Genomic DNA, 57,671 nt, shown 5'->3' with positions numbered 1-57,671 from the left:
CACGGGTATCGCCCGCGCGCTGGCGGTGCGCCCTGATGTCATCCTCTTCGACGAGCCGACCTCCTCGCTCGACCCCGAGCTGGTGAACGAGGTGCTGAAAGTCATCAAGGATGTGACGGGCTCGGGCATCACCTCGCTGCTGGTGACCCACGAGATGCAGTTCGCCCGTTCGGTCTCGAACCGGATCGTCTTCATGGAAGGTGGTGTGGTTGCCGCCGAAGGCAGTCCCGACGAGATCTTCGAAGCCCCCGCCACCCCGCGTCTCGCGCAATTCCTGCGCGCGGAACTCGAATTCGCTTAAGACCAACTGATAAAGGATAACAGGGAATGCTGACACTGACTTCTATGCTTGGCCGCAGATTTGCGCTGACACTCCTTGGCGCGGCGGGCCTTGCCATGGCCACCTCTGGTCTCGCGCTGGCCGAAGATGCTCCGCGCGTCATCAAGATCGCGACGGCGGCGGAATCCAAACCGCTCTCCTGGGGCGCCATCGGCCACGAGCCGCAGGGCTACGAGCCCGATGTGCTCAAGGCGATCAATGCCAAGCTGCCGCAATACAAGTTCGAGATGGAGGGTGCGGCCGATATCGCGCAGGAGACCGGTCTGGCCACTGGGAAATATGACATGATCACCGGCGGTTACTACTCCAACCCCACCCGTGCCAAGCAGTTCCTGATCCCCGAGAACCCGATCGGCGCGAGCATGATGAAGATCTATTCGCGTAAAAGCGACGAGATCAAGGATATGACCGGTCTGGCCGGTAAGAAAATCGTGCCCGTAACGGCAGGCGGCGGCGTGTATAAATTCGTGACCGGCTGGCAGGAAGAGCATCCGGATGTGAAGTTCAAGCTCACCGCTTCGAGCGCAGGCGTGCCCTATCCGACCCGCCTCAACGAGCTGAACCAAGGCAAATATGACGCGCTGATCCTGCCCTCCAATCTGGGTGAGGCCACCGTGATCGAACAGCAGAAACTGGATATCGTGGCCTCCGAGCCGGTCGTCGTGCACAACACCTATGTGCTGATCCATCGCGACGCCGAGAACGAGCAGCTGGCTGCAGATGTGAGCAAGGCGCTTGGCGAGCTGCGCGAGGATGGCACGCTCGATCAGATCTCCGAGAAGTGGTTCGGCGAGAAAGTCGGCGCCTATATGACGCTCAACTGAGCCTGGTCCCCAAACCGGATCGGGCTGTCATGGCCCGATCCCGTCCCTAAGCCCACAGGAGTATTCCCCCTTGGATCTTGCCGTTCTCGTTCCGGAACTGATCTCGGCCCTGCCGCTTACGCTGTTCATCATGTTCGTCGCGATGGCTGCGGGGTTCGTTCTGGCATTCATCACCACCTTCTTCCGTATCTGCCGTGTGCCGGTCATCAGCCAGCTCGCCGATCTCTATGTGTCCTATGCGCGCAGCGTTCCGGTCGTGTTGCAGCTTTTCGTCGTCTATTATGGCCTGCCGGTCTTTGTGGCCCAGTTCGGCCTGCCCGATATTTTCGATGCCAATCTGGCGGCAATGGTGGGGCTGAGCCTCTATCACGGCGGCTATCTCTCCGAGGTCATGCGCCCGGCCTATCTGGCGGTCGAGCGCGGTCAGCACGAGGCGGCGGATTCACTGGGCTACGGGTTCTTCCGCAAGCTCACCCGTGTGGCCGGCCCGCAGGCCGCCCATATCGCCTTGCCCGGCTATGGCAATTCGATCATCTATCTCATCCATAACGTGGCCCTCGTGATGTATATCGGCGCGGCCGATGTGATGGCCACTGCCCACCTTGTGATGGAGCGCGATTACAACCAGTACCAGTTCGAGACCTATCTCGTGCTCGCGGTGCTCTATTCGGCGCTCTGCCTTGTCGCATGGGCTATCATCCGCCTGCTCGAGCGCCGCTCGGGGCGCTACACCCAGCAGGGCGCGCGCCGCCTCAAACTCGCCCCCTCCGTGTAAAGCCGGAAAAGGATACGACCCATGTTCGATTTATCTCTCCTCATTCCGGATTTTCTGTCGATCCTTCCGGTAGTGCCGTGGACCCTGGCGATGGCCGTAGCGGTTTTCGTCCTCTCGACATTGCTGGGCAGCCTGTTTGCGCTATGCGAATACCGCCGTATTCCGGTTCTGCGCGAGCTGGTCGTGGCCTATAAGGTGGTCTTCAAGGGCGTGCCGATGGTGGTGGTGATCTTCCTCGCCTATTTCGGCCTGCCTGCGGCGCTGGAGTTCGTCACCGGGCTGGTGGGGCTCAAGGTGAACGGCCATATGACGCCCAACTGGGTGACGCTGATCGTGGCGCTGACTGCCTGTGTGGCCGCCTTCCAGACCGAGGTCATCAAGGGCGCGCTCAACTCCTTCGACAAAGGGCAGGCCGAGGCTGCGCATTCGCTCGGCTATACCGGCTGGCAACTCTTCCGCAGGGTGCTCCTGCCGCAGGTCACAGTGGCCGCGATCCCCGATCTGGCCAATTCGGTCATGGTCATCATGAAGGCATTGTCGCTCGGTTTTGCCATCGAGGTGGTGGATATCTTCGCGCAGGCCCAGCTGACGGCGGCGCTCAACTTCTACTATCTCGAAGCGTTCCTCGTGGCCGTGGTGATCTATATGGTCATCGCCTATCTGGTGACCCAACTCGCCGATTTCAGCGAGCGTCGTCTGCGGTTGCGCAGCTGAGATCTGCTCTTGCGCCTATGCCGCCTGTCCCTTGCACAAAGGGGCAGGCCGCTTCAGTCCAGATCGGCGGCGCTGTGGCGGTTGGGCACGCCATTCTCGCCGGTCGCATTCACACGGCGGCCGCGCTGGACGGCCGGACGCGCCGAGATCTCGCTCACCCAGCGGCCCAGATGCTCGTAGTCCTGCACCTGCAGGAAGGTCGCCGCATCACCGTATTGGCGCCCCTCGACCAGCCCGCCATACCAAGGATAGATCGCCATATCCGCGATCGAATACATGTCCCCCGCGATATAGGGGCGCTCGGCTAGCGTGCGGTCCAGAACATCGAGCTGGCGCTTGGTTTCCATCGCGTAGCGGTTGATCGGATATTCGAGCTTTTCGGGCGCATAGGCATAGAAATGCCCGAAGCCGCCGCCCAGGAAGGGTGCCGAGCCCATCTGCCAGAAGAGCCAGTTCATCACCTCGGCGCGCGCGGGCCCCGAGGCCGGCAGGAAGGCCCCGAATTTCTCGGCCAGATACATCAGGATGGAGCCGGATTCGAAAACCCTGACCGGTTCGGCTCCGCTATGGTCCACCAATGCGGGGATCTTCGAGTTGGGATTGATCTCCACGAAACCCGAGCCGAACTGGTCGAGCTTCATGATCTCGATGAGCCATGCGTCATATTCGGCATCGATCCCCGCCGCGAGCAGCTCCTCGAGCAGGATCGTCACCTTCTGACCGTTCGGCGTGGCCAGCGAGTAGAGTTGCAGCGGGTGCGCGCCTTTGGGCAGCTCCTTGTCGAATCGCGGGCCGGCGGTGGGCTGGTTGATGGCACCGAACCGGCCACCCGTCTCTTCGGGGGCGGTCCAGATCTTGGGCGGGGTATAGGTTTGAGCCACGGAAATGATCCTATGTCGGAGTGAAAGTCCTGTCTGTGCAAGCTAGGGCGCACAATTGGCAAGAAAAACCCCGTATCCGCCAATGCCGGAGCGCAGAGGACCCTTGGTCACCGCACAGGCAAGCAGAAACGACACCAAGAGATGCGCATTACCAATGAATTAAGGGTTGCCGCTTATGTGTAGGGAGAATGCCCGCGCCGCAAACCGTGCGCAGATTCTTGTCAACGGAGTAGGTCCTTGCGCTATCTGAAATCCTCTCTCGCCATTCTCGCCGTTTTTCTCGCCTCGATGATGCCGGCTCTGGCCCAGTCGCCGGTCCTGACGATTATCGGGGCCCCGGGCCATACCGCGCCTGTCGAACTTGATCGCGCAGCCCTCGAGGCGCTGCCGTCGGGAAGCTTCACGACCACCACCACCTGGACCAAGGGGCCGCAGGAGTTCAAAGGGGTCTATCTTGCCGATCTTCTCGCCGAATATGGTGTTAGCGAGGGCAATCTGAAACTGACGGCGGTCAATGATTACTCGGTCACTGTGCCGGTGTCCGAGCTGCATCCCAACGAGGCGCTTCTGGCCTATTCACGCAATGGAGAGACGATGTCGGTGCGGGATAAGGGACCGCTATGGATGGTCTATCCCTACGATTCCGACGAGGCGCTGCGCAACGAGGTCGTCTATGCCCGCAGTATTTGGCAGGTCGTCAAGATCGAGATCCTGAACTGAGATCCGCCGCGCCATGAGTCACCAGTTCCTTCGTGATGCCAGAAAGCGTAACCGCTTCATCGCGGCCCTCGGGCTGGTGCTCATCATTGGCGTGGCGCTTTACGGGATCTTCCAGAACGCGCGGGACGTCGGGCGCGAAATTGATACTCTGGCCAGCGCCAATACCGACAGCCCGCAATGGACCCTCTCGCAGATCGAGGTGGAGTTCGACCGGATGCGGCTGGCGCTACTTGGCGTCAAACCCGAAGTGTCCGAAACGGTGGAGGATTTCCGCCAGCGCTTCGACATATTCTACAGTCGTATCCAGACGGTGACCGAAGGCTCTGGCTTCCGCGAGATCCTGCGCGATCAGGGCGGCGCCAAGCCTTTGGCTTCGGTCTGGCATTTTCTCGACCATACTGCCGAGCGGCTTGATGGCAATCTGCCTTTCAACGAAGCGATGAAAGCGCGTGTGGTTGCCGAGGCGCGCGCCGCCGAAGGCGACCTGCGCGCGCTCGCACTGATGGGGCTTTCGATCTTTTCCGAACAGATCAAGGACCAGCGCGAGCTGGTCTTCAAGGCGCTGGTCAAGCTGGCGTTGATGACCTTGATCCTGTTTTCCATCCTTGCGATGGGGGCGGTGGCGCTCTGGCGCCTGTGGCGGTTCGGCCAGCAGAAGGCGCTGTCCTTGCGCGATGCGATGACGCGGATCACGGCGGTGGTCAACGCGTCGGTCGATGCGGTGGTCGTGGTGGATGCCGAAGGGACCATCGTCGAGTTCAATGGTGCGGCAGAGACCATCTTTGCGTGTCCGAAGGCCGAGGCGATCGGGCGCGAAATGGCGGACTTCGTGACGCTCCCCACTACGGCGGCCAGCCGTCGCGGTCTGAACGAGCTTGAAGCCAAGCGCGCCAATGGCGAGGTGTTCCCCGCAGAACTGTCCATCCGCGAGGCCGAGCTGCGTTCCGGGCGCCTGCATGTCATCTATCTGCGCGACATTTCGCGCCGTGTCGCGGATAAGGCCGAGCTGATTGCGGCGCGTGACAGGGCACTGGCTGGCGAGCGCGAGAAATCGCGCTTTGTCTCGGTCATGAGCCACGAGTTGCGCACGCCGCTCAACGGTCTGCTCGGCTCTTTGGAGCTGATCCGCGATACCGATCTCGATCAGCGCCAGACCTCCTTGGTCGAGGCGATGGAATTTGCAGGCCAGTCGCTCTTGCAACATGTCAATGACGTGCTTGATGTCGAGCGGTTGGATGCAGGTAAGCTCGATATCGCAAAGGTCGACTTCGATCCGCGCGGGCTGGTGGAAGAGATTGCCAAGGCGTTGCGCCCTGCTGCGTCCGGGCGCGGTAATTCGCTGACAGTGGAGCCCATGACGTCGATCCCCAAAGCGGTGATCGGCGATCCGGCGCGCCTGCGGCAGGTCATGATGAACATCGTCGGCAATGCGGTCAAATTCACCCGCAACGGGCTTGTCCAGATCGAGATGGAATATGCGATGGCGGGGCAATCGCTCGAGATCAGGGTCATCGATAGCGGCATCGGGATCTCGCGGGCTGATCAGGAACGGATCTTCGAGGATTTCGTGTCGATCCTGCCTACCGGCGCGCAAGACATATCGGGGACGGGTCTGGGGCTGGGTATCGTGCGCCGTCTTCTCGAGGCGATGGGCGGAAAGCTCGGCGTGGAGAGCGAGCCGGGCGAGGGCACGGTGTTCTGGTTCTCGTTACCTGCGCCTACGGCGCTGGTGCGGCGTCAGGCCGAGCCGCAGCCTAAGGCTGCGGCCGTCATTCCACCTTGCGATATCCTGATCGTCGAGGATAACGCCCTCAACCGCGAGGTTCTGCGCCAGATGCTCCTGCAGGGGCAGCACCGGGTGGTGATGGCCATTGACGGGCAGGACGGGGTAGATGCGGCGCGCAAGCAGAAATTCGACTTGATTCTCATGGATCTGAACATGCCGGTCCTCGATGGGCGGCAGGCCACTCGGGTCATCCGTGCCAGCGACGGGCCGAACCGCGACACGGTGATCGTGGCGGTCACCGCCAATATCTCGCCCGAGGCGGCGGCGGAGCTGAAGACGGCGGGCTGCGACGATGTCGTGTGCAAGCCGATCAACCGTGCCGCGCTGAACCGTCTGCTTCTGGCCCAGCATCAGCAGCAGTCGCAGCTGGATGCAGAGGCGGATGGCTTTGCCGATCCGCTGATCCGCGATGATCTGCGCGAGATGTATGGCGCGGAGGAATTTAGTGCCCTCGAGCAGGCCTTTCTTGCCGAGGGGCGTAAACGGTTATCGACCCTCCAACAGAATCTCATGTATGACGATCTGGAAAGCTTCGCCTCGATCGCGCATCAGTTCGCGGGATCTGCGGGAATATTGGGGTACAAGAAGCTGCATTCCATGCTCAAATGTTACGAGAACAGCGCAAGGGACGGCGATAAGGACGAGTTGTCGCGCAAGATGGAAGAGCTTCTTGATCTCTGGGTCCGTGTGGAGGAGATGATCCACGGGTCGTCCGCTGGACCGTTTTTGACGCCGGCATCTGCCGCGCCTGCACCGCGTAAGATCCTTCCCTGAGAGTGGCGCATACGCTCGGGAATGACAGGCCGTATTATCCATCTTGTCAGCCGTCCGCATGAAGGCTAGAGGCGGGGCCGCGCGCGTGCCGAGAGCTAACCGGCTCCGCATGTCACGCATCTGTCTTTATCGTCATGCCATGTTCGTCCCGAACACAGAGAGGGTCCGCCTATGACACAGATTCCGTTGCAGATGGGGTGGGAGGAATGGCTGGCATTGCCCGGGCTCGGGGTGCCTGCGATATTGGCCAAGGTGGACACAGGCGCGCGGACATCGGCGCTGCATGCGTCTGGCATCGAGATTACCGGCACGGCCGAGGCGCCGATGGTGCGTTTCACCCTGCAGCCCGTGCCGGAAAATGACGCGATTGCAGTGCAGTGTGAATGCCCGCTTCTGGACCGGCGCGATGTGACCTCGTCGAATGGCGAGACCGAGCAGCGCTATGTGATCGGCACAGATGTCGAGGTGGGCGGCGCCCGCTGGCCGATCGAGATTACGCTGACCGACCGCTCGACCATGGCCAGCCGAATGCTGCTGGGCCGGCAGGCTCTGGGAGATCATGTAACGGTGCTGCCTGCCGAGCGGCGGTTGCAGGCCGAGCTGGATTATACGGGCTACACCGTGCCCGCGCCTGATGATCAGGCCCGTCCGAGCCTGCGGATCGCCATCCTTACACGCGAGGATAACTTCACCACCCAGCGTCTGGTCGAGGAGGGCCGCGCGCGGGGCCACAAGGTCGATGCGATCGACACAACGCGCTGCTATATGGCGATCAACACGCTCGCGCCCGAGATCTATTATGACGGGCGCAAACTGCCGCGCTATGATGCGGTGATCCCGCGGATCGGCGCATCCATCACCCCTTACGGGGCGGCGGTGCTGCGCCAGTTCGAAACGCTGGGCACCTATTGCGTGAACGGCTCGCACGGGATCATGGCCTCGCGTGACAAGCTCTGGGCGCATCAGATCCTTGTGGGCGCAGGGATCGGGATGCCCGACACCGCCTTTGCGGCCTCGCCCAAGGATACCACCAACCTGATCGAACTGGTGGGCAATGCACCGCTGATCGTGAAGCTTCTGGCCTCGACGCAGGGCAAGGGTGTGGTGCTGGCCGAAACGCGCAAAGCCGCAGAAAGCGTGATCTCGGCGTTCCGCGGGCTGAAGGCCAATTTCCTCGTGCAGCATTTCGTGCGAGAGGCGGCGGGTGAGGATATCCGCTGTCTGGTGATCGGCGGCAAAGTCGTGGCCGCGATGAAGCGCAAGGGGGCGGAGGGCGAGTTCCGCTCGAACCTGCATCAGGGTGGCACGGGCGAGGTGGTGAAGATCACCCAGCAGGAGCGCCGCATGGCGGTGAAGGCCGCGCGCAGTTTCGGGCTCGGCGTGGCAGGGGTAGACCTTCTGCGCGCCTATGACGGTCCGAAGGTGCTGGAGGTCAACTCCTCCCCCGGTTTTCAGGGGATCGAGGCGGTGGCGGGCAAGAATATCGCAGCCCTTCTCTATCGTGAGATCGAGCAGCGCAAAGCCGTTCCCCGCAAGGCCTGATCAGTAGCCGGTGACGCCTTCAAGGGCGGGGAGCGGCACGGGAGCCGTCACGTCTTCGGGGCGGCGCTTCTCGTAGAAGGCGTTACCGCCTGTGGTCAGCACATAATTGATATTGTTGTAGCGCGCGCGATAGGTTGCGGTGTGGAAATACAACGAGTTGCCGATATAGGGGTGACGCTCGCCGCGCAGCACCGAGCGCGCTGCCGCGCGGATATAGGGCGCGCTGTCGAGATTCATCTTGCGGCTCATGATGCCGCGGGCGAACTGGTTTTTCTGCATCACGACACCGCAGACCGTATTCGGGAAATCGGGCGAGCGGACGCGGTTCATCACCACCGAACCGACGGCGATCATCCCGTCGCGGCTGGAGCGGTTGGATTCGAAATACATCGCCCTTTCCATGCATTCCTGCGGGGTGGCACGCGGACCTATGCCGCAGCCTGCCAGAAATGCGCTCAGCACCAGTCCGGCAAGGAGAGCGAGGCGGGAAGAGAGAAGATGGGGCACGATTGGATCCGCGATCGAAAGTTTGGCTGTGGTTAACGTGTCAGATATTCGTCGAGCTGGCTATGCAAAAGCTCAAGCGCCTTGCGCAGATCGGTCTCGGTGGTCTGCGGCGGCAGGGGAGGCAAAGCCGCCCCTACATCATGGCGAATGGCTTGCGCGAAGCTTTTGGCCGTTTCTTCGAGCGCACGGGCTTTCTCCGGATCGGGTTCGGGGGCCAGCAGGGCATGGCCGGTTACGGCGCCTGCCAGCACCCTGAGCGCGCCCAGAACGCGGGCGGCCTTGTCCAGCTGATCGGCCGAACGCCGCCCCTCCATCATCTTGCGCTGGCGCACTGTCTCGGCATGGGTGCTTTCGAGCCCCGCCTGCCGGCGCAGCCGGTCCACGGGTTCGGGCAGGCCGGTGCTGCCGACCGAGGCCGCCGCATAGTCCATATTGGCCTGCACGGCACGCGCCAGAATGTCGCGGAAATAGGGCTCGGCGCGGCCCGGCCAGAGGGTGGCGCCCACGACGAACGCGATGGCCGAGCCCAGGATATTATCGAGCGCGCGCGACAGGGCAATGCCGTGATCGGGCATCAGCAACTCTGTCACCAGAACGAAAAGCGCGCTGACGCCTATGGTGAAGATGGTGTAATTCACCCGTTTGAAAGCGATGGTGAGCGCCGAGGTCGGGATAATCACGGCCAGCAGCGTCAGCTGCCCCGGACCGAGCGCCAGCAGGCCCGCGGCCAGAAGGCCGCCCGCGATCGAGCCCAGAACCCGTTCCAGCATACGCGGCCATGTGGTCGAGAGCGCGGGCTGCAGCACGACGATAGTCGCCATCGTGGCCCAGTAGAAATACTGCATCTCGAGTGTCACGCAGATCAGGTAGGTCGCCACCACTGCAACCGTCAGCCGCAGGGCGTGGCGCAGGATCGGGTCAGGAATGTTGCGCCAGCTGGGGCGGGGCGTGCGGTCCGATTGCGGCGCTTGGGTCTCGGGGGGCTCGCCGCGCAGATGCTCGGCCAGACGCAGGAAGGCCTCTGCAACCGCGCTGACCACGGCCTGCGATTGTGCGCCGCCGCGTTCTGCCGCACGGCGCAGGTCTTCGGCCTCCCAGACCAGCCGGTCGGGATTGGGGTGGCGGGTCATCGCCTGCATCTGCGCCTCCGACAGCAGCGCCCCGATCCGCGCAAGCTGTTCGCGCAGCGGTGCTTCTTCGGTGGGTGCAAGCGGCTCGCTCAGCATGTGGTCGAGCGCGATCATCGCGGCAAAGATCCGGTCGGCGGTGCCCAGTTCGGCCATGAACTGGGTCTGGCCATTGCCCACGCCCAGGATGGTGCTGCGCGCCCGTTCGATGGCTGCGCGCAGGGCGCGGCGGTATTCGGGTTCGGCGGCGCCCAGGATCTCCTGCTGGCCCAGCCGCGCGGCCATGGCTGCGTTCATCTCGGAAAGCCGGGCAAAGACCGAGGCGATCGCGCGCCGAGCCGGACTTTGCGAGCGCAGCCGCCAGATCCAGAAGCTGAAGACCAGCGCCCAGATGCCGCCTATGAGAAATGCGCCGGCCAGATGCAGGGAGGCGATTGGCGAGCTGGGAAAGCCCACGGCCACGCCGCCCACCACGCAGATCAGCGTGCCCGACTGCGCGCCTGCGGGGCCGAATGTGCCGCCAAGGGCGGGCAGGAAGATGATCGGGATCAGCGTCAGGCAGGCATAGATCGGCCCGAGGCCTGCGCTTGCCGCGCCAAGGAAAGCCGCCAATGTGCCTGCCGCCACAAAGGCTCCCATCGCGCGGAAACGGGTGCGGTCGCGCCCGCCCGGGTCGCATAGGCAGACCCAGAAGGCGGCAAAGGCGGCCCAGAGGAGCTTCGGCTCGCCACTGGCCACCGCCGTCAGCACCATTGCGGCAAAGGCCAGCGAGGCGCGCAAGCCCTCGGCGACGCCTATGAATTCGGGGACCATGCCGATCGAATATCCCTCGAGCCGCCGCGCGAGGCGGTAGATCAACGAGCCTGGGGCGGCAGGGATGGAGGGCTGGGGCATGGGCTATGTCTTTCGCTCGGATGGACCTGATCTAGGACCATGAGCCGCGTTTGGGAATGCCGCAATCTGTCGCAAGCGGCCGGAACCCTGCGGCTTTGGCCGCGATGCAACAGCGCATGACAAAGGCCGCATCCCTGATGGAATGCGGCCTTCGTGCAGCAGGAGCGCGATCAGACCTGTCTGCGGCGCGCGCGGCGGAAAACACCGATCAATCCAAGGATCACGATCACCGCGATGATGATGCCCGCCCATGTCATCCATGCGGCGTTCTTCACGATCCACGGCACCTCGCCGCCCGAGCGGATGGTGTCCACGGCGGCCTTGTCCAGCTTCGGATCGGTGCCGCCGAAATTCGTCTGGACATACTTGGCAAGGGCCGCGATCTGGCCGTCATCAAGATCGTTCCTGAAGTTCGGCATGACCGAATAGCCCGTCGCATCGTGACGGCTGATGCCTTCGGCAATGGTCATCACGAGGTTCGAGGGATCTTTCGAGGTCACAGGGGCCGATTTCGACAGGCTCGGGAAATGTCCGTCGGGTGCGCCCTGACCATCGACACCGTGACAGGCGGCACAGGCCGAATTGTAGAGCTTCGCCCCATCGGTCGTGCTGTGATCGGCCAGTGCATCGGCATGGTCGGGATTGCCCTGCCAATCGGCGGTCTCGTAGCTCGTGATCGGCACTTCCTGCACGGCGGGGGAGGCCGCCACATCAATGGCCGATTGCACCGCAGGCACTTTCTTGAGATAGGCTGCGATCGCTTCCAGATCGTCATCCTTCAGCTTGCTCAGTGAATGTTCCACCGCTTCGGCCATCGGACCTGCGGCCGATCCATGCCCTTTGGCAAAGCCGTTTTTCAGATAGGCGACGATATCCTCGTTCGACCAGTCGCCAATCCCGGTGGCCTTGTCGGGCGTGATATTGGGGGCACGCCAGCTGCCCAGCGAGCCACCGCCCAGATATTCGGACTGTTTCTCGTTCATCATCAGCCCGCGCGGGGTGTGGCAGGTGCTGCAATGTTCGAGCGCATCCACCAGATAGGCGCCGCGTGCTTCCTGATCCGACAGGCCGTCCGGTGCCGTCCAGCCCGGCTTGGGCGAGAAGAGCATGTTCCAGCCGATCATCAGCGCGCGCTGGTTGAAGGGGAAGGGCAGGTCGGTTTTCTCGGCAGGGGCTGCATCCACCGGATCAACGCCCTGCATCAGGTAGGTATAGAGCGCCTTCACATCCGCATCCGTCATCTTGGCATAGGACGGGTAGGGCATGGCCGGATAGAGATGGGTGCCATCGGGCGTCACACCCTGACGGATGGCCTTGGCGAATTCGTCCTCGGACCAGGTGCCGATGCCATAGTCCTTGGAAGGCGTGATATTGGTGGCGATGATCGGCCCCATCGGCGAGGAGATCTTGTAGCCGCCCGAGAAGGGTTTGCCATCGACCGGCGCCGTGTGACAGGCGGTGCAGTCGGCGGCGCGGGCGATATATTCGCCCTGTTTCACCAGATCGGCATCCGATTGCGCAAGGGCGCTGGTGGCCAGAGCCGTAAACACCGTTGCAAGAGTAAGCAGACGCATGGCTCAGACCTCCTTCGCGATGGTGTCGGCGGCGCGGATTGCCAGCGCCACGGCGGTCAGCGTCGGGTTGACCACCGACGAGGAGGGCAGGTTACCGGTGCTGACCACGAAGAGGTTCTCGTGATCCCAGCTGCGGCAGTCCTTGTCCACGACCGAGTCCGTTGCCTTGTCGCCCATGATGACCGTGCCCATGATATGGTCATGGTTGGCCAGATCGCGTGACATGTTGAGCACCTCGCCATTCATCGCGCTGACAAACTGCTGATAGTCGTTGATACAGGGGTCGATCGCGCCACGGGCGTAGTCGTCCACCGCATAGGTGATGCGCAAATTGGGTTGGCCGAGCGCGTCCTTATGCGGCCCCGGTTGCACGCGGTTGGCCGGATCAGGCAGCGTCTCGAACATCGAATAGAGGCTCATATAGCGGGCGCTGTCATGTTTGATGCGCGCGTCCAGCTCGGAGCCCAGAACGCCTTTTTTCAGCAGGCGTTTGGTCATCGCCTCGTTCGGGACGAAGTTGTTGACCGCGTGTTTCATGCCCGAATGCTGCGAACGTGTCGGGCCGTCGCGATAGCTGAAGATCGCGCCTTGCTGGATCGGGCCACGGCCCGGCCAGACCGGATCTTCCGAGAAGAAGTCAAAGCCCAGGCCAAGGTGTGGCATCAGGTTGCGCCCGACCATATCGCTGGAATTGCCGACCTCGGAGGTGATCATCAGCTTGGCGCTTTCATAGCCATGGGCGGCCAGCACGAAGACCTTCGCGGTCAGGCGGCCTTCGTCCCCTTTGGACGATTTCCATTTGACGGCGGCAATCTTGCCATCTGGACCTTTCTCGATCTGGGTCACGGTGGTGTTGGTCATCAGCTTGACGCCCGCCTCGACGGCGAGATCGGCGTGGAAGACGCCGGAATAGTTGGCGCCGATCGGGCAGACAGGGGCGCAGTTGTTGTTGCCTACACAGCCCGGACGGCCACGGTAATTACCGCTCATCATGGCCGAGGGCTCGGCCACCACATCAAAGCCCAGAGGCTCGATCCGGCTTTTGAAGGTGTCCAGCATGTAGCTGTTTTTCTGCGCGGGCATCGGGAAATCTTTGGAGCGCGGAGGCCATGTCTCGCCTTTGCGCACGCCAGACTGGTCTTCCTTCATATTGCCTGCGACGCCAATCTCGTATTCGGCCTTCACATACCACGGCTCGAGATCGCTATATTCGATAGGCCAGTCGCGGCCCACGCCATAGGTGGACTGCATCTTGAAATCATCGGGGATGAAGCGCCATGTCGCGCCGCCCCAGTGCCATGTCGAGCCGCCCACCAGTTTGAGGAAGTTGGCGATCATCGGGAAGTCGCCATCATTCTCGACATAGTCATGCGAGGCCGACGTATGCGCCCAGGGCTCGTCCGGATAGGGGCCGTTATAATCGGTGCGGCGGGGAGAATTGCGGAAGGCTTCGATCAGACGCCAGCGCGGAATGCGCACGCCCGCCTCGAGCATCAGAACGGATTTGCCTTGCTTGGCCAGCTCGTAGGCGGCATTCGCCCCTACCGTGCCGGAACCGATGACAATCACATCGGCATCATAGTCATTAGCCATTGGGTATAGTCCAGATTTCTAAAATAGTTACAGCGCGATCACTTGATGTCGTCAGCGGTGGGCGGCTCGGCCCAGTAATTCTGCTTGTGCTGCGAGTAGGTCGGGATCGGAGTGGTATTGCCGGTGGGCTTCCACATCAGCGCATCGCGATAGGTGACGAATTTCGCGTCATCCTTTTCCTGCGACGGATCGGGCGTGCCGGTATAGCCCAGATACCAGACGGCGGTGATCGTGGTCATGGTCTCGCGCAGATCCTGATCGGGACTGGTTGCAAGGAAGGCGTCGATATCCTCGACATCGGCGGATTTGATCGCATCCGACAGGGCAACGACCTTGGTGTCGAAGCTCGGATCCAGCTCGACCAGCTGGTCATAGGCGCGCTCGACCAGCTTGGGGTCGAAGCCCTTCTGCCGGGTCACGAAAGCGCTGATCGTGCCAAAACCCGCCACCCCGTCCGCGGTGGCCGCCATTGCACGGCTCATGCCCAGTCCGGCGCCCGATGCCGCCACAAATCCCGCGACCGCAGAGGTGATCAAGAAGTTGCGTCGGTCCATGCCGGAAAGCTCTTTCGATGCAGCCGGAGCCTCGGCTTTATCGGTGCGACATTTGGTCTTGTTCAAAACGTGACACTCCTCACTAATATTTCAGATAGGCCGCGTCGCGAAATGGCTGGACCGTGAAACAGTGCGGCTTCGGGCAAGCAAATTTCGAGTCGGGCTTTTGTATGCGTTTGTATGCAAACCATTGGCGTTGATCATGTGCGTGCTTATGAATGGTGTATTCCGGAAACAGCTATAATGGCGCATTATCTCCCGCTGGCGTGAAAATCCTTGAAAACGGTCGATTATGCTCGGTCTTGAATGGCGCTCAATGCGCCTTCGGGTAACCTGCCGAGGCACAGGTAACGCTACGTCGCGCTCTGGCTGCCAGAAATTCGTCGCGTGGCATCGCTTGACCTCGGCGGGGGAGGATGCAAAACCACCTCACCGGTATCCGCGAGGATATAATAGGGAATCCGCACCGCTCCGGCGGCAACCGGAACTGCCCCCGCAACTGTAGGCGAAGAGCGCCTTTGCAACACCACTGGGCCATCGGTCCGGGAAGGGCAAAGACGCGTTGAGGCGCCAGTCAGGAGACCTGCCGGCCTGAAGATGTTAACCGGACGGGGTGTGTCGGTAGGGCAGGCGGGGTCTCCGGCCCCTGTCCTTTATGGCGCTTTCCGCTCCTTTCGATAGGACGGAACTGATGAAATGCATGATACTGGCCGTGGCCTCATTGCTGGGTGCGGTCTCGGCCTCCGCGCAGACGCATTATCCGCTGCAAATAGAAAATTGTGGTCGTAAGGTCCGCTTCGAGGCGGCCCCCGAGCGCGCGGTGACGATCGGTCAGTCGGCCACCGAGATCCTCTATTCGCTGGGGCTTGCGGATCGGGTGAAGGGCACCTCGGTCTGGTTCAACAAGGTGCTGCCGCGCTATGCCGAGGTCAATGCACAGATCCCGCGTCTGGCCGATAATGATCCGAGCTTCGAGAGCGTCGTGGCCCGTAAACCCGATCTGGTTGCCGTGCAATATGAATGGCATGTCGGTCCCAATGGTGTGGTGGGCACCCGTGAGCAGTTCGCAGATCTGGGGATCAATACCTATATCCTTCCCGCCGATTGTGACACCAAGGACAACAGCACCGGCGGCGATGGCACGCGGGTAGGCGCCTTTGATCCCGTGCAGGTCTATAAAGGCATCCGCCAGCTGGCCGAGATCTTCGATGTCGCCGACAGGGGCGAGACGCTGGTCGACGATCTGCAGGCGACCGAGGCGCGCGCCGTGGCACGGGCCAAGGCGCTGGATCTGCCGAAGGGCTTGAAAGCGGCCTTCTGGTTCTCCTCCGCCGATATCGCGCTCGATCCCTACATGGCGGGCCAGCTTGGTGCGCCGGGCTATATGATGCGCGCGCTCGGCCTTACCAACGTGGTGCAATCCGACGAGGAATGGCCCACGGTCGGCTGGGAGAGTATCGCCAAGGCCGACCCCGATGTGCTGGTGATCGCCAAGATGGACCGCCGCCGTTTCCCCGCCGATGATGTCGAGGAAAAGCTGAAATTCCTGCGCAGCGATCCGGTGACGCGGCAGATGAAAGCGGTGCGCGAAGGGCATATCGTGGTGATGGACGCCCATGCCATGAGCGCGACCCTGCGCACGATCTACGGGCTCGACAGCCTGTCCGATGCACTGGCGGGTATGACTTTCCAATGAGCCGGAAGGCGCTTTTATGGGGTGCGGGGCTGATCGTTCTCGCGCTGACCCTGCTGGCCGGGGCGGCCATTGGCGAGACGCGGCTGCCGCTGGCTTCGGTCGCGAGGGTGCTCGCCAACCATCTTTGGCAGGCGGGCTATCCGGTGGACCGGATCGATGCGGGTATCATCTGGTCCTACCGGCTGCCCCGCGCGATTGTGGCGGCCAGCTGCGGGGCGGGGCTGGCGCTGACAGGGGTCGTGCTTCAGGCGCTGTTGCGTAATCCGCTGGCCGATCCCTATCTGATGGGGCTCTCGGCGGGCGCTTCCACCGGCGCGGTGCTGGTAAGTATCGCGGGGTTCGGGGCGGGGGCGCTCAGCATGTCGGCAGGCGCGCTGATCGGGGCGCTTGCGGCCTTTGCTGCCGTGGTTGCGCTGGCTCATGCCATCCCCGGCACGGCGCGCGGCACCAGCGGGGCGGCCGCGATCATCCTTGCCGGGATTGCAGGTAGCCAGATGTTCAATGCGCTCACCGCTTTCATCATCGCGCGCTCGGCAAATGCCGAACAGGCGCGCGGTATCATGTTCTGGCTGATGGGCAACCTCTCGGGCGTGCGCTGGGAGGATGTGCTCCCCGCCGTTGTGGTGACCTGCCTCGGCGCGCTCGTCTGCCTCTGGCACCGCCATGCGCTCGATGCCTTCACCTTCGGGGCCGAGAGTGCGGCATCGTTGGGGGTCAATGTGCCCAAGACGCGCGGGATCCTGATCACCGCGACCGCGGTGATGATAGGGGTTTTGGTGTCGAAAGTGGGTGCCATCGGTTTTGTCGGGTTGGTGGTGCCCCATGCGATGCGCTTTCTGGTGGGCACCCGCCACCAGCGCCTTGTGCCGGCCTCGGCGCTGGCGGGGGCGGTGTTTCTGGTTCTCGCCGATATTGTCTCGCGCATCATTGTGCCGGGGCAGGTTCTGCCCATCGGGGTGGTGACCGCGTTGATCGGGGCGCCCGCTTTCGCGCTGATCCTGATGCGAGGGGCGCGCTGATGGTGCTGCGCGTGGAAAACCTGCAGGCTAAGGCGCATCGGGTCGAGATCCTGCACGGGATCTCGCTGACGGTCGGGGAGGGTGAATATCTGGGGCTGATCGGGCCGAACGGCTCGGGAAAGTCTACGTTGATGCGGATGATGGCGGGTTTGGGAAAGCCTTCTGGGGGCAGGGTGCTTTGGCAGGACAGGCCGCTGGCAGAACTGGGCGCGCAGGTGCGGGCCCGCCAGATCGCGCTGGTCGAACAACAGGCCGAGACCACCGACCGGCTGCGGGTGCGTGAGGCGGTCGAGCTGGGGCGTATCCCCTTCCTGTCACCCTTGCGGGGCTGGAGCATGCGCGATAGCGAGGCGGTGACCCGCGCCCTCTCGGCGGTCGATATGGCAGGGCGCGAGGACCGGTTGTGGCACACGCTTTCGGGAGGCGAGCGCCAGCGGGTCCACATCGCCCGCGCATTGGCCCAGTCGCCTGCGCTTTTGCTGCTTGACGAGCCCACCAACCATCTTGATATCCGCCACCAGCTGGCACTTCTGGCCCTTGTGCGGAGCCTGCCCGTCAGCCGGGTGATCGCGCTCCATGATCTCAACCATGCGTTCTCCTGTGATCGGGTGGCGCTCTTGGAGGGGGGGCGGCTCAAGGCGATCGGTCCCCCTGCCGAGGTGCTCTCGCCCGACAATTTGCGCGAGAGTTTCGGGGTCGAGGCGCGGCAGGTGCGCGATCCGGACGGACATCTGGCGCTGCATTTCACAGCGAGCCTGCCGCGGGCCGGTTGATCGCGCGGCAGGCCGATCCCATCTTGCGGGATGGGCCTGCCGGACATATCCCTGCACCCGCCGGAAAAGGAGCGTCCCATGGCCATACCCGATACCCAGATCCCCGTCTTCGTGCTGACCGGTTTTCTGGGGGCTGGCAAGACGACGCTTCTCAACCGGCTTCTGGAAGATCCCGCCTATGCCGATACCGCGCTGGTGATCAACGAGTTCGGTCTGGTGGCGGTCGATCATGATCTGGTGCGCAAGGGCCGCGAGGCGCGGGCCAGCGTCACCACGACGGGCTGTATCTGCTGCACGCGGGGCAGCGATCTGCGCGCCTCGCTTGACGAGCTGCTTGTGCTGCGGCGCAACGGGACGCTGCCGCCTTTCTCGCGGGTTATCGTGGAGACAACAGGGCTGGCCGATCTGGCCCCCATCGTGAACAGCCTTATTCCCGGCGGGCTGGCGGCGGTCGCTCTGGCCGATCATGCGGTGGCGCGGGCGTTCCGGCTGTCGGGTGTGATCACGGTGGTGGATGTCGAGGGGATCGGGGCGGTGCTCGAGGCCCATCCCGAAAGCCTTCGCCAGATTGCCTTCGCCGATCATGTGGTCCTAAGCAAGACAGACCTCCACCCTGCGGGAGATCTGGGTGAGGCGCTGCGCGGCCTCAATCCGGGGGTGATCGTGCATGACGCGGCTGCCGATGGATTCTCGCCCGCCAGTCTGATTGGAGCTGGAAGCTACAGCGCCTTCGGCAAGGGCGAGCAGGTCGGCAAATGGCTGGCTGCTGAGGCGCAGCTGCGGCCCCTGACGGGCGGTCATTTTCATGATCTCAACCGGCATGGAGGGGTGCAGGCAGTGCCCTTGACCTCGGATACACCGGTTGATGAAACCGCGCTGCGCCAGTTCCTGACGCGGCTGACCGCCACGCCCTCGAACGGGCTTTTGCGGATCAAGGGGCTGATGGCGCTGCGCGATGACCCGTCGCGCCCGCTGGTGGTGCATGCGGTAGGCCACAGGCTCTATCCCGGTCTTCGGCTCGAGGGCTGGCCCGACGGGCAGGCCGGCAACCGGCTTGTGATCATCGGCACTGCGCTCGATGAAATGTCTCTGTGCCAGCAATTCGACCGTCTGGGCGGTCAGCCCTTTGCGGATTTTCCCATCGTGCAGGGCATCCGTTGAGCATATCGTGGTCCGGCGGCACCCGTCGGTTCACCCCTCGGTTCACGCCGCCCGTTCACGCCAGCGTGCGTTGACAGCCGCGTTCTGCGGGCGCAGAAGCCATAGCTGAGTTGTTTGGTCGGGAATAAACGCCCACCGATCCAGAGCTAGGCGAAAGAGGCAGGTCATGCTGGCAACTTTGGTGATCGCGCTCCGTGAAGGGCTTGAGGCGACGCTGATCGTAGGGATCATCGCGGCCTTCCTGCGTCGCAACGGGGCGGGGCTCGGCCCGATGTGGGCGGGGGTCGGGCTGGCGGTTCTTCTGTCGCTCGGTGTGGGGCTTGGCCTCAACCATCTCGAACAGAGCCTGCCGCAGGCCCGTCAGGAAGCGCTCGAGACACTGATCGGCGTGGTGGCCATTGTCTTTGTTACCGGCATGATCTGGTGGATGGACCGCCACGGGCGTGATCTTAAATCGAGCCTTGAGCAGGATGCGGCGGCCGCGCTCTCGGGACGTGGGGCCACGGCACTGGCCGCAATGGCCTTTCTGGCGGTGCTGAAGGAAGGCTTCGAGACGGCGGTGTTCTTTCTGGCAACCTTCTCGGCGGCGCAATCGGCCCTTTGGGCAGGGATCGGCGCGCTGATCGGACTGGCGCTGGCGATCGGCATCGGCTGGGGTATTTATCAGGGCGGGGTGCGGCTGAACCTGTCGCGCTTTTTCCGCATTACCGGCGGTTTCCTCGTTCTGGTCGCGGCGGGGCTTTGTGTGAGCGCGCTGCGCACAGGCCATGAGGCGGGTTGGATCAATGGCGGTCAGCAGATGGTCATGGATCTGGGCTGGCTCGTGGCGCCCGGCACGGTGCAGGCCGCGCTGATTACCGGTGTGCTGGGCATCCCCTCCGATCCGCGGCTGATCGAGGTTCTGGGATGGGTGAGCTATCTCGCGATTGTTGGCGCGCTTGTCTACTGGCCCACAGCCTATCGCCCGAGCCCGCGCAATGCGGGGCGGCTGAAACTGGGCGCGGCGCTGATGCTGGCCGTTGCGGCGCTGGGTCTGTTTCTTGTGCCGCAGCCGCGGGCGAGGCTGCGCCCGCAGGCGCCGGTCGCGGCGCTGCGTGGCGATGGGGCGGGGCAGGTGCAGCTGCGCGGGGACGTGCTGGCCCTCGATTTTGGGGGCGTCCCCCTGAATCTGCCGCATTCTTCGGCGCAGAGTTCGGACCATAACGGGCTCCCGCTGAGCGAGGCCGATTACGGTGCGACGGTGGCTTTGAATGACGCTCCACAGACGGTGAGTTTTGCCGAACTGGTGGCGCTGAATGGCGGGCGGCGTCCGATCGGGTTGAACCCCACCCGCTATCCCGGCCCTTACACCGCGCAATGGCAGGCCGATCTGGACGCCCATGCCCGTCTGGCGCAGGGCGCGGTTGTGCAGGCGCGAGGCGGGGCACAGGTTCTGGTGACCCTGTCGGGCCGCGGTCTGCAGACCCCGCGCAGCCTGCGCGTGCGCAAGCTGCCCCAAGCCGTTGCGGCGCAAACCGGCCCTCTCGCATGGGCCACCTCCGATACGTTTTCAGCCAAAGCCATGGCCGCCTATCGCGCCTATGGCTCAGCCTTGCAGGAATGGCAGTTCTGGGCCCGCCAGCTGTCTGTTGTCCTTCTTCTGGCGGCCCTTGCGATTGCCCTGCGCGCGGCGCGGCAATTGCGCTCTCTCGCACCCGAACGGGTCTCTCCCTCACATGGCGCAGGGGTAGAACCTGCGCCCAAAGGATCTCACTGATGTCTGTCTCCCGCTCTTATCCGATCATCCTCCCGCTTCTGGCAGCGCTTGCCACAAGCACCTCCGCCTCGGCCCAGACCGCCGAAAGCAACGCCTCTGGCGCCGCTCAGGTCGCGATCACGATGACCTCCGATAATGGCGGCAGCTGCAAGCTGAGCGCGACCGAAGCCGCCGCAGGCCCCGTGACCTTTACTGTCACCAACCAGACCGCCACCGCCCTGACCGAGGTCGAACTCCTCTCGGGTAATCGCATCATCGGCGAGAAGGAAAACCTTGCGCCCGGTCTGCCATCGGTCACCTTTACTGTCACGCTGGGCGGCGGCAGCTACGACATCTACTGCCCCGGTGCCGATCCGCAAAAGACCGCCTTCACCGTCACCGGCGCTGCCGCCAAACGTGCCGAGGGCAGCGTCTCGGAGTTGCTCGACAAGGGCACCGCCGATTACAGCGCCTATGTAAACAAGACCGTCGATGCGATGGTCGTGGCCGTGACCAAGCTCGATGCCGATATTACCGCGGGAGATCTGGAGGCTGCCAAGACCGATTACGCCCATGCCCGCCCCTTCTACGAGCGGATCGAATCCGATGTGGACGGTTTCGTGATGGACGGGTTCGATGCGACCGACAATCACGGCAATCTCGATTATCTTATCGATATGCGGGCCTCGAACGAGGATCCGGCGGTAGGCTGGTCGGGCTATCATGCGATCGAGCGCGATCTCTTCGAGCGGGGCGCGATCACCGACGACACCAAGACCACGGCGCATGAGCTGCTGAAGAACGTGAAGCTGCTTGACCAGCTGGCCCCAAGCCTCGAATTCTGGCCCGAGGATCTGGCCAATGGCGCGGCGGATCTGCTCGAAGAAGTCCAGAGCACCAAGATCAGCGGCGAGGAAGAGGCCTATAGCCATATCGATCTGGCCGATTTCGCGGGCAATGTCGAAGGCGCCGAGCAGGCCTTCGCCTATCTGGAGCCGGGGATGGCGCAGATCGATCCCGATCTGACCAAACGCGTGAGCGACGAGTTCGACAAGGTGCGCGCGCTGCTCGATGGCTACCGCGACAATACGGTGCCCGGTGGCTATGTGCTCTATACCGATGCGCTGAAAGCCTCCGACAAGGTGACGCTCAGCCGGGCCATCCAGTCGCTGCAGGAACCGCTGTCGCGCGTGGCCGAAAAGGTCGCGACTGCTGGCTGATGCGCTGGCCGGAGCCCCACCGGGCTCCGGCATCCCTCTTTCCTCGCCCGTCTTGCCATGGAGAGCCCCATGACCCCCGATCCCAAACGCCGCAGCCTGCTTTTTGGCGCTGCCCTCTCGCCTCTGGCGACCCCGATGTTGATGGGCGCGGCGACGGCCGACACAGAGGCTGGGCCGTCCAACGCCATCGACCTGAGCCACGCCTATCCGTTCTACGGGCCGGGCCCGCAGGCGGGGATCGCCACTGCGCCGCAGCGCCATGTGGTTTATATGACCTTTGACCTGACGTCGGAAAATCCGCGCGATCTGCAGGTGCTGTTGGCGCGCTGGTCCGCCTCGATCGCGCAGATAATGAAGGGCGAGCCGATCAGCAAGGTCGATCCGGACCGTCCCGATGCGGGCGCACTCGATACGGGCGAGGCGCTCGATCTGGGGCCCGCCTCGCTGACGGTGACGGTCGGGTTGGGGCCGGATCTGTTCGAGAAGACCGGTCTTCAGGCGCATCGGCCCGCCGGCTTGCGCCCGCTCAAACATCTGCCCGGAGATGCGCTGACCCCCGAGATCTCGGGGGGCGATCTCTCGCTGCAGGCCTGCGCCGATGATCCGCAGGTGGCCTATCACGCGATCCGCGTGCTGGCGCGGCTGGCTAAATCCACGGGCACCGCCTCCACCCGCTATGCGGTGATGGGCTTCGGGCGGGCCTCGGCAGGCAAGGGGCAGGCGACGCCGCGCAACCTTCTGGGCTTCCGCGATGGCACCCGCAACATCACGAGCGATGCCGATCGCGAGGCCTTTGTCTGGACCGACGAGCCGGGCTGGGGCAAGGGCGGCAGCTATCAGGTCATGCGCAAGATCAGCATGTTCATCGAAAGCTGGGATACCGATCAGATCGATGACCAGAATGCGGTCTTCGGGCGGTTCAAGGTCTCAGGCGCACCGCTGACCGGCACGCAGGAATTCGATACGCCCGATTTCACGGCGCAGGGTCCGCATGGTCCGGTCATTCCTGCCAATTCCCATATCAGCCTTGCTGCCCACGAGCATAATGACGGGCTGAAAATCCTGCGCCGCAGCTACAACTATACCGACGGGATCAACGCGCTCGGGATGCTGGATGCGGGGCTGCTGTTCCTGTCCTACCAGAATACGCCCGAGGCTTTCGAGCGGCTGCAGACGCGGCTCGGGGCGGCGGACCGGCTGAACGACTATATCTCGCATGTGGCCTCTGGGGTCTTCTACATCCCGCCCGCGCCCGCAGAGGGCAGCTATATCGGGGCGCAGATGTTCGGATGAGGTCGGGCTGAGCGCGGTCCGGTGAGGCGTCAGCCGAAGATCTCGACACCGACCGCGCAGCCATAGACGCCGATCAGCAGCACGGATTCGATCCCGATCCGCGCCGGCCCCTCGCGCTGGCGCAGGATCAGCCCGCCCAGCAGGATCGCGGTCATCAGAAGGCCGGTTGCCAGCCAGTAGAGGTCGGTTTGGCTCATGGCCTGATAGATCGCGCCCTCGCGATAGGCGGCATCGGAGAAAACCAGAAACAGCGTGTCGAAAGTGTTGCCGCCGATGATCCCACCCACCGCCAGCTGCAAGGCGCCGCGCCGCACGGCCACGATCGTCGTGACCAGCTCGGGCAGGGAGGTGACGACTGCGGTCATTAGCGCACCCACGAGGCTCGAAGACAGCTGGTAGCGGGTGATGAACTCCCCCGCGATCTGGGCGATGATCCAGCCTGCGCCACCCATGAGGGCGACCAGCGCCGCAAAGGCTAGGGCCGGTCCGGTCACCGAGGCCTGCGGGTCGTGATCCTCGTCGGGCGCATCCTCGCGGGTGTCGGCGGTCTTGACGGGCTGCCACATCGGGTTCTCGCCCACGGCGGACGACAGTCTGACGCCCCAGAGATAGGCCAGAAACATCAGAACCGAGACCGGCGAGACGCCGAAATAGGCGATGTCGGGGCCGGAGGCCGCCGCAACGGGCAGGCTAAGCAGAACCAGCAGCATCACCGCCTGAAAAAGGTTTGTGGGTTCGGCTGCGGCATGTTCGAGGTTGACCCTGCGATAGGCCAGATCGGCAATAGCCAGAAACAGCGTCTGCGCGGCAATCCCGCCCACCGCATTCGAGACGGCAAAGCTTGCATCGCCCCCGTAGGCCGCCGAGACGGACATCACCACGCCCGAGAGCGAGGTCGCGCCGCCCAGAAGCACCCCGCCCGCCAGCGCCTCGCCCAGACGGGTCCGGTCGGCAATGAGATCAGCCAGCGCGGTCGCCCTGATCTAGACCAGAACAACCACCGCACCTGCAATGGCGAATATGGTCAGCAGCAGCGGCAGCGTAAGACTGGCGAACATGGGAAACCTCTCCGGATCGGGCTTTGCCACTCAACCATGCGCATCGCCATTCGTTCCCTCGTAGTCCGCAGCCAGCGCCGTTGAGTGCCATGCTCGGTGCCTGCCACTGATTGCACCCACGGAACATCCGCCGCCGTATCCGCATTGTCCCACCAGCTATCCTGATTGTGAACGCGAGGAACCCGATGTCACGCCACTCCCATGACCCCGATGATTTTGCTTGGTCCGTGCCCGTGATGCGCGCCGGTTATGCAGGCCGCGGGCTTGTCTATCTGGCGGTAGGGGCGACCTCGCTCTGGTCGATCCTGCACGGGGGCGAGGCCGAGGGCACCAAAGAGACGATGCAGCATCTCTCGGGGATGCTGGGCAATGCGGTTCTGGTGCTGATCGCGCTCGGCATGCTGGCCTATGCGATCTGGAGGGTGACGGATGCGGTCTGGGATCTGGAGGATTACGGCACCAAGCTGAAAGGGCTGGCGGCGCGAGTAGGGCTTGCCGTAAGCGGACTGATCCATCTGGGTATCGGTGGGGTGGCCGTTCTGGCCCTGCTTGCGCGCTCGGGGAGTGGTTCGGGCCAGATGGTCTCCACCGTGATGGGTATGCCGATGGGGCGGCTGGCCGTCGGGCTTGTGGGGGTCGCGGTCATCGGCGCCGCAGTCTATTACCTGATGAAGGGCATCAGGGCGAGCTATCGCGGGCGGCTCAGGGCGAATGCGGTGACCACCCATGCCAATCTGATTCTACAACTCGGGCTGGTGGCGCAGGGTGTGGTGCTGATGATCGCCGGTGGGCTGATCGCCTATGCCGCTTATGCCTATGCGCCGGAGGCGGCGGGTGGAATGGACCGTGCCTTCGAATGGTTGCGCGCGCATCCCTTCGGCCAGTGGCTCTGCGGTACGATCAGTGCCGGTCTGCTGGCCTTCGCGCTGTTCTGCTTTGTGAATGCGCTCTACCGCATCGTGCCGCGTGCCAGCGAAAAGGACGTGGAAACCCTCGCAAGGAAGCTGAAATCGATGGCCTGACCAAGGCCGGGGGCGGGCGGTCGGTGCCGTATCCGATGCGTTCTTGCTGCTCCGGTGGATCTTGCTGCGGGATGCCGCCTCGGATCTGAAGGCTGGTTGGTCCGGTCACAGATCAGCAGGCCGCCGGGCTGAAGCCCCCCGCCTCCCGCCAGGAAACGCCTCAGAACAGAAAATCGGTGGCTGTCCAGCTCTGGTCATCTATGGTCAGCGCCTCGAACCCCGCGACCTTGACCAGAAGCGCCTCCGATGTCTCGCCGGTTGTGGTGATCAGGAGATGGTCGAGCGCGGCGCTGGTGCCCTTGGTCTGCCATGTGACCGAGAGATCCCCGAGGCCGCTCAGCCCCCATTCGCGCAGATCGAGGATATCCTTGCCGATCTCGAAATCCTTGATGTAATCGGTCGCACCGTCGCCTGCGGCCATGGAGAACATGTCGCTCTCCTCACCGCCAAAGAGAATATCCCGGCCCGCACCGTCATGGAGAATATCGCGCCCCGCACCGCCATAGACCTGATCGCGCCCTGCGCCGGCAAAAATCTCGTCATTGCCTGCAGTGCCGTAAAGCGCAGAGGCTTTCCTGTCATCGCCTGCGGTGCCAGTAATGACCGTATCGATGGTGATCGTGTCGGTGGCGCCGAAATCGATCAGGCCGCTTTCTGAAAAGATGAAGCTGCCTGCATCGAGCGGGCTGACGATGTCATATCCCGAACCGGATAGGCGCAGGATCACGGACTCCGCCGTGATCCCTTCGCCCGCGGTCAGCATATACTGCCCCTTGAGCCAGTCGCCTGCAGAATTGAACCTTTGTGTGATGGAGACCTCCTCCACCGACCGAACGCCCCAGGCCGAGAGATCGATCAGGTCGAGACCGACACAGAAATCCTGGATTTTGTCTGTCGCATGATCGCCCGCCGCCATGCAGAAGATATCCGCGCCATCGCCACCCCATAGGATATCGCGTCCGAGCCCGTCCTCGAGAATATCGTCCCCCGCCCCACCCGACAGGACATCGTTGCCTCCGAGCCCCAACAGATGGTCATCCCCGTCGGTGCCCGTCAGCGTGGCCTCGGCCCTGTCATCGCCCGCCGTGCCCTCGATCAGGGTCCGGCCATCAGGTTCGGTCGGTACAGCGGCTGCTTCGAGCGCTGTGCGGGCGTTCAGCATCAGGAGTTGGCTGTCATTGCCCAGCTGCACCAGCACGTCGTTGAGGCCACCCCGCCCATCGGCATCCTCGAAACTTGCCAGAGCCAGAATCCCGGAGGCGGAATAGAGCTGGTCTGCGATGCGCAGGCTGTCCCCCGATGCGAAATCGAAATCGGCAATCACCACATCGCCGGTGCCGGGGGCATCAATGACAAACAGATCTGCCCCTGCGCCGCCCGAAAGATAGTCATTGCCCTGGCCCGCAACCAGCAGGTCATCGCCGTCATTGCCCAGAAGATGGTCATCTCCTGCGCCGCCATCGAGCGTATCATTACCGTCCTGGCCGAAGAGATAGTCATTGCCATTGAGCCCTGTCAGGCTGTCATTGCCGGTGCCGCCATAAAGGAAATCCCAGGCATCGTCATAGCCGTCGATCGTGTCATTGCCGCCATAGCCGAAGCCCGTGGCCACATCCATGCTGCTGACATAGCTGCCGTCATATCCGTCATCGAGAATGCCGTCGCCATCTGTATCGGTGGTATAGCCCTCGTTGCGGATGGAATGGGTGTCGATGCGCAGTGACTGGAGCAGTTCGTCGCCCGCATGGTCTTCGGGCGCCTCATCCATCGAATAAAGATGCTGGCCGATGGCGAAACTGTCGGGATGGCGGAATTGGGCCGAGCCGTCATTGCGGATGATCGCGAAATTCGATGCGCCTGTCTGGATCCCCGGAAACCAGCCGATGCCGATCCCGTTTTCCGAGAAATACTCCAGCGCCTGCGCGAAATCATACTGATAATTGGTCGGATCGGACCAGTCGAACGCGTCCGCACCCGGGATATTGACCTCCGTGATGATCAGGTCATCGGACCCCAATGCTGCAAAGGTCTCGGCAAAGCTGGTCTCGTATTGCGCAATGCTCGTGCCGCTACCGGTGCCGTGCCAGTTGCCATAGTAATGCCCCGACCAAACGAGATCCTCGCCCACCGCCGCCCGGATCAGGTCCAGCGCGCTGGTGCCATCGATCTGGGTCGTGGCGAGGATGTCGAAATTCGCCGAATAATCCCAGCCGCCCACGAGGATCTTGCCGTCCTGCTGGGCCGAGATCAGGGCCGAAAGCGTGCTGACATGCTGGGCGTAGAGCCCGACAAAGGTCTCCTCCCCCGCCTGTCCACCCATCGCATTGGCGCCTTTGTCATAAGCGTCGGGCTCGTTCATCAGCTCGTAGCCATAGACGCCCGCCGCGACATCGGGATGGGCGGACATCCATGCCATCATCTCGGTCCAGGCCCCTTCCATATTGGAATAGGCGGTCGTCGAGAGATAGTCATACCACGCCGCACCCGTGGTCAGCGTCTCCGACAGCCCGTAACCCTGAATATCGCCCGAGCCATAGGTGATCACCAGCTCGAAGCCATTGGCAACGGCGGCCTCCAGAAAGGCCTCGTATCGGGGGTCGAGCGCGCCGGTTTCGGTAAAATTATTCTCATTAAAAAACAGGCGCAGAGTGTTAACTTCGGGAAGGGACTCGGCCATTGTGGCGACGAATCCCGCGATCCGTGCCTCGTAATTTCCATCCAGATCGCCAAGGCCGATCGGCAACACTTCCTGATCGCCGGACCAGAAGTAATATTTGGAATCTGAATAGAGGTTCTCGTCATATAAGCTATTGAAAAAGCGACCATCATCATAGCGCGGATCGACAGTGGCTGAGGCCGTCGCCTTATCGATGGCCATCTGGTCATCGGCGCGGACCTGCACGTTGATCATGTTGATAGTGGCGGTGCTCGACATCAGAACTTCTCCCTTGGGCCCCGTTCCACGATAGCGCAATCCGGTTAATCGCTTGCTGCTCCGGCTCGTAAATCATGGTAAACAAAACAGGCCCGCCGCGCCAGTTTTCCGGCGCGGCGTGAGAACAGATAGGGGGCGGCAAAGGGCCATGCCGCCCGTTTCAGGCTGGCAATGCCTGTCTATCCCGCATGGCGATACGCGGTCTGGCCTGTCTGTAAAGGCGCGTCGAGAGAGAAGAAGGCGATCTCGCTGCGGATATCCTCGCATTTCTGGGCGACGATAGCCACGGCGGCATTGGTTTCCTCCGACATGGCGGCGTTCTGCTGGGTCGTGCGGTCCAGATCCGAGACGGCATTGTTCATTTCGGTGATGCCGCTGGCCTGCTCCCCCGCAGAGGAGGCGATCGTGGCGATGATCTGGTTGACCTCTTGCACACTCGTCAGGATGCCGCGCAGGGCTCCCCCGGCCTTGTCGACCAGCGCGCTTCCATTGGCGACGGTGGTCTCCGATTCCACCAGAAGGGAAGAGATTTCCTTTGCCGCATCGGCCGAGCGCTGTGCAAGCGCCCGCACTTCCGAGGCCACCACCGCAAAGCCGCGCCCCGCCTCGCCTGCACGGGCGGCCTCGACGCCGGCATTGAGCGCCAAGAGGTTGGTCTGGAAAGCGATATCGTCGATGACCGAAGTGATGGAGGAGATCTTGCGCGAGGCCTCCGAGATTGCCTTCATCGCGTCGATCGCCTCCTGCACGACTTGCGAGGAGGCCTCCGCCTGCTTGGCGGTGGACTGGACGCGGGCCGTGGCCGTCTGGGTCAGTTCGGAGGCTCCCTTGACCGAACCCGTCAACTCTTCCAGCGCGGCGGCCGTTTCCTCCAACGTTGCGGCCTGCGTCTCCGAACGTCGCGCCAGTTCGTTGCTGCCCACGCGGATCGACTGGGCATCATGCACCAGATCCTCGGTGCTGGCCGCGACGGCCGCGATGATCTCGCGCAAGCGCCCGACCGTGCCGTTGAAGGAGGCGCGCAGCCTGTCGAGCTGGCCCAGATCAGTGTCGATGGAAGCGTTCAGATCGCCTGCTGCCAATGTATCGAGCGCTTTGCCCAGTTCGACGACGGTGACTTCCATTGCCGTCACATTGATCGCGAATTTCACCACTTTGACGATCGTCCCCGACGCATCACGGATCGGGTTGTAGCTGGCCTCGATATAGATCGCCTGACCGTCCTTGCCAAACCGCTGATATTTCCCGACAGAGGAGCTTCCCGCCTGCAGATCCTTCCAGAACTTCGCGTAATCGGGGCTATTGGCATAATCCGGCGCGACAAAAATGCGGTGATGCTTGCCGATTAGGTCTTCCTCGCGGTAGCCGGTCGCCTGACAGAATAGGGGATTTGCGTGCAGGATGGTGCCTGACGGGTCGAACTCGATCACCGCCTGCGCCGCGCCCACGGCCTCGAGCTTGGCATTGCATTCAAGCTCCTTTTCCTTCACCGCCGTGATGTCGAACGCGTATTTCACGACCTTGAACGGACGGCCTTCAGGGTCGACGAGGGTTTCGTAGGTGGCCTGAAGCCAGCAGGTCTTACCAGATTTGCGACGACGACGGATCGCATCGCTATAGGACATACCCTTGGCCAGCTTATGCCAGAAGTCCTGATAGGCAGGCGTGTCCGCCTCTCCGTCAAGCATGAACATCCGGTGATGCCGTCCCTCAAGCTCGTCCAGCCCATAACCCATCGCATCCAGAAAATGCTGGTTCGCCGTCAGGATGTTGCCCTGTAGATCGAATTCGATCACCGCCATGCTGCGCGAGAGCGCATCGACCTTTGAGCGGTTGTCACGCCGACGGAAATGCATATCGGTGATATCATGTGCCAGAATGAGCACCTCGTCATAACCTGTGCCATCGGCGCTGACGACGGGGATATAGGAAACATCGAACCATCGCTCCTCGCCGGCCTTGTTCAGGCGAGGGCGGATGAACTGGGTCGGGTGGCCTTGCCGCAGATCGTCCCAGACCTTGCGGTAATCCATATCGGCGCGATCCTTCTCGCGCAGGAGGCGTGCATAATCCGTGCCGATCAGTTCGTCGCGTGTGAACCCTACGGCACGGGCGAACCGATCATTGACATCTATGATGATCTGGTCGAAGCCGAGCCGGCACACCATATAGCAGGATGAAACTGCGTCGAAATAGGACAGTCCTCGCTTCTTCTGCTGTGCTGCCGTTTTCGCCGCAGCCGTCTTTCTACCCAGAAACCTCATATGCAACATACCCTCAGGAACATGATTCCCAAACAGTTTAGCCACACGAGGTATAAAATGGGGTTAATCAATTATATTAAAGGCTTAGCAACAGGCATTGATCAATTGTCGGGCCTGCAAGTTAGGTCTGTATGGGAGAAAGATCCCAGCGGATCGTGCCGGAGGCGAAGAGGCCCCCCCCATCTAAGTCTTCTTATTCCGGTATACCGAAACTGCATAGCGATCGGGCAGTTTGCATCAAGATCATGTTATTTTTTGAAAGATTGAAGTTTTTCATCAGAAAATTGCCCTTAATTTCTTACCATATACCCGAGATACCATAGAGGTGGGGATGAGGATCTCTTCTGAAACAGGCCCGACGCTGGCTCCTCGACCGTCTGGCTAATCTCCAGGTATACCGAATGCAGTTTCCCCGTATTGCCGCCACCGCTATTGCCCTCGCTCTTGGCGCCTTGCCGGCCATGGCCGAAACGCTGAAGGTCGGCTCGACGCCGACCGGCGTTCCTTTCACCTATCTCGATGTTAAATCAGGCGAGATCACCGGCATGATGGTCGATGTCGTCAAAGCCATCGCGGCCAAGGAGGATTTCGAGGCGGATGTGCAATCGACCGACTGGGTCTCGTTGCTGCCCGCGCTGCAGGCCGGCCGGATCGACATGATCTCGGCGGCGATGTCGATCACCGACGAGCGCAAGAAGGTTGTCGATTTCTCCGATCCGATCTTCCCCTATGGCGAGGGTCTTATCGTGCCGAAAACCGACGATACCCAATATTCCGAGGATCTGCACGAGACCAAGGGCAAGACCATCGGCGTGCAGCAGGGCACCAGCTATCAGGCCAAGCTCGCACAGATGGGCGATATCGGCGAGGTCAAGACCTATGAAAACCTTGCCGATCTTCTGAAGGATGTCGAACTGGGCCGGATCGATATGGCCTTTGGTGACAAACCGATCATCGCCTACCAGATGGGGCAGGGCAAGTTTGCCGATCTCAAGATGGCCGAAGGCTACACCTCGCAATTCGTGCTGCCGCTGGGCATCGCTGTGTCGAAAGACCATCCCGAGATCCTCGCCAAGGTCAATGCGGGTCTGGCCAAGATCAAGGCCGATGGCGAGCTGGACGAGCTGATCAAGAAATGGAACCTGAACTGAGACCGGATCCGAGAAGCTAATGTCTCCCTTCTTCCAAGATGCGCAGGATTACCTGCCCATCCTGATGCGCGGTGCCGCCACAACGGTTGGCATCGCGTTCTCCGCCCTCGTGATCGCGACGGTCTTCGGTCTGGTTCTGGCGTTGATGCGCTATTCCGGTATCAAGTTCCTCGCATGGCCGGCGCGCGCCTTCATCAATGTGGTGCGCGGCATCCCGATCCTTGTGCAACTGTTCTATATCTATTTCGTCCTTCCCGGTTGGGGGATCGACCTGACCGCCTTCCAGGCAGGCTCTATCGGTCTGGGCGTCGCCTATTCCTGCTATATGGCGGAAAACTTCCGTGCGGGGCTCGAGGCCGTGGACAAGGGCCAGATCGAGGCCGCGCAATCCATTGGCATGGGCTGGACCAAAACCATGTGGCGGGTGATCCTGCCGCAAGCCGTGCGCATCGTTCTGCCGCCCTATGGCAACACAATGATCATGCTGTTGAAGGATACCTCGCAGGCCTCGGTGATCACGGTTGCCGAAATGACCTTCCAGGCGAAGATGCTGGCCGCTTCGACCTTCGAAAACCTGACCGTCTATACGCTGGTCGCGGGCCTCTATCTGGCGCTTTCTGTGCCGCTCTTCATCCTCGCATCCTGGCTTGAACGGAGGTTTGGTAAGAAATGATCGATATCAACGCACTCCATAAGAGCTATGGCGATTTCGAGGTCCTCAAGGGGATCGACCTCAAGGTGGCCCGCGGTGAGGTCGTCTGTCTGATCGGGGCATCGGGCTCCGGCAAGTCGACATTGCTGCGCTGTGTGAACGGGCTCGAGGTCTACCAGTCGGGCGCGATCCATGTGAACGGCCAGCTGGTCGAGGCCGAGCGCAAATCCATCCGCGATATCCGCACCAAGGTCACCATGGTGTTCCAGCGCTTCAATCTCTTCCCCCATCGCACCGCGCTGGAGAATGTCACCGAAGGACCGATCCATGTGAAGGGCGAGAACCGCCGCGAGGCCGAAGCCTATGCGATGGAGTTGCTCGAGCGCATGAATCTCGCCGACAAGGCGGGGGCCTATCCCGACCGTCTGTCGGGCGGCCAGCAGCAGCGGGTGGCGATTGCGCGCGCCCTCGCAATGCGGCCCGAGGCGATCCTCTTCGACGAGCCGACCTCGGCGCTCGACCCCGAGCTGGTGGGCGAGGTGCTCAACGCGATGCGCGATCTGGCGGCGGAAGGAATGACCATGCTGGTGGTGACCCACGAGATGGGTTTTGCCCGCGAGGTGGCCGACCGTGTGCTCTTCATGCATGGCGGGCGGATTATCGAACAGGGCCCCGCCCGCGAGCTGCTATCGAACCCGCAGCACGAGCGCACCCGCGATTTTCTGGGGCGGATTCTCGAGCACTGAACCCGATATCCGATCTCCGTCGGAAAAGGGCGGCACCTTGCGGGTGCCGCCCTTCTGTCGTCAGGCCGAGGCCGGATTGCGAACGGTCAGCACCTGCAGATCCAGCTCGTCAAGATGCGCCAGCACGCGGTCGAAACGGAAGGGCGGCGGCTCGACGGGGAAGGTGGTCATCTCGGTCGGGTCACCCACATAGCGGAAGAAGGGTTCAAAGACCGGCGGCACCAGCCAGCCCAAGAAGCGCGTATAGGGCGTGTCGAGACGGTAGGAATGCACCGTGCCTGCCGGCACCTGCATGTAGTCGCCCGGATTGAGATGGATCTCCTCGCCATTCACCCACATTGTCATCCGGCCATCGACACAGAAGAAATTCTCGGCGTGATGCTCGTGGTAATGCCACGGGATGGCGGGGCCTGTCGGGCCTTCGGTCATCACGGTGATGAAGCGCTCCTGACTGGTGGCGCGGGTCTGCAGGAAAGTAAACAGCTGGTCTGCGGCGACCAGATGCTCGCCTTCGCCCGCGCGCAGCACATAGGGGCTATAGCCCTCGGGGATCTCTGTCGCCTCGACCAGAACCGGAGTTTGCGCAGGGACGGGGCCGCGGAAGCTGACATCAGCGGCGTTCGAGGCCGCGTCCATCTGTGCCTCGCCGAGGGGGGCGCAGGGTGTCTCGGGGTGGACAGGGCGCGGGAACACGGTGCCGAGCGCCTCCCACATGCCACCGAGCTTCGCCCCGATCGCCCATGTCAGAATGCGCGCACGGTGGCTTTTCATCCGGTGACCATGCAGGGTGCCTGCGGGCACGAACGCGTAATCGCCCGCCGTCATCAGATGCAGCCTGTCATCCAGCCACAATTCTACACGGCCATCGAGGATATAGATCGCCTCATCGGTCTCGGCATGGGTATGCAGCGGCAGTTCGGCATCCATCCCGCCGCTGAGGATCGTGGCGCTATAGGCCTGCGCGGTATCTTCCGGGCGCGCGATCAGCGTGGCTACCAGCCCGCCCATCAGGTAATGTGGCCCCTGACCATCGCGCATCGCATAAAGCACCGGCGCACCGGGGAGGGTGCCATCGGCGCGAAGACGGGGCAACTGGCCCAGAGGCGTGCGTGGCCCGCCCTGTTTTGCCGCCGGAGGGGTATTTTTGTCAAGCATATGAAGTCCTTTCAGTCTATCTGGTCAGGTCAGGTCAGGTCAGGGCTTGGGCGGCAGGTTCATCGCTGTCAGCACATCCAGAAGTTCGGTGGCCGGATCAGTTCCGATGGTGGTCTGCGCATTGATCAGCTGCATCTGCGGATGGTCGGTTTTATAGGCAGGCCAGCGGCTGGCCGGAGACCCGTCCCGTGCGAACGCCACCCAGTCATCGGCCATCTCGGCCGAGATCCGGCCCGAGGGGCCATCCTGCCTGATATGGCCGAAAGCATAGGGGATCTCGGCGGTATGGATTGCGCCCGGGGTCTCCTCGCGCGCCTCTGGCGGCACCCAGCCGAAGCGATAGGCATATACCTCGGCACGCGCCGCCTGCGTCCGTGCGATCTGACGGCTGCCGATGCCCGCAAACCATTCGCTGGCAATCTGCTCGCGCGCGGCATCTTCGGACTGCGTGCCATAGCCGTAACAGGCGGCTTTGGCCGCTTCATACCGGTCCTGTCCCAACTCCTGCGGGAGATCTTGCCAGTAACGCGGTCCGAAAAAGCCCGCTTCCGCCGTGTTCCAGCCGATCAGGAGCGGCACGGGGGCAGCATGGGCGAACCCGTCCGTCAGGGAGTGCTCTACCGTAATCCCGTCGGCAAAGGGCATGGTATGGGCGGGCGGCAGCTGCACCTTCAGCAGATCGGCCACAGGGAGCGCGCGCAGATCATCGGCGCTACAGTCGCGATCAAGCCCGCAATCTTGCGCGAAATCCTGCCCGATATCTTCCGCCTCATCGCGCATGACGGTCGGCACGGCCAGGCCGCCCGATTGCATGATCGCGTGGTGGATGAGCCCTTTGGTCTTTGCGGTCGCCAGCAGATAACCTACCGAGACGGCGCCTGCGGATTCCCCGAACAGCGTCACATTATCCGGATTGCCCCCGAAGGCCGCGATATTGTCGCGCACCCATTCGAGCGCCGCGATCTGGTCCATCAGCCCGAAATTGCCGCCACTGCCGGTGCCTTCGCCCAAAGCCGGATGCGCGAATGTCCCCAAGATCCCCAGCCGGTAATTGATGGTCACCACAACGGCGCCGCGCGGTGCGAGATCCTGCCCGTGGTAGAGTGCCAGCGAGCCCGCGCCGAAGCGGAAGCTGCCGCCATGCAGCCAGACCATCACCGGCAGATCCTTCGCGCCTTCCGGCGCCCAGATGTTGAGCGTCAGGCAGTCCTCGTCCTGTGTGACCTTTGCCAGTGATTTCTCGGGCTCTTTGCGGGCTTCCTGCTGGGGGCAGACCGCGCCGAAACGGGTCGCATCGCGCAGGCCGTCCCAGGCGATCACCGGCTGCGGCGCGTGCCAACGACGCTCGCCCGAGGGCGGCGCGGCATAGGGGATGCCACGGAAAATGTTCAGTCCGTTCTTCCGCTCGCCCCTGATCTGGCCGCCGGTGACCGCGGCCATAGGGGGGGCATTGGCCGGAGCCGCGCTGGCGGCACCTGCGGCGGCGAAGGTGGCGGCGGTGCCGCTCCAGAGAAATGTGCGACGATGCATGGGGCCTCTTTACGATACTTCCGTTGGCAGTTGATCTAGGAGGCTTCTCTTGATAAATAAAATAGATGTATTTGATGGATAAGATCATCCAACATGATAAACATGCTCGAACCTCGCCAGCTGCGGTATTTTGTGACCCTTGCAGAGGAGCTGCATTTCGGTCGCGCGGCGGATAAGCTGAACATCGTCCAGCCCGCGCTGAGCATGCAGATCAAGGCATTGGAGGAGGATCTGGGGCATGCGCTTTTCGACCGCTCCGGTAGGCCGATTGCCCTGACACAGGCCGGACAGGCCCTGTTGCCCGAAGCGCGCGCGATCCTGAGCCAGTGCGAGACCGCGCGCGAAGTTGTGCGCCGTGCGGGCGACGGGCTGACGGGCACGATCCGGTTGGGGGTTTCGGCCTCGGCGATCATTTCGGGATTGATGGCGCGGGCCATCCTGCATCACCGCAAGGCGTGGCCGGGGGTGCAGGTCAAACCGGTAGAGCTGCATCCGGCGGGACAGGTCGTGGCGCTTGCCGAGGGGCAGGTAGAGGCCTGCCTTGGCCCTGCGACATTGGGCTTGGGACAGGATCGCGCCTTCCAGAGCGATCTTTTGGTGAGCTTTCCCTATCAGGTGGCACTGGCGGCGGACCATCCGCTGGCGGACCGGCCGGCGATCGGAACCGAGGACCTGCGGAAGGAGACCTTTATCGGCCTATCGGGCGCGGAGGATCAGGGGGGGATGGAAGCCACCCGCGCGGCGCTCGCATTCGAGCCCTATCACGGTATGAAGGCGGCAAGCCCGCTGTCGATGCTGGCGCTGGTCGAGGCGGGGCTGGGAATCGCGATCGTCTCGGGGGCGCTGCGCCCGATAATCGGGGCGGGGCTCCGTCTGTTGCCGCTCAGCGATGCGCGTCACCGGATGGATGTCTCGTTCATTCGTCGTGCCTCCCGCACCGATCCGCTGCTCGAGGCTTTTGCCGCAAGCGCGCGGCACGCCGCAGACGAGATCGGCCAGAGCCTGCTCTGAAGGTCTGGGGCTTTCCCAAGGCGGAGAATTTCCGCGCAGGGCCCGTATGGACCTGCCCGTTATTCGGGCAATACCCGCCTCCGCCTTGTGTTTGTCCGGACAGGCCTTGCCTCGGGCCGAGCTTCGCCCTGAGGCTGGAGGTCTATAATAATGACAAACGACTGGAAAACTCATGACCTCCCAAACGTCGCCCGTGCTCTCGGTGCGCGGGCTTTCGGTGGCCTTGCCCAAGGCGCTTGATCGCCGCTTTGCCGTGGAAAATATCAGTTTCGATCTCCAGCAGGGCGAGATCCTGTGCATCATCGGCGAGTCCGGCTCGGGCAAATCGGTGACAGCCAGCACCGTGATGGGGCTTTTGCCCGATGTGATGAAGGTTGCGGCAGGCGAGATCACCTTCCGTGGCAAGAACCTGCTGGCTCAGCCCGAATCCGAATTCCGCAAGCTGCGCGGGCGTGCCGTCTCGATGATCTTCCAGGATCCGCTCTCGGCGCTCAATCCGCTGATGACCATCGGCGACCAGATCCGCGAAGTCCTTGATACCCACCGGATCGGCGATAAGGCGAGCCGTGCGAAAAAGGTGGTCGAGATGCTGACCGAAGTCGGTCTGCCCGACCCCGAACTGATCCAGCATCAATACCCGTTCCGGCTTTCGGGCGGGCAGCGCCAGCGGGTGATGATCGCCATGGCCCTGGCGCTCGATCCCGATATCCTGATTGCGGACGAGCCCACCACCGCGCTGGATGTGACCACACAGGCGCAGATCCTTGATCTGATACGCAAGGTGCAGCGGCGCAAGTATATGTCCGTGATGTTCATTACCCATGATTTCGGCGTGGTGGCCGATATCGCGGACCGTGTGATTGTGATGGAAAAGGGCCATCTGGTGGAACAGGGCGATGCGAAGGCGGTGCTGGAGACGCCCGCCCATCCCTATACCAAGAAGCTGATCGCCGCCGTTCCGACCCTGCGCGAGGCCGACCGCGACCGCGACACCACCCGCTCCGTGGTGATGGAAGTGAAGAACCTGCAAAAGACATATCGCACACGCTCGGGGTTCCTGGGCAAGATGCGCGAGGTCCATGCGGTCAATGACATCAGCTTCACCCTGCGCAAGGGCGAGACGCTGGGGATCGTGGGCGAGAGCGGGTCGGGGAAATCCTCGATGGGCAAGGTGCTGATGAAGCTGATCGGGGCCGATGGTGGCCAGATCCGGTTCCGCGGCGAGGATACGCTCGCCCTGAGCGAGGAAGCCTTCCGACCGCTGCGCGCCCGTATCCAGATGATTTTCCAGGATCCTTATGCCTCGCTTAACCCGCGCTTCACCGTGGGCCAGGCGATGTGTGTGGGGCCGGTGGCGCACCGGTTGCTGACGCAGGCCGATGCGCGCAAGAAGGCCGAGCGTCTTCTGCATACGGTCGGGCTCGATGCGCAGGCCTTTGACCGCTATCCGCACGAGTTCTCGGGCGGTCAGCGTCAGCGGGTCGGTATCGCGCGGGCGCTGATGTTCGATCCCGATGTGATCGTGGCAGACGAGGCGGTCTCGGCGCTGGATGTGTCCATTCAGGCGCAGGTGCTCGAACTGCTGAACCGGCTACAGCAGGAAAGCAAGCTGGCGATGGTCTTCATCACCCATGACCTGCGTGTGGCCAGCCAGATCTGCGACGATATTCTGGTGATGCATCGCGGAAAAATGGTGGAATATGGCCCGCCCTCGCAGATCTTCCGCAATCCGAGCCATGACTATACCCGTAATCTGGTCTCGGCGATTCCGGGGCTTGTGGCGTCGGAGGTGGCTTGAGGGAAGGCGGTGCACTGCACCGCCTTTTCCATTCCGGTTCGCCGGATGCATCGGATCCATGCATCATTCATGGCTGTCGCGGGTCGGGATGCATGAAATCCGTGCAGTAGTTGTAAAGTGCAACCATTATTGTTGTGTTTTACAACTTTCCCCTTGCCGGATGGTCCTTATGACGGAACCATGATGGAAGACCCCGAAAGGAACGACATGGCGGATTTCCTTCCACAGCATGACGATGATGATCCGCCGATGGTGATCGGTGGCCACCGGATCGATATCCTCGAGGGAACCCTAAGCTGGTATATCCGCTCGATCGATTCCCTTGTGTCACGCGATCTCGATAGACGCATGGCGCATCTGGAGATCGCCAAAGGCAAGGGCAAGATCACGGCGCTTTTGCTGGTTGACGATTATCCGGGCATCCGCCCCTCCGAGATTGCCGAGGTGCTGATGCGCGACCGTCCGGCAACAGGGCGCATCCTCGACCGGATGGTGGAACAGGGCGTGATCCGGCGCGAGCCTTCGCCTGATGACCAGCGCGCGCAGTCGCTCTTTATCACCGAAAAGGGCCATGCGCTGTCTCTGGAGGTGCGCGAGATCATCCGCAAACAGGAGGCCGAGTTCTTCCAGATGATCCCCGCGCCCGAACGCGATGCCTTCAAGCGCATGCTGAAAAGTGCCTATATCAATCTGAGGAAAGCCGCCCATGAGTGACCCGCGCTGTGTAATGATTTCAGGGGCCAATCGCGGTATCGGGGCAGTGCTGGCCAAGCGTCTCTTTGATGCGGGCTGGTGCCTGAGCCTCGGGATGCGCAGCCCTGCCATGCCCGATTGGGCCGATGCGGCGCGCGTTCAGGTCTGCGCCTATGATGCAACCGATCCGGCCTCGGCACAGGTTTGGGCGGATGCGGTGATGGCGCGCTTTGGCCGGATCGACGCGGTGGTGGCCAATGCGGGCATCGCCAATCCGCAGGATGTGGTGAGCATTTCCGATGACGAGATGAACGCGCTCCTGCAGGTCAATGTGATGGGCCCGCAACGTTTGGCGAAGGCCGCGTGGGACGGGCTGAAGGTCTCGGGGCAGGGACGAGTGATCCTGCTGGGGTCGCTGTCGGGCAAGCGGGTGAAATCGGCGCGCTCCGGCCCCTATTCGGTATCGAAATTCGCCGCTGTGGGGCTTGCGCATGCGCTGCGTCACGCAGGGTTCGACGAGGGCATCCGCGCCACGGCCGTCTGTCCCGGATTTGTGGCAACCGATATGGCGCAAAGCCTGACCGATCGGGACACAGCCACCATGACCCAGCCCGAGGATCTTGCGCAGGTCATTGAAATGCTGATCAACCTTCCCAATACGGCGAGTGTCGCCGAATTCCATGTGAATTGTCAGCTCGAGGAGAGCTTCTGATGCCCGGTCCCTTTGTCGTTCCCGTTCATGGTGATGTGGATCTGCCCGAGAAGGTGGATGTGGTGGTGATCGGGGGCGGCATCATCGGCACCTCGACCGCGCTGGAGCTGGTCGAGCGCGGGCTGTCGGTGGCGCTGTGCGAGAAGGGCGGCATCGGGCACGAGCAATCGAGCCGCAACTGGGGCTGGGTGCGGATCACGCGGCGCGACCCGCGCGAGGTGCCGCTGATGGCCGAGGCCCTGCGCATCTGGGACGGGATGGCCGAGCGCACGGGCCGTGATATGGGCTTCAAACGGTCGGGCATCGCCTTTGCCTGCGCCGATGACAAGGCCTATGCCGAGCATGAGAAATGGCTCGAGAACCTGCGCGATTACCAGATCGACAGCCGGATGATCTCGGCGGATGAATTCGCCCGGCTCAATCCGGGCTGCAAAATGAAGGTGAAGGGCGCGCTCTATACCGCAGCCGATGCCCGCGCCGAACCGCAGAAGGCCGCTCCCGCCATTGCCGAGGCCGCCCGCGACAAGGGCGCCTATATCCTGACCGAATGCGCGGTGCGCGGGATCGAGACCTCGGGCGGTTATGTCTCGGGGGTGTTGACCGAGCGCGGGCCGATTGCCTGCGAACAGGTGGTGCTGGCCGGTGGCGCGTGGTCGAGCCTGTTTGCCCGCAATAACGGGCTGCGCCTGCCGCAGCTGAAGGTGAAGAACTCGGTCATTCGCACCAAGCCCCTCGAAGGCGGCCCCGAAATGGCGATTTGGTCGGAAGGCTTCTCGATCCGCAAGCGGCAGGATGGCGGCTATACGATTGCCGACGGCTTCCGCAATATCGTGGATATCGTGCCCGACAGCTTCCGCTATATGAAGGATTTCCTGCCCGCGCTTGGTGCCGAGTGGAAGGCGCTGATGCTGCGCTTTGGCGGGCGCTTCTATGACGAGGCCCGCATCCCCAATCGCTGGCGGCTGGATGAGGCAAGCCCATTTGAGTATAACCGCGTCCTCGACCCCAAGCCCGCCTTCAATCTGCAAGATCAGGCCCTTGCCAATCTGCGCGAGGCGTTTCCGGTGTTCAATGACGCCCAGATCGCCCAGCGATGGGCAGGCGCTATTGATGTAACGCCCGACGCCATTCCGGTGATCTCGCCCATCGACCAGATCCCCGGTTTCCATATCGCCACCGGTTTTTCCGGCCATGGCTTCGGCATCGGTCCCGGTGCGGGGCGTCTGATGGCCGATCTGGTCACGGGCCGCGCACCGGTGGTCGACCCCAAAGCTTTCCGTTTCAACCGCTTTAGTGATGGCACCAAGATAGAGATTATCAGCGGTTTCTGACCCGTCAGGGGGCGGCCCATCGCCCCCTGACCTCCACCCCAAGCGGGAACAACCCGCACTTTCGACAGACAGACCTCTCCCCGCAAGCTCCCCGCTTTGCGGACCGGAGAAGATTTGCCTGACACCAACAACAGGGAATGTAAGATGACACAAGATCACAAGACCACATTCACCCGCCGCCAGAGCCTGATGATGATGGGGGCGGCCGGATCGCTGGGCCTGATGGGGCCGAGCCTTCTGCGCAAGGACGCCGCCTTTGCGGCCGGTGCGTCGCCCGAGGGGCAGCTGGTGCTGGCGTTTTCGCAAGAGCCCACCGTGTTCAACCCGTTGATGCCGCATATCGAGGTGGATGAGGGTGTCTATTACGCCATTTTCGACACGCTCTTCGATTTCGACCCCGAGGGGCAGTTGTTCCCGATCCTTGCCGCCGAAGTGCCCACCGTGGCCAATGGCGGTATCTCGGAAGACGGTCTGAGCTGGAAGGTCAAACTCAAGGACGGCGTCAAATGGCATGATGGCACGCCCTTCACCGCCGAGGACGTGAAATTCAGCCTCGAACTGACCGTGAACCCCGATTTCCGGTCCTTCCGCTCGACCGGCTATAAGTTCATGCGCGACATCACCGTGGTCTCGCCCACCGAGATCACCTGGACCATGTCCGAACCCTTCGCGCCGCTCGCGGGTGTTCTGGCCTCGACCTATATGATCCCCAAAGCCGCCTTTGACGGTCAGGCCGATCTCAACAATACCCCCTTCATGAACAGCCCTATCGGCACCGGCCCCTATAAGTGGAAGACCCGTATGGCGGGCGACCATATCGAACTGGCGGCCAATACCGATTACCATATGGATGGCCCGCATCTCGAGACGCTGATCATCAAATATGTGCCTGATCTCAATGTGATGTATACCCAGTTCAAATCGGGCGACATTGATGTGGTGGGGCTGCAATATATCTCGCCCGATCATCTGGCCGAGGCCGAGAAGCTGCCGGGCAAAGTGGTCAAGGTGGCTGGCACCGCGACCTTCGAGAGCTTCGGTCTGAACATGCAGCGCCCGCAATTCAAGGATCTGGCCGTGCGTCAGGCGCTCTATGCGGCCATCGACAAGAGCTCGATCATCGATGCGCTGTATTACGGCGTGCCGACGCCCACCGAGACCTATATGCCGCAGCAGAGCTTCTACTACAACCCCGATCTGCCCAAGCACGAGTTCTCTATCGAGGCGGCCAACAAGCTGCTGGATGATGCGGGCTGGACCAAGAATGGCGACGGTATCCGCGAGAAGGATGGCGTGACGCTGTCCTTCACCAACTCGACCACGGCCGGCAACCACCTGCGCGAGCAGGCACAGCAGTTCATCCAGCAGACCTTCAAGGAAATCGGCGTGGATATGCAGATCAAGAACCTGCCGCCTGCGGTGATGTGGGGCGATTACTGGATGAATTCCGAGTTCGACTCCGTGGTGGTTGGGCTCAACTGCCTGGCCGGTGCCGATCCCGATACCTCGGATTACTTCATGTCCACGATGTCGCCCGCTTTGGGGGGCTCGGGGCAGAACACCTTCGCTTATCAGAGCGAGAAGGTGGACGAGCTGTTGAAGGCCGGTGCGCAGAGCTTTGTGCCCGAGGACCGCAAGAAGATCTATCAGGAACAGCAGGCCGTCATGCGCCATGATCTGCCCTTCCTGCCAATGTTCCAATATGCCGTTGTCAAAGGCTGGAAAGACGATGTGGCGGGCCCCACGCCCAATGTGAACAACCGCATCGATACTTGGAATGTCCGCGACTGGTCGCGCAGCTGATCTCCCCTGACCGGAGGCGCCTGCCTCCGGCACCTGTCCCATCGCCTTCGGGCGGTGGGGCCTTTCCCGAGTTTTTCCCAAAGCCCCAACCGAAAGGCACGACATGCTGCGCTACATCCTGTCCCGCCTCGGGCAAAGCCTGATCCTTCTCGTCATCGTCTCCTGTATCGGGTTCTGCGTGCTGTCGCTGGCCCCCGGAGGGCCGCTTTCGCAATTCGCCCTGAGCCCCGGTATGACGCAGGAGCAGCTTGCCAAAATCGCCGAGCAGATGGGTCTGAACCGCCCGCTGCCGGTGCAATATATCGACTGGCTGAGCCATCTGTTCGTGGGCGATTGGGGCCAGAGCTACCGCGACGGCCAGCCCGTTCTGGCGGTGATCGGCAGCCATCTTTTTGCAACGCTTTTGCTGATGGGCACCTCGACGGTGCTTTCGGTCACCATCGGCTCGGCCATCGGGATTTTCTCCGCGCTCAGACGCGGCAGTGCGTTTGACTATACGATGACGGTCTTCGCCATGGTCGCGCTCTCGATCCCGACCTTCTGGTTCGGCCTCGTGGCGATCTATGTCTTCTCGCTCAATCTGGGCTGGCTGCCTGCGGGCAATATGTATTCGGTGGGCGACGGGTCGGTGCTCGATTACCTGCGCCATCTGATCCTGCCCGCCATGGTGCTGGCGCTGGTCGATGTGGCGATCTGGTCACGCTATATGCGGACCTCCACGCTCAATGTCATCAAACAGGATTTCGTGCGCACCGCGCGCGCCAAGGGGCTGACCTCGCGCCGTGTGCTCTTCAAACATATCGTGGGTAATTCGCTGGTGCCGATGGTCACCTTGGCGGGGCTGCAGCTGCCCATGGTGCTGGGTGGTGCGCTGGTGACAGAGACCGTCTTCACATGGCCGGGCATGGGGCGTCTGTTCCTCGATAGTCTTGGCTATAACGACTATCCCGTGGTGATGGGGTTGCTGATGGCCTCGGCCATACTGGTTCTGGTGGGCAATCTGGCCGCCGATCTCATCGTTGCGCTGATCGATCCGCGCATCCGTCTGGACTGAGGAGGCTTTGATGACCACCACCACAACCGATCTCGCGCCGCGTGCCAAGTTTTTCCAGTCGCGTGCCCTGCGCCGCTTCGCCTCGCATAAACTGGCCCTTCTGGGCCTCTTCATGGTGCTGGCGCTGACGGCGGCCTGTTTCATCGGGCCGCATCTTCTGCCCTATGACGAGCTGTATATCGACCTGCGCGCGCGCTTTGCGCCCCCCGGCACCGGCGCGCATATCTTCGGGACGGACCCGCTGGGCCGCGATATTGCCGCACGGCTCTTCCATGCGGGGCAGGTGTCCATGGCCATCGGCTTTGCGGTGATGATCATCGCCACCGCCATCGGCTCGGTCATCGGCGTGCTTTCGGGCTATTATGGCGGAAAGGTTTCCGCCGTGCTGATGCGGATCGTTGATGCGTTCCTGTCCTTCCCCTCCGTCTTCCTGCTGCTGGCGCTGGCGGCCTTCATCCAGCCCGGCCCCGTGATGATCGCGCTGATCATTGCCGCGACCAGCTGGATGGAAGTGGCCCGTATCGTCGAGGCCGAGGTAAAATCGCTGAAAGGGCAGGATTTCGTGCAGGCTGCCCAGATGCTGGGGCTCTCGGGGCGCTGGATCATGTTCCGCGAGCTTCTCCCCAATGCCATCGGCCCGATCATCGTGGCCGCGACGCTCACTGTCGCCCGCGCGATCCTGCTTGAGGCCTATATCTCCTTCCTTGGCTACGGCATCCAGCCGCCGCTTCCCAGCTGGGGCAATATGCTCAACGGGGCGCAGCAATATCTCGATAGCGCGCCTTGGCTTGCCATTGTGCCAGGCGTGGCGATCACCATCGCCGTGGCGGGGTTCAACTTCATAGGTGACGGTCTGCGCGACGCATTTGATAGCCGCACCGATCTGTAAGGAGTTTCCGATGACCCGCCGCTTTTCCCCCTTCGAGGATACGCTCTGGTATGCCACGGCCACGCCCGCACCGCAGACGCGGCCTTTGCAAGGCGATGTGCAGGCCGATGTCTGTGTCATAGGGGCGGGCTATTCCGGCCTGACCACCGCGCTGGAACTGGCCAAGCAGGGCGTCAAGGTTGCCGTGATCGAGCGCGCCCAGATTGGCTTTGGCGGCTCGGGGCGCAATGCGGGCCATTGCACCCCGACCTTCACCCATTATGCGCTGCCTGATCTGCGGCGCGTTCTGGGCGCGCCTTGGGCCGAGCGGCTGATCCACCGCCAGACCCGCGCCAATGACCGCGTGGGCGCGATGATCCGTGATTACGGGATCGAGTGCGAATGGGAGCAGAACGGCTATGTGCAGGGTGCGTTATTCCCTAGTCATATCAAGGTGATGGAAAAACGCGCCGCCGAGTATAACGCGGTGGGTGCGCGCACGCGGATGCTGGACCGCACGGAAGTTGCGGCCATCACCGGATCGCCGCGTTTCATGGGCGGGTGGTATCATGAGGAGGCGGGCGGGCTGAATGCGCTAGGCTATGCGCGGGGGCTGGCGCGGGCCGTGCTGCAGGAAGGCGGGCAGATTTTTACCGAGAGCCTCGTGACGGGAGCGGCCCGCGAGGGCGGCAAATGGGCTGTAACCACGCCGCAAGGTAAGGTGCTGGCCGAGAAGGTGATCTATACCACCGGCGCCTATACGGTGGCAGGCTGGCCGCAGCTCGACCAGACCTTCCGCATCCTGCGGGTGTTTGTAGCGGCGACCCAACCCCTGTCGCCCGAGACGCAGGCGCATCTTTTGCCCAAGCGCACCACCATTCAGGACGGGCGCGGCGATATCTATGTCTATAAATACAATGCCCAGAACCGCATCGTCGCCTCGATGTTCCCGATGCTCCGGCGCGGCTATGACCGCAGTTTGACGGCCAAGATCATGACCGACCGCCTCAAATGGTTGCATCCCGAAATCCGCGAGGAGATCCGTTGGGATTTCCTCTGGACGGGCGAATTGGACATGCAGCGCCACACCGTGCCGCGGCTCTACCAGTTGGCCCCCGGAGTGGTGGCGATGACGGGCCTTTCGGGGCGCGGCGTGCCCACCGGCTCGATGCTGGGCGGTATCCTGTCCGATTGGGCGATGGGCGTGGCGGATGCCGATCTGGACCTCAAACTCGAACCGCTGTCCGCGCAGCCGCGCTATATGGACGTAGCGCCGAAAATGGCGCTTCTTGGCTACCGGCTGCGCGATAATTTCAAGGCTTTGCGGCAGGGTAGGCCCCTGCCGCCTCACGCATAAGGCGGGACAGTCCCGCCGATTTAGGAGAAGACCCATGCCAGGACCGAAGCTAGACCCGGTCGAAAGCGATGCCGCCCTGCCTCGGGCGGTGGATGTAGTGATTATCGGCGGCGGGATCGCAGGCACCTGCGCGGCGCTGGAACTGGTGGATCGCGGGCTGAAGGTCGCGATCTGCGAGAAGGGCCAGATCGGGGCCGAGCAATCGAGCCGTAATTGGGGCTGGGTGCGCCTGACCCATCGCGACCCGCGCGAGATGCCGCTGATGGTGGAAGCCGTGCGCATGTGGGAAGGCCTCAACGAGCGCGTGGAAGCCGAGACCGGCTACCGGCAATCGGGCGTGACCTATACCTGCACCAGCGACGACATGATGGAGGAGGAGCGGCAATGGGTCGATCTGCTGCAAAGCTACCAGATCCCCGCCAAGATGCTGAACCGCGACGAGGCGTTGGCCCATTATCCGGGGATGGATCTGCCGATCAAGGGCGCGATCCATAACCCGATGGATGGGCGCGCCGAACCGCAAAAGGCCGCGCCTGCCGTGGCCCGTGCGGTGCAGGCACGCGGCGGCACGGTGCATCAGAATACCGCTGTGCGGATGATCGATGTGGAGGGTGGCAAGGTCACCGGCGTCATCACCGAACATGGGCGCATCGCCTGTTCGCAGGTGCTCTTGGCGGGAGGTATCTGGTCGCGGCTCATGCTCGATAATATGGGCATCTACCTGCCGCAGCTGCGCACCAAGAACACCGTGTTGCGGACCTCGGCGCTGGAGGGCGGGCCGGAAGGCACGATCAAGTTCAAGGAATTCGCCATGCGCAAGCGGCTGGATGGCGGCTACACGATCGCCTCCTCGGCCAATAGCCGCTACGAGATCACACCCGACAGTTTCCGCCTGTTTGGTGCCTTTCTTCCCGCACTGAAAAACGAATGGAGGGGCCTGCGCTTCGGCTTCGGTTCGGCCTTTGTGGACGGGCTGAAGACCAAGCGTAAATGGACTGCCAATGATGTGACGCCTTTCGAGGAGACCCGCATCATGGACCCGCAGCCCGAGACGAGCTTTATCGAGAAGGTCTATCATCAGGTCGCAGCCCGCTGGCCCGCGATGAAGGGGCTGAAGATCGAGCAACGCTGGGCGGGGATCATCGATGTGCTGCCCGATGTGATCCCCGTGATCTCCGATACCGAAAGCGTGAAGAACGGGGTGAAGGGGCTGTTTGTCTCCACCGGTTTCTCGGGGCACGGGTTCGGGCTGGGTCCGGGGGCGGGGCGGCTGGCCGCAGATCTGATGACGGGCCATGCGCCGATCGTGGACCCAACCCCTTTCCGGCTCTCGCGCTTCTCGGATGGATCGAAGATCGCCCCCATGAGCGGTATTACCCGGAGATGAAAAAGGGGGCCTTTGGCCCCCTTTTTCCTTGGTGATGCGCGTTTCAGCGATGCACCGTATGGTCGGAGGCTTTCCAGTCGTCCCAGCCGGGCTGGCCGTCCATGAAGGCCTCGATCTCGCGCGCATTCGCCTCGAGTTTCGGGTCGTGGAGCAGATAGTGGCGCGTCTCGCGGGCGATCAGCCCCGACAAGATCAGGAGGCCGATCAGGTTCGGGATCGCCATCAGACCGTTCATCACATCCGAGAAGTTCCACACCACGCCCAGCTGCATCGTGCAGCCGATATAGACGATGGCGGCAAAGAACACGCGGAACGGCATCACGAGACCGCGCCCGAAGAGCCGCTCGATGTTGCGCTCGCCATAATAGGCCCAGCCGAGGATCGTCGAATAGGCAAAGAGCACGAGACCGATGGTCACGATCCAGTCACCCCAGGCGCCCGGCAGACCATAGGAGAAGGCGCGCGCCGTCATGATGGCGGCCGAAATCTGGCTGCCCGTTTCGGGATCGATCTGGTTCCAGACGCCGGTCGTGACGATCACGAGGCCGGTGCAGGTGACCACGATGATCGTGTCGATGAAGGTCTGGGTCATCGAGACCAGCCCCTGACGGACAGGGTGGCTGGTCTTGGCCGAGGCTGCGGCAATGGCTGCAGAGCCCATGCCGGATTCGTTCGAGAAGATCCCGCGCGCCACACCGAACTGAACCGCGATCATGATGGTCGAGCCCAAAAATCCGCCCGAGGCCGCCGTGCCGGTGAAGGCATCCGAGAAGATCTCGCCCAGTGCCGCAGGAATGGCGGTGAGATTGGCCAGCAGGATATAGAGCGCGCCCAGCACATAGAACACGATCATAGCCGGCACCAAGCCTGCGGTGACCCGCCCGATGGATTTGATCCCGCCCACCAGCACGATCAGCGTCAGGATCGCCAGAATGCCGCCCGAGACGGCAGCCGGCACATGGAAGCTCTGTTCAAGATTGGAGGCGATCGAATTGCCCTGCGTCATGTTGCCGATGCCGAAGCTTGCGCAGATGGCGAAGATCGAGAAGGCGATGGCGAGGAATTTGCCGAACCCGTTCGGGATGCCGCGCTCGAGATAGTATTGCGGCCCGCCCGATTTCTCGCCCGCCGCGTCGGTCACACGGAAGCGCACCCCGCAGAAGGCCTCGGAATATTTCGACGCCATCCCCAGAAGCGCCGTCACCCACATCCAGAACAGCGCGCCCGGCCCGCCGACGCTGATGGCGGTGGCCACCCCCACGATATTGCCGGTGCCGACGGTCGCGGCCATCGCGGTGGTCAGCGCCTGGAATTGCGAGATATCGCCCTCGGCCCCGTCATCATGGCGCCGCCACAGGCCAAGGCGCAGGGCAGCCCCCAGACGCAGGAATTGCAGCGCACCCAAACGCAGGGTCAGGTAGATACCGGTGCCCAGCAGAAGGGGGATCAGTAGGTAGGGGCCCCAGACGATCCCCCCCACGGTTCCGAGGAAACTTTCAAATGTGTCCGCTGTCATGACCTGTCTCTTTTCAATACTCTTTGCCGCAAATCGGAGGGGGATAACGGGAATGTCAAGCAAAGCGCGTAGGGATATTTTGATCGGGTGATCGAAAAACACCCGCAATTCGGGGCTGTTGCGTAAAATATTTGCATAAAATGCATGGCGGATATGCGCATAAACCCTAGCCAAGGGGAGCGTCATGTATCGCGGAAGGGCCGCACCAGCGGGGTCATTCTTTCCTTTCTGCCGTTCAGTTGTGCGATGTGACTACATATTGAGCGGATTTCTTCTAGACTAAAGACCTTCCTCAGCCGGTCACCTGTGATAGAAATGGCCCCCTTGCTGCCAAATGCGCCGGTCCATCCCGCGCCGGATTGCCAAAGATGGCGAAACTGGGCAAAATCGTGGCAAGATTAAGGCAGACATCTTAGATCCGGTATAAGGGCGCGGCATGTATCGCGCCCGGCGGACCAGAGGGCAGGGCAGTGGTTTTACGGTTCATAAACGCCATATTACGGGCGCTCATGTTGGCAGCAATCATCTGTAGTCCGGCGGTCTTCCTGCCCGGAACAGGGGCCGACACGATGCAGATAGTCGGCCTCGTCGCGCTGGCCTGTGCCGCGCTGACCGTATTCGAATACAGCTCCGTCTATCCCTCCCTCGTCGAATTCCGGGATGCCGCGCCCTATAACCGTATCCGGTTTCTGTTGCTGGCCACGCTGGTGCTGAGCCTCTCGCTTGCCGCGATCGCCCCCTTCGAGCCGACGGTTCTCAACCGGCTGCTGGTCGCGCTGGGACAGGCCATCGCAGGGGAGCTCGACTTCTCCTATAGCCCGCTCCATCTGATGATGCAGTCGCTTCCGGCCCATGCCGCGCCGGAGACACAGCGGCTTGTGGGCGCGCTTGCCGGTCTGGCATTGGGGATCAGCCTGATCGGTGTGGCCATTTTCCTGCTCGTTTTTCGGGTTATGGGCTGGCCGGGCGGACAGGAACGTTTCAATATATGGATCAATCTGCCGACCTTCGATCCCACGATGGGCGGTGACGTTGTGGAGCGCCTGCGCCGTGATGCGTGGGTGAATACGAGTCTCGGTCTGGTTTGTCCTTTCCTCATGCCGGTTGCGCTGAAACTCGTCTCGATCGCCTTCCCGTCGATGATGCCCGCGAGCCAGCATGCCCTGATCTGGGTCGTTACAGCATGGGCTTTCCTGCCTGCACTTCTTGTCATGCGCGGTGTCGCTCTGGGCCGCGTCTCCGCCCTGATCGCACAGCGCCGCCGGTCGGCGCGCGCGGCAGGCGAAGAGGATGGACAGTATCAAACAGCCTGATCCTGTTTCTGGCATGGCTGCTATGTGCTGCGGGGGCTGCGGGCGCGCAAGACTTGCGGCTGGCGATCTGGGGGCCGGAACTGGGCGGCGAAGGGCCGGGGCTACTCTATCGTGATGTTCTGTCGGGCAAGAATGCCCGGATCGACGCGAGCCTTGCGCAGATAGTCCAGCTCGCGCCCGATGTCCTGTTGCTGATCGGCGTGGATTGGGACGGGCAGCAGGCTGCGGCACATGCCCTGCGCGAGGCGCTGGCCGCGCGTGATGCGCACTACCCCTATCTCGTCCACCGGCAGCCCAATAGCGGCCTGCCCTCCGGCGAGGATCTGGACGGGAACGGGGTGTATGGCGAGGCCCGCGATGCGCAGGGCTATGGCCGGTTCACGGGTGCGGGCGGGGTGCTCCTGCTCTCCAAGCTGCCGGTGATCGCGGTCGAGGATATGTCGGCGATGCTCTGGCGCGATCTGGCCGGAGGGCTGGCAGATGGCGCCGAGCTCTCGCCCGGGGCGCTGGCAGTCCAGCGTCTGTCATCGAGCGTGCACTGGATCGTCCGGCTGGAGGGGCTCGAGCTGTTGATCTGGTCGGCCACGCCGCCGATCTTTGACGGCCCCGAGGACCGTAACGGTCGGCGCAACCATGACGAGACCGCATTCTGGCTGCCCTATCTCGCAACCCTTCCCGCAGATCCGCCACTGGTTATGCTGGGCCGTGCCAATCTTGATCCGGCGCAGAAAGAGGGGCGCAAGGCCGCACTCGAGACGCTTCTGTCCTCACCGCGGCTGCAGGACCCATTGCCCGATCTCCCCACAGCCGATCTCGGCGGAAAACACCTGCGGCTGGATTATATCCTGCCGGACCATCTGCTGGAGGTCACCGGCGCGGGCGTGCTGCCCGCAACCGAAGGCGCGCGTTACAGGATGGTCTGGGTCGACATCGCCTGGCCATGTGCCTGCAGCCGTGGCGACTGAGCGGCGGCGCGCCCCTCTGGCTTGACCTTCATGCCGCGCATATAGAGATGCTCGAAGGCGATCCGCTCCAGCGATTTCGTCTCGTAATCGGGGAAAAGCATGCGGAAGGGACCTTCGTCGATGATCTGGTCGGCCTGATACATGTAGCGTGTCGGGGCGATCCGGCGGCCTGCAGTGCCAAAGCCCTTGCGCCACCACGGATAGGCGGTCAGCCGCACCTTGCGATCCAGCTGCGCCGACAGGCTCTCGGCCAGCTGGCGCGGCGAGAAGCGCGTGCCGGGGAAGGGGATATCGAGAAAGCCACCGCCCATATCCGCGGTCTCGGCCAGCGCCACCGTGACGCGGGTCAGATCCTCCAGATCGGCGTGGATGTGCATTTTCTCGGCGGGGCCGAGGGCTGCAATCTCGTGTTTGGCCAGCCGGTTGAGAATCACGGAATTCATCACCGTAGACTGTGCGCCCGGCATGATGAAATCGCCGGCCCGCAGCATCACCATGCTGTGGCTGCTATCGGCAGCCTCCCGATAGCGCTTCTCGGCCTCCGAGCGTGCCTTGGCGCGGCGGGTCACCGGCGCATGTGGGCAATCGGGACCCCATGCGCTGCCGCTTCGCCCATAGACTTGGAAATTACCGGGGACCATCACCGCAGCGCCTGAATTCTGCGCCGCCGCAATCACTTTCTTGGTCAGCTCGGGCAGCTCGCGCTCCAGATCTGTGGTCTGGTCCGGGTTCGCTGCATTCAGGATCCAGCGCGCGCCACGCGCTGCAATCGAGATGTCCGAGCCGCGTTGGTAACGGTCGACATCCCATCCGGCGGCGCGAAAGGCACGGGCGGCAGCAGCTCCGAAAAGCCCCTCCATCCCGAGAATCAGGATTCTTCGAGTCATGCGTTATGTCCGTTCTGCTCTTTTGCGCTATCATGCAGAAACGGGCGGGATTCCGCGAGGCGCGGATTCTCACGACTGCGAAACATTGCCTATGACGCTGCGTCAATGGGCGGGTCGCCGAAAGTTTCAACAGCAGTCTGCGCAATTTTTAGAAAGCCTGCTTGCATCTTCTTTTGCGTTCAGAACTTGACCCCGCCACGGGCATTGGCTACGCCCTCGCGCAACCTTGTCTTATTGGCCAGTTGGGCCGTTACATGCGGGAGGAATTACCATGGCAAACCCTTCGATCCTCATTCTTGCGGGCGACGGTATCGGCCCCGAGGTCATGACCGAGGTCAAGAAAGTCATCAATTGGTTCGGCGCCAAGCGCGATGTGGCCTTCGATGTCTCCGAGGATCTCGTCGGCGGCGCGGCCTATGACGTGCATGGCGTGCCGCTGTCGGATGCGACGATGGCCAAGGCGCAAGAGGTGGACGCGGTCCTGCTGGGCGCCGTGGGTGGCCCGAAATACGACGTGCTCGATTTCTCGGTCAAGCCGGAGCGTGGTCTTCTGCGCCTGCGTAAGGAAATGGACCTTTATTCCAATCTGCGTCCGGCCCAGTGCTTCGACGCGCTGGCCGATTTCTCGTCACTGAAAAAAGACGTGGTTGCGGGCCTCGATATCATGATCGTGCGCGAGCTGACCTCGGGCATCTATTTCGGCGAGCCGCGCGGCATTATCACCGAGAACAACGAGCGAGTGGGTATCAACACCCAGCGTTACACCGAGAGCGAGATCGAGCGCGTGGCCCGTTCGGCCTTCGAGCTGGCCCGCCGCCGTGGCAACAAGGTCTGCTCGATGGAGAAGGCCAATGTAATGGAATCGGGCATCCTGTGGCGCGAAGTCGTGCAGCGCGTGCATGACGAAGACTATGCCGATGTCGAGCTGAGCCACATGTATGCCGATGCCGGCGCCATGCAGCTCTGCCGTTGGCCCAAGCAGTTCGACGTGATCGTGACCGATAACCTCTTCGGCGATCTGTTGTCGGATGCGGCCGCGATGCTGACCGGCTCGCTTGGCATGCTGCCTTCGGCCTCGCTCGGTGCGCCGATGGCGAATGGCCGCCCGAAAGCGATGTACGAGCCCGTGCATGGCTCGGCCCCCGATATCGCGGGTCAGGGCAAGGCGAACCCGATCGCCTGTATCCTCAGCTTCTCGATGGCGCTGCGTTACAGCTTCGATCTGGGCGCGGAAGCCGACCGTCTGGAAGCCGCTGTGGAAAAAGTGCTTGCCGATGGCGTGCGCACCGCAGACCTTCTGGGCCCCGAAGGCGGCTCGCCGGTCTCGACCGCCGAAATGGGCGACGCGATCATCGCAGCGCTCGACGCGGCGCTCTGAGCGAAGAGTGCGGGGGCGATACGCGCCCGCACCGGTATCCGAAAGGCCGGGACTTTATGTCCCGGCCTTTTTCATGGCCAGTGCAGAAGACGCGCATGGGAAAGGGGCCGGTCCAGTGGACCGACCCCTTTGGTCTTTCCCGTCCCGCCTGTCAGAAGCGTTTGGTCAGCGAGACATTGAAGGTCCGCGGTGCGCCACGGAAATTGAACACCGTTGTGCTGCCCACGCGCGAATAATAGTCCTTGTCGAAGACGTTATCGACGCCCATGCGCAGGGTCAGGTCATTGTCGAACCGTTTCACCGCCATCAGATCGACCACGCCATATCCCGGTGCCTCGATACCCTTGGAGGAGAAGCCCGACATCATGGTCAGCCGCCCGCCAAGGCTCCAGTCCCGCAGCGCGCCTTCGGTGATGTCATACATCGCCTGCAGCTTGAGCATGTTCTTGGGCGTATAGGTGGAAAATGCCTCGCCCTCGGAGCTGCCATTGAGATATTCGGTATAGGTGTAGGTGTAACCGGCCGAGAGATGCAGGTTCTCCCGCAGCTCGCCCGCAACGGTCAGTTCGATCCCTTGCGATTGCACCTCTTCCTGCGCAACGTAGTAATCGGTCCCCGTCACGGCCACGGGGCGGTTGTCCTCGCGCAGGTTGAAATAGGCCGCCGTCACATCCAGCGTGCCGGCCACGCGGGCTTTTACGCCCAGCTCGTATTGCCGGCCCTCGACCGGGTCCAGAAGATCGCCCGAACTGTCCAGATCGGATTGAGGGATGAAGATCTCGGAATAGCTGGCGTAGAGCGCCGCATCGGGCGTGATGTCGTAGGTGGCACCGGCAAAGGGCGTGACATGGGCATCCACATCATAATCCTCATGGGCCACGGCACCGGTCGAGAGGGTCGTCGTATCGACCGTGCCCTCATACCAGCTGAGCCGCGCGCCGCCGATCAGGGTCAGTCGGTCAACGGGTTTCAGGCGGAGTTGCGAATAGATCCCCGTCGAGGTCGTATCGCTGTCCTCGCGGGTCGAATAGGCCGCATCGGGTCTGGCCACGGATGACGCGTCGAAATCATTCAGGTTCCAGCTGCCCGCGATCTTGCCGCGCGCGGTATAGGTGGTCGAGGTCACCTTCTGCCAGTCGGCCCCGATGATCGCATTGCCCTCCATCTGGCCCAGCGTGAAGGGCAAATCGGCATGGAGATCGAGCGCTGTGCTGTCCTGACTGAAATCGCGGCCCAGATAGGCGATGGAAGAGATATTGTTCTCGGCATCGGCGGTCGATCCGGCATAGCCATAGAGGAAATCCGCATCCTGCCACGATTTGCGCAGCGAGAATTTCACCCGCCCGCCATTATCGAATGTATGGGTGGCCGCGAGCACCGCATCGGTGGTGGTATTATCGAAATCGTTCCAGTCAGGCACAACGCCCGCGCCTGCATCGGTCCAGATCAGCGATCCGTCCTCATAGGTGGGCAGGCCGTTGAAGGGCGCGATATCGCGCTCCATATGGCTGAGCGAGAAGGTCAGCTGTGTGTCGGGGTCCACATCCCATGCCAGCGTGCCATAATAGCTCTGCACTCCGTTCGAGCCATTGTCGATGAACGTGTCGCCATCGCCATAGGCCGCCACGAACCGTCCGCGCAGCGTGCCGTCGGCATTGAGCTTGTTGGAAACATCCAGCTCGCCACGATACTGGCCATTGCTATCGGTCGATCCCTCCACATAGCCGGTAAACTCGGTGGCGGTGGCCTGTTTGAGGCGCATATTGACCGAGCCCGCCGGTTCGCCCGTCGAGATGAACAGGCCCGCGGGGCCCTTGAGCACCTCCACATGGTCCACGATCGAAAGATCGGGCTGTGTGCCATAGATCGAGCTGACGGGGGCAGGCAGACCGTCAAAATAGAGATAGTCGAACTCGTAGCCCCGCGAATAGATCGACGAGCGTCCCGCATCATTGTTGAGCACCATGATGCCCGGCACATCGGCCATCGCCTCGTCGAGCGTGTTATACCCGCCGTCCTCGATCTGTTTATGGGTCACGACAGAGGTCGATTGCGGCACCTCGCGCGGGCTGATCGCGGCTTTCTCGCCGACCGAGATGAGGTCGGTAGCATAGCTCTGTGCGCCTTCCGTCTCGTAGCTCGAGCCCTCGACGGTGATCGGGTCGAGGTCGACCACATCCTGCGCCATGACAGGCAGCGCGGTCATGGCAGCAAGGGCCGTGGAGGCGAGAAGGCCGGATCTGAGAGGGGCGGGTCTGACAAAGGCGGGGCGGGGCGCGGACATCGGGCAATCCTTGAATAACCGAGTATTTCACTCGACTAATAGAGCGCAATGACGCACAAAGACAGCAGTCGGGCTTTGCGATACCGCCAATCGGCTCTTCAAGAGCGTCAAAATCGAGAGACTTCCATGACCGAGATCACATTGGATGACATTGCTGCGGGTCTACGCAGCGACCGTGAGGGCTTTGGCGCGAATCTGCCCGCTACGCAGGTGGTTCTGCGGGGCGGGCGCGGGCGGCGCGATCTGCCTTCGGGGATACAGCTGCAGCTGCAGGATACCGTGATCGCGCGGGATCTTGTGACCTATGTTACCCGCCAACCCGGCGTGATGGTGCATCTCGTGCTCGAAGGACGGGTCGAGGGCATGTTGGGGCAGGAGGCGTTGAGCATCGGTCCACAGGACGGGCAGGGCGCCGAGCTGCATCTGAGCGCTCTGGGTGTCCCGATGGCCTTCCGGCGCAAGGTGAGGGCGGGTCAGGTGGTGCGTAAGCTGGCGCTTCTGGTGTCATGGGAGTGGCTCGCGGCGCGCGGCTTTGCGCAGCCCTTGATCCTCAACGGTCAGCCCCATCGTCAGGCCGTGCGGCCCGCTCTGGCCGAGGATATCCTTGCTGTCCGCGCCCTTCTGGCCTGTCCGCCACAGGATCTGCAGGGGCGTGCGCTCCTGGAGGCCGAGAGGCTGGCCCATAGCCTTTTGGTGCAGGGCCTCGCGGGGGGGCGGGATGCAGTTGCGAGGCTCAGCCCTGTCGAGGAGGCGCGTCTTGCGCGGGTCGAGCGGATGGCGCAGGCGGCCGGACCGCTGCCCGCGCTCGGGGCATTGGCCGAAGAGGGAGGTGTGAGCGTCTCGACCCTGCGCAGGCTGTTCCGCCGTCGCTATGGCCTCACCGTCCATGACCGCCTGCGCCAGATCCGGCTGGAGGCTGCGGCACAGGCGTTGCGGCAGGGGCACTCTGTCGCGCAGGCGGCAGGGCGTGCTGGCTATGCCAGCCCCACGGCCTTTGCTACGGCCTTCCGCAGGCAGTTCGGGCAGAGCCCCTCGGACTATCGTTGAGGCCCCTACCAGAATGCGATCAGGATCGCGGCCATACAGAGCACCAGAGCAACGGCCCAGAGCCGCACATCCATCAGCCCCATGCGGCTGCCACGAAACTCCGCGACCAGATCGACGGGACGCCAGATCAGATGGTCGTCGGGAGCCGCATGCCGTGGCAGGATAGTGGCCGAGAGCCCCAGATGCAGCAGGCAGGAGGCAATCGTCATCAGCGCCACTGTGATCGTGTAGTGCAGCGGCCAGAGCCCGACC

General features: G+C 62.6%; 46 protein-coding genes, 2 pseudogenes and 1 riboswitch (2 of these 49 cut by a window edge). Of the genes and pseudogenes, 33 read left to right on the top strand and 15 right to left on the bottom strand.

Translation table 11 applies throughout. The annotated features are described in order from the left end of the window. From VSX56_RS11950 to VSX56_RS11935, 4 genes are all read left to right on the top strand, one after another. Positions 1-301, top strand: partial view of an amino acid ABC transporter ATP-binding protein gene (locus tag VSX56_RS11950; RefSeq protein ID WP_339115395.1) — the 3' end only. 440 nt of this gene lie to the left of the window's left edge; the window shows 301 of its 741 coding nt (coding positions 441-741); its start codon lies off the left edge, out of view; it ends in the stop codon at positions 299-301. A 26-nt stretch (positions 302-327) separates the two neighbouring features. Beyond that, complete coding sequence (locus VSX56_RS11945) at positions 328-1,164, top strand: transporter substrate-binding domain-containing protein (RefSeq protein WP_339115396.1); 837 nt, start codon at positions 328-330, stop codon at positions 1,162-1,164. A gap of 70 nt (positions 1,165-1,234) precedes the next feature. Then, the gene (locus tag VSX56_RS11940) at positions 1,235-1,939 is read left to right on the top strand and encodes an amino acid ABC transporter permease (protein ID WP_339115397.1); all 705 of its coding nucleotides are present in this window, start codon (positions 1,235-1,237) and stop codon (positions 1,937-1,939) included. A 21-nt stretch (positions 1,940-1,960) separates the two neighbouring features. Next, positions 1,961-2,653, top strand: coding sequence for an amino acid ABC transporter permease (locus tag VSX56_RS11935; protein WP_350937346.1), 693 nt, complete (start codon positions 1,961-1,963; stop codon positions 2,651-2,653). Between the two features lie 53 nt (positions 2,654-2,706). On the opposite strand, the gene yghU is transcribed toward VSX56_RS11935, so the two are convergent. Continuing rightward, positions 2,707-3,534: a glutathione-dependent disulfide-bond oxidoreductase gene (gene yghU, locus VSX56_RS11930; protein WP_350937344.1), complete on the bottom strand. Its 828-nt coding sequence runs from the start codon at positions 3,532-3,534 to the stop codon at positions 2,707-2,709. 237 nt (positions 3,535-3,771) lie between these two features. On the opposite strand from yghU, the gene VSX56_RS11925 reads away from it, so the two are divergent. The 3 genes from VSX56_RS11925 (at position 3,772) to rimK (ending at position 8,356) form a co-directional block, all read left to right on the top strand. Beyond that, a complete protein-coding gene (locus tag VSX56_RS11925; protein ID WP_350937341.1) occupies positions 3,772-4,254 on the top strand; it encodes a putative pterin-binding protein in 483 nt (160 codons plus the stop codon). Between the two features lie 13 nt (positions 4,255-4,267). Further along, the gene (locus tag VSX56_RS11920; RefSeq protein ID WP_339115400.1) at positions 4,268-6,814 is read left to right on the top strand and encodes a hybrid sensor histidine kinase/response regulator; all 2,547 of its coding nucleotides are present in this window, start codon (positions 4,268-4,270) and stop codon (positions 6,812-6,814) included. Positions 6,815-6,985: 171 nt separating this feature from the next. Further along, positions 6,986-8,356: a 30S ribosomal protein S6--L-glutamate ligase gene (gene rimK / locus VSX56_RS11915; protein WP_350937339.1), complete on the top strand. Its 1,371-nt coding sequence runs from the start codon at positions 6,986-6,988 to the stop codon at positions 8,354-8,356. Here rimK and VSX56_RS11910 read toward each other — a convergent pair whose 3' ends face one another. From VSX56_RS11910 to VSX56_RS11890, 5 genes are all read right to left on the bottom strand, one after another. Further along, a complete protein-coding gene (locus VSX56_RS11910) occupies positions 8,357-8,866 on the bottom strand; it encodes a cell wall hydrolase (RefSeq protein ID WP_406871217.1) in 510 nt (169 codons plus the stop codon). A gap of 29 nt (positions 8,867-8,895) precedes the next feature. Then, complete coding sequence (locus VSX56_RS11905; RefSeq protein ID WP_350937337.1) at positions 8,896-10,884, bottom strand: FUSC family protein; 1,989 nt, start codon at positions 10,882-10,884, stop codon at positions 8,896-8,898. A gap of 170 nt (positions 10,885-11,054) precedes the next feature. Beyond that, positions 11,055-12,458 (bottom strand): c-type cytochrome, encoded by a 1,404-nt coding sequence (locus tag VSX56_RS11900; protein WP_350937335.1) that lies wholly within the window; start codon positions 12,456-12,458, stop codon positions 11,055-11,057. Positions 12,459-12,461: 3 nt separating this feature from the next. Further along, complete coding sequence (locus tag VSX56_RS11895) at positions 12,462-14,051, bottom strand: GMC family oxidoreductase (protein WP_339115404.1); 1,590 nt, start codon at positions 14,049-14,051, stop codon at positions 12,462-12,464. Positions 14,052-14,089: 38 nt separating this feature from the next. Continuing rightward, complete coding sequence (locus VSX56_RS11890) at positions 14,090-14,671, bottom strand: sugar dehydrogenase complex small subunit (RefSeq protein ID WP_350937332.1); 582 nt, start codon at positions 14,669-14,671, stop codon at positions 14,090-14,092. Positions 14,672-15,021: 350 nt separating this feature from the next. Next, positions 15,022-15,210, top strand: a riboswitch (cobalamin riboswitch). An 83-nt stretch (positions 15,211-15,293) separates the two neighbouring features. Between VSX56_RS11890 and VSX56_RS11885 the strand changes: the two genes are divergently transcribed. The 7 genes and pseudogenes from VSX56_RS11885 to VSX56_RS11855 all read left to right on the top strand — a co-directional run bounded on the left by VSX56_RS11885 (position 15,294) and on the right by VSX56_RS11855 (position 23,502). After that, complete coding sequence (locus tag VSX56_RS11885; protein ID WP_350937373.1) at positions 15,294-16,301, top strand: ABC transporter substrate-binding protein; 1,008 nt, start codon at positions 15,294-15,296, stop codon at positions 16,299-16,301. After that, the gene (locus VSX56_RS11880) at positions 16,298-17,320 is read left to right on the top strand and encodes a FecCD family ABC transporter permease (RefSeq protein WP_350937330.1); all 1,023 of its coding nucleotides are present in this window, start codon (positions 16,298-16,300) and stop codon (positions 17,318-17,320) included. Before VSX56_RS11885 ends, VSX56_RS11880 begins: the two co-directional genes overlap by 4 nt. Further along, positions 17,320-17,835: pseudogene (locus VSX56_RS11875) on the top strand (ABC transporter ATP-binding protein); the annotation flags it as partial. The gene VSX56_RS11880 and the pseudogene VSX56_RS11875, both read left to right, overlap by 1 nt. 336 nt (positions 17,836-18,171) lie before the next feature. Next, positions 18,172-19,254, top strand: coding sequence for a CobW family GTP-binding protein (locus VSX56_RS11870; protein WP_350937326.1), 1,083 nt, complete (start codon positions 18,172-18,174; stop codon positions 19,252-19,254). Between the two features lie 166 nt (positions 19,255-19,420). Further along, positions 19,421-21,010, top strand: coding sequence for an iron uptake transporter permease EfeU (gene efeU / locus VSX56_RS11865; RefSeq protein ID WP_350937324.1), 1,590 nt, complete (start codon positions 19,421-19,423; stop codon positions 21,008-21,010). Then, entirely contained in the window at positions 21,010-22,209 is a 1,200-nt protein-coding gene (gene efeO, locus VSX56_RS11860; RefSeq protein WP_349294943.1) for an iron uptake system protein EfeO, read from the top strand. The genes efeU and efeO overlap by 1 nt, the downstream gene beginning before the upstream one ends. 69 nt (positions 22,210-22,278) lie before the next feature. Then, a complete protein-coding gene (locus VSX56_RS11855) occupies positions 22,279-23,502 on the top strand; it encodes a Dyp-type peroxidase (protein ID WP_350937320.1) in 1,224 nt (407 codons plus the stop codon). A gap of 29 nt (positions 23,503-23,531) precedes the next feature. Here VSX56_RS11855 and VSX56_RS11850 read toward each other — a convergent pair. Continuing rightward, positions 23,532-24,560: pseudogene (locus tag VSX56_RS11850) on the bottom strand (sodium:calcium antiporter). Between the two features lie 185 nt (positions 24,561-24,745). Here VSX56_RS11850 and VSX56_RS11845 point away from each other — a divergent pair. Continuing rightward, positions 24,746-25,582: a DUF1206 domain-containing protein gene (locus tag VSX56_RS11845; RefSeq protein WP_350937318.1), complete on the top strand. Its 837-nt coding sequence runs from the start codon at positions 24,746-24,748 to the stop codon at positions 25,580-25,582. Positions 25,583-25,742: 160 nt separating this feature from the next. Here VSX56_RS11845 and VSX56_RS11840 read toward each other — a convergent pair whose 3' ends face one another. Together VSX56_RS11840 and VSX56_RS11835 are read right to left on the bottom strand one after the other, a co-directional pair. Further along, entirely contained in the window at positions 25,743-28,517 is a 2,775-nt protein-coding gene (locus tag VSX56_RS11840; protein ID WP_350937316.1) for a cellulase family glycosylhydrolase, read from the bottom strand. Between the two features lie 179 nt (positions 28,518-28,696). Further along, positions 28,697-30,685, bottom strand: coding sequence for a methyl-accepting chemotaxis protein (locus tag VSX56_RS11835; RefSeq protein WP_350937314.1), 1,989 nt, complete (start codon positions 30,683-30,685; stop codon positions 28,697-28,699). Positions 30,686-31,182: 497 nt separating this feature from the next. Here VSX56_RS11835 and VSX56_RS11830 point away from each other — a divergent pair, with 497 nt between their 5' ends. Genes VSX56_RS11830 through VSX56_RS11820 form a run of 3 tightly spaced genes read left to right on the top strand, consistent with a single transcriptional unit; the run spans position 31,183 to position 33,330 of the window. Further along, positions 31,183-31,932 (top strand): substrate-binding periplasmic protein, encoded by a 750-nt coding sequence (locus VSX56_RS11830; RefSeq protein ID WP_339115417.1) that lies wholly within the window; start codon positions 31,183-31,185, stop codon positions 31,930-31,932. 19 nt (positions 31,933-31,951) lie between these two features. Continuing rightward, positions 31,952-32,605, top strand: coding sequence for an amino acid ABC transporter permease (locus VSX56_RS11825; RefSeq protein ID WP_350937312.1), 654 nt, complete (start codon positions 31,952-31,954; stop codon positions 32,603-32,605). After that, positions 32,602-33,330, top strand: a complete 729-nt coding sequence (locus VSX56_RS11820) for an amino acid ABC transporter ATP-binding protein (RefSeq protein WP_349294947.1) — start codon at positions 32,602-32,604, stop codon at positions 33,328-33,330. The genes VSX56_RS11825 and VSX56_RS11820 overlap by 4 nt, the downstream gene beginning before the upstream one ends. Positions 33,331-33,390: 60 nt before the next feature. Here VSX56_RS11820 and VSX56_RS11815 read toward each other — a convergent pair whose 3' ends face one another. Together VSX56_RS11815 and VSX56_RS11810 are read right to left on the bottom strand one after the other, a co-directional pair. Continuing rightward, positions 33,391-34,485: a quercetin 2,3-dioxygenase gene (locus tag VSX56_RS11815; protein WP_349294948.1), complete on the bottom strand. Its 1,095-nt coding sequence runs from the start codon at positions 34,483-34,485 to the stop codon at positions 33,391-33,393. Positions 34,486-34,524: 39 nt separating this feature from the next. Further along, positions 34,525-36,015 carry a carboxylesterase/lipase family protein gene (locus VSX56_RS11810; protein ID WP_350937309.1) on the bottom strand — a complete coding sequence of 497 codons (1,491 nt, stop codon included), beginning with the start codon at positions 36,013-36,015 and terminating at the stop codon, positions 34,525-34,527. A gap of 102 nt (positions 36,016-36,117) precedes the next feature. Between VSX56_RS11810 and VSX56_RS11805 the strand changes: the two genes are divergently transcribed. The 10 genes from VSX56_RS11805 to VSX56_RS11760 all read left to right on the top strand — a co-directional run bounded on the left by VSX56_RS11805 (position 36,118) and on the right by VSX56_RS11760 (position 48,029). Then, the gene (locus tag VSX56_RS11805; protein WP_350937307.1) at positions 36,118-37,026 is read left to right on the top strand and encodes a LysR family transcriptional regulator; all 909 of its coding nucleotides are present in this window, start codon (positions 36,118-36,120) and stop codon (positions 37,024-37,026) included. A gap of 172 nt (positions 37,027-37,198) precedes the next feature. Further along, positions 37,199-38,824 (top strand): ABC transporter ATP-binding protein, encoded by a 1,626-nt coding sequence (locus VSX56_RS11800; RefSeq protein WP_350937304.1) that lies wholly within the window; start codon positions 37,199-37,201, stop codon positions 38,822-38,824. Positions 38,825-39,031: 207 nt separating this feature from the next. Continuing rightward, positions 39,032-39,538 (top strand): MarR family winged helix-turn-helix transcriptional regulator, encoded by a 507-nt coding sequence (locus tag VSX56_RS11795; protein WP_339115424.1) that lies wholly within the window; start codon positions 39,032-39,034, stop codon positions 39,536-39,538. Continuing rightward, positions 39,531-40,229, top strand: coding sequence for an SDR family NAD(P)-dependent oxidoreductase (locus VSX56_RS11790; RefSeq protein ID WP_350937302.1), 699 nt, complete (start codon positions 39,531-39,533; stop codon positions 40,227-40,229). Before VSX56_RS11795 ends, VSX56_RS11790 begins: the two co-directional genes overlap by 8 nt. Continuing rightward, positions 40,229-41,560 carry an NAD(P)/FAD-dependent oxidoreductase gene (locus tag VSX56_RS11785; RefSeq protein WP_350937299.1) on the top strand — a complete coding sequence of 444 codons (1,332 nt, stop codon included), beginning with the start codon at positions 40,229-40,231 and terminating at the stop codon, positions 41,558-41,560. Before VSX56_RS11790 ends, VSX56_RS11785 begins: the two co-directional genes overlap by 1 nt. Before the next feature lie 144 nt (positions 41,561-41,704). Further along, positions 41,705-43,363, top strand: a complete 1,659-nt coding sequence (locus tag VSX56_RS11780) for a peptide ABC transporter substrate-binding protein (RefSeq protein WP_350937297.1) — start codon at positions 41,705-41,707, stop codon at positions 43,361-43,363. Positions 43,364-43,466: 103 nt separating this feature from the next. Beyond that, a complete protein-coding gene (locus VSX56_RS11775; protein WP_350937295.1) occupies positions 43,467-44,417 on the top strand; it encodes an ABC transporter permease in 951 nt (316 codons plus the stop codon). A gap of 10 nt (positions 44,418-44,427) precedes the next feature. Beyond that, positions 44,428-45,306, top strand: a complete 879-nt coding sequence (locus VSX56_RS11770; RefSeq protein ID WP_339115429.1) for an ABC transporter permease — start codon at positions 44,428-44,430, stop codon at positions 45,304-45,306. Positions 45,307-45,316: 10 nt separating this feature from the next. Then, positions 45,317-46,642 (top strand): NAD(P)/FAD-dependent oxidoreductase, encoded by a 1,326-nt coding sequence (locus VSX56_RS11765; protein WP_350937291.1) that lies wholly within the window; start codon positions 45,317-45,319, stop codon positions 46,640-46,642. A 34-nt stretch (positions 46,643-46,676) separates the two neighbouring features. Further along, positions 46,677-48,029, top strand: coding sequence for an NAD(P)/FAD-dependent oxidoreductase (locus VSX56_RS11760; protein WP_349294955.1), 1,353 nt, complete (start codon positions 46,677-46,679; stop codon positions 48,027-48,029). A 43-nt stretch (positions 48,030-48,072) separates the two neighbouring features. On the opposite strand, the gene VSX56_RS11755 is transcribed toward VSX56_RS11760, so the two are convergent. Beyond that, complete coding sequence (locus tag VSX56_RS11755; protein WP_339115432.1) at positions 48,073-49,545, bottom strand: alanine/glycine:cation symporter family protein; 1,473 nt, start codon at positions 49,543-49,545, stop codon at positions 48,073-48,075. Between the two features lie 509 nt (positions 49,546-50,054). On the opposite strand from VSX56_RS11755, the gene VSX56_RS11750 reads away from it, so the two are divergent. Next, positions 50,055-50,858, top strand: a complete 804-nt coding sequence (locus VSX56_RS11750) for a hypothetical protein (protein ID WP_339115433.1) — start codon at positions 50,055-50,057, stop codon at positions 50,856-50,858. Between the two features lie 53 nt (positions 50,859-50,911). Then, positions 50,912-51,823, top strand: coding sequence for an endonuclease/exonuclease/phosphatase family protein (locus VSX56_RS11745; RefSeq protein WP_350937288.1), 912 nt, complete (start codon positions 50,912-50,914; stop codon positions 51,821-51,823). Here the strand turns inward: VSX56_RS11745 and VSX56_RS11740 are convergent. Beyond that, entirely contained in the window at positions 51,766-52,710 is a 945-nt protein-coding gene (locus VSX56_RS11740) for a Rossmann-fold NAD(P)-binding domain-containing protein (RefSeq protein ID WP_339115435.1), read from the bottom strand. The two genes, VSX56_RS11745 and VSX56_RS11740, sit on opposite strands and share 58 nt — an antisense overlap. Between VSX56_RS11740 and VSX56_RS11735 the strand changes: the two genes are divergently transcribed. Then, positions 52,709-52,900: a hypothetical protein gene (locus VSX56_RS11735; protein ID WP_350937286.1), complete on the top strand. Its 192-nt coding sequence runs from the start codon at positions 52,709-52,711 to the stop codon at positions 52,898-52,900. The two genes, VSX56_RS11740 and VSX56_RS11735, sit on opposite strands and share 2 nt — an antisense overlap. 81 nt (positions 52,901-52,981) lie before the next feature. Further along, complete coding sequence (gene leuB / locus VSX56_RS11730) at positions 52,982-54,088, top strand: 3-isopropylmalate dehydrogenase (protein WP_339115436.1); 1,107 nt, start codon at positions 52,982-52,984, stop codon at positions 54,086-54,088. Between the two features lie 151 nt (positions 54,089-54,239). Here the strand turns inward: leuB and VSX56_RS11725 are convergent, their stop codons facing one another. Further along, on the bottom strand, positions 54,240-56,372 hold the full coding sequence (locus tag VSX56_RS11725) for a TonB-dependent siderophore receptor (protein ID WP_350937283.1): 2,133 nt from the start codon (positions 56,370-56,372) through the stop codon (positions 54,240-54,242). 126 nt (positions 56,373-56,498) lie between these two features. On the opposite strand from VSX56_RS11725, the gene VSX56_RS11720 reads away from it, so the two are divergent. Beyond that, positions 56,499-57,419, top strand: coding sequence for a helix-turn-helix transcriptional regulator (locus tag VSX56_RS11720; RefSeq protein WP_349294959.1), 921 nt, complete (start codon positions 56,499-56,501; stop codon positions 57,417-57,419). Between the two features lie 5 nt (positions 57,420-57,424). On the opposite strand, the gene VSX56_RS11715 is transcribed toward VSX56_RS11720, so the two are convergent. Next, a protein-coding gene (locus tag VSX56_RS11715; RefSeq protein ID WP_350937280.1) for a sodium:solute symporter family transporter crosses the window boundary here: on the bottom strand, positions 57,425-57,671 show its 3' portion. It continues 1,337 nt past the right edge of the window; only the last 247 of its 1,584 coding nucleotides appear in the window; its start codon lies beyond the right edge, outside the window; its stop codon occupies positions 57,425-57,427.

The sequence above is a fragment of the Thioclava kandeliae genome (assembly GCF_040297545.1).
Classification (GTDB): Bacteria; Pseudomonadota; Alphaproteobacteria; order Rhodobacterales; family Rhodobacteraceae; genus Thioclava; species Thioclava kandeliae.
This window is presented reverse-complemented; position numbering and strand designations above follow the sequence as displayed.

Excerpts from the sequence above, each read along its gene's own strand:
- VSX56_RS11870 (WP_350937326.1), top strand. The coding sequence starts at position 18,172 with ATGGCCATACCCGATACCCAGATCCCCGTCTTCGTGCTGACCGGTTTT.
- VSX56_RS11775 (WP_350937295.1), top strand. The coding sequence starts at position 43,467 with ATGCTGCGCTACATCCTGTCCCGCCTCGGGCAAAGCCTGATCCTTCTC.
- VSX56_RS11805 (WP_350937307.1), top strand. The coding sequence starts at position 36,118 with ATGCTCGAACCTCGCCAGCTGCGGTATTTTGTGACCCTTGCAGAGGAG.
- VSX56_RS11720 (WP_349294959.1), top strand. The coding sequence starts at position 56,499 with ATGACCGAGATCACATTGGATGACATTGCTGCGGGTCTACGCAGCGAC.
- VSX56_RS11830 (WP_339115417.1), top strand. The coding sequence starts at position 31,183 with ATGCAGTTTCCCCGTATTGCCGCCACCGCTATTGCCCTCGCTCTTGGC.
- VSX56_RS11820 (WP_349294947.1), top strand. The coding sequence starts at position 32,602 with ATGATCGATATCAACGCACTCCATAAGAGCTATGGCGATTTCGAGGTC.
- VSX56_RS11750 (WP_339115433.1), top strand. The coding sequence starts at position 50,055 with ATGTTGGCAGCAATCATCTGTAGTCCGGCGGTCTTCCTGCCCGGAACA.
- efeU (WP_350937324.1), top strand. The coding sequence starts at position 19,421 with ATGCTGGCAACTTTGGTGATCGCGCTCCGTGAAGGGCTTGAGGCGACG.
- efeO (WP_349294943.1), top strand. The coding sequence starts at position 21,010 with ATGTCTGTCTCCCGCTCTTATCCGATCATCCTCCCGCTTCTGGCAGCG.
- VSX56_RS11905 (WP_350937337.1), bottom strand. The coding sequence starts at position 10,884 with ATGCCCCAGCCCTCCATCCCTGCCGCCCCAGGCTCGTTGATCTACCGC.
- VSX56_RS11835 (WP_350937314.1), bottom strand. The coding sequence starts at position 30,685 with ATGGTGTGCCGGCTCGGCTTCGACCAGATCATCATAGATGTCAATGAT.
- VSX56_RS11945 (WP_339115396.1), top strand. The coding sequence starts at position 328 with ATGCTGACACTGACTTCTATGCTTGGCCGCAGATTTGCGCTGACACTC.
- VSX56_RS11810 (WP_350937309.1), bottom strand. The coding sequence starts at position 36,015 with ATGCATCGTCGCACATTTCTCTGGAGCGGCACCGCCGCCACCTTCGCC.
- VSX56_RS11795 (WP_339115424.1), top strand. The coding sequence starts at position 39,032 with ATGGCGGATTTCCTTCCACAGCATGACGATGATGATCCGCCGATGGTG.
- VSX56_RS11735 (WP_350937286.1), top strand. The coding sequence starts at position 52,709 with ATGCGTTATGTCCGTTCTGCTCTTTTGCGCTATCATGCAGAAACGGGC.
- VSX56_RS11780 (WP_350937297.1), top strand. The coding sequence starts at position 41,705 with ATGACACAAGATCACAAGACCACATTCACCCGCCGCCAGAGCCTGATG.
- VSX56_RS11785 (WP_350937299.1), top strand. The coding sequence starts at position 40,229 with ATGCCCGGTCCCTTTGTCGTTCCCGTTCATGGTGATGTGGATCTGCCC.
- VSX56_RS11855 (WP_350937320.1), top strand. The coding sequence starts at position 22,279 with ATGACCCCCGATCCCAAACGCCGCAGCCTGCTTTTTGGCGCTGCCCTC.
- VSX56_RS11790 (WP_350937302.1), top strand. The coding sequence starts at position 39,531 with ATGAGTGACCCGCGCTGTGTAATGATTTCAGGGGCCAATCGCGGTATC.
- VSX56_RS11840 (WP_350937316.1), bottom strand. The coding sequence starts at position 28,517 with ATGTCGAGCACCGCCACTATCAACATGATCAACGTGCAGGTCCGCGCC.
- VSX56_RS11880 (WP_350937330.1), top strand. The coding sequence starts at position 16,298 with ATGAGCCGGAAGGCGCTTTTATGGGGTGCGGGGCTGATCGTTCTCGCG.
- VSX56_RS11845 (WP_350937318.1), top strand. The coding sequence starts at position 24,746 with ATGTCACGCCACTCCCATGACCCCGATGATTTTGCTTGGTCCGTGCCC.
- VSX56_RS11815 (WP_349294948.1), bottom strand. The coding sequence starts at position 34,485 with ATGCTTGACAAAAATACCCCTCCGGCGGCAAAACAGGGCGGGCCACGC.
- VSX56_RS11935 (WP_350937346.1), top strand. The coding sequence starts at position 1,961 with ATGTTCGATTTATCTCTCCTCATTCCGGATTTTCTGTCGATCCTTCCG.
- VSX56_RS11770 (WP_339115429.1), top strand. The coding sequence starts at position 44,428 with ATGACCACCACCACAACCGATCTCGCGCCGCGTGCCAAGTTTTTCCAG.
- VSX56_RS11755 (WP_339115432.1), bottom strand. The coding sequence starts at position 49,545 with ATGACAGCGGACACATTTGAAAGTTTCCTCGGAACCGTGGGGGGGATC.
- VSX56_RS11760 (WP_349294955.1), top strand. The coding sequence starts at position 46,677 with ATGCCAGGACCGAAGCTAGACCCGGTCGAAAGCGATGCCGCCCTGCCT.
- VSX56_RS11920 (WP_339115400.1), top strand. The coding sequence starts at position 4,268 with ATGAGTCACCAGTTCCTTCGTGATGCCAGAAAGCGTAACCGCTTCATC.
- VSX56_RS11825 (WP_350937312.1), top strand. The coding sequence starts at position 31,952 with ATGTCTCCCTTCTTCCAAGATGCGCAGGATTACCTGCCCATCCTGATG.
- VSX56_RS11740 (WP_339115435.1), bottom strand. The coding sequence starts at position 52,710 with ATGACTCGAAGAATCCTGATTCTCGGGATGGAGGGGCTTTTCGGAGCT.
- VSX56_RS11765 (WP_350937291.1), top strand. The coding sequence starts at position 45,317 with ATGACCCGCCGCTTTTCCCCCTTCGAGGATACGCTCTGGTATGCCACG.
- VSX56_RS11895 (WP_339115404.1), bottom strand. The coding sequence starts at position 14,051 with ATGGCTAATGACTATGATGCCGATGTGATTGTCATCGGTTCCGGCACG.
- VSX56_RS11725 (WP_350937283.1), bottom strand. The coding sequence starts at position 56,372 with ATGTCCGCGCCCCGCCCCGCCTTTGTCAGACCCGCCCCTCTCAGATCC.
- rimK (WP_350937339.1), top strand. The coding sequence starts at position 6,986 with ATGACACAGATTCCGTTGCAGATGGGGTGGGAGGAATGGCTGGCATTG.
- leuB (WP_339115436.1), top strand. The coding sequence starts at position 52,982 with ATGGCAAACCCTTCGATCCTCATTCTTGCGGGCGACGGTATCGGCCCC.
- VSX56_RS11900 (WP_350937335.1), bottom strand. The coding sequence starts at position 12,458 with ATGCGTCTGCTTACTCTTGCAACGGTGTTTACGGCTCTGGCCACCAGC.
- VSX56_RS11800 (WP_350937304.1), top strand. The coding sequence starts at position 37,199 with ATGACCTCCCAAACGTCGCCCGTGCTCTCGGTGCGCGGGCTTTCGGTG.